Annotated in this window: 52 protein-coding genes, 4 tRNA genes and 2 pseudogenes (1 of these 58 only partly in view); 38 read left to right on the top strand and 20 right to left on the bottom strand. The window is 69.7% G+C overall.

The annotated features are described in order from the left end of the window. Positions 1–246: 246 nt before the first annotated feature. Positions 247–1,440: a sensor histidine kinase gene (locus ACFC09_RS28115; protein ID WP_376533112.1), complete on the bottom strand. Its 1,194-nt coding sequence runs from the start codon at positions 1,438–1,440 to the stop codon at positions 247–249. 407 nt (positions 1,441–1,847) lie between these two features. Between ACFC09_RS28115 and ACFC09_RS28110 the strand changes: the two genes are divergently transcribed. The 11 genes and pseudogenes from ACFC09_RS28110 to htpX all read left to right on the top strand — a co-directional run bounded on the left by ACFC09_RS28110 (position 1,848) and on the right by htpX (position 13,890). Then, the gene (locus ACFC09_RS28110; RefSeq protein WP_376533111.1) at positions 1,848–2,246 is read left to right on the top strand and encodes an NADH-quinone oxidoreductase subunit A; all 399 of its coding nucleotides are present in this window, start codon (positions 1,848–1,850) and stop codon (positions 2,244–2,246) included. Next, positions 2,237–2,872 (top strand): annotated as a pseudogene (locus ACFC09_RS28105) (NADH-quinone oxidoreductase subunit B); the annotation flags it as partial. The gene ACFC09_RS28110 and the pseudogene ACFC09_RS28105, both read left to right, overlap by 10 nt. 206 nt (positions 2,873–3,078) lie before the next feature. Beyond that, on the top strand, positions 3,079–4,746 hold the full coding sequence (locus ACFC09_RS28100; protein ID WP_376533117.1) for an NADH-quinone oxidoreductase subunit C: 1,668 nt from the start codon (positions 3,079–3,081) through the stop codon (positions 4,744–4,746). After that, entirely contained in the window at positions 4,743–5,711 is a 969-nt protein-coding gene (locus tag ACFC09_RS28095) for an NADH-quinone oxidoreductase subunit H (protein WP_376533110.1), read from the top strand. The genes ACFC09_RS28100 and ACFC09_RS28095 overlap by 4 nt, the downstream gene beginning before the upstream one ends. 2 nt (positions 5,712–5,713) lie before the next feature. Further along, entirely contained in the window at positions 5,714–6,280 is a 567-nt protein-coding gene (locus tag ACFC09_RS28090; RefSeq protein ID WP_376533109.1) for a NuoI/complex I 23 kDa subunit family protein, read from the top strand. Then, a pseudogene (locus tag ACFC09_RS28085) lies at positions 6,277–6,807 on the top strand (NADH-quinone oxidoreductase subunit J); the annotation flags it as partial. The gene ACFC09_RS28090 and the pseudogene ACFC09_RS28085, both read left to right, overlap by 4 nt. A gap of 386 nt (positions 6,808–7,193) precedes the next feature. Continuing rightward, positions 7,194–7,574 carry an NADH-quinone oxidoreductase subunit NuoK gene (nuoK, locus tag ACFC09_RS28080; RefSeq protein ID WP_376533108.1) on the top strand — a complete coding sequence of 127 codons (381 nt, stop codon included), beginning with the start codon at positions 7,194–7,196 and terminating at the stop codon, positions 7,572–7,574. Further along, complete coding sequence (locus ACFC09_RS28075) at positions 7,571–9,616, top strand: NADH-quinone oxidoreductase subunit L (RefSeq protein ID WP_376533107.1); 2,046 nt, start codon at positions 7,571–7,573, stop codon at positions 9,614–9,616. The genes nuoK and ACFC09_RS28075 overlap by 4 nt, the downstream gene beginning before the upstream one ends. 6 nt (positions 9,617–9,622) lie before the next feature. Then, positions 9,623–11,251, top strand: a complete 1,629-nt coding sequence (locus ACFC09_RS28070) for an NADH-quinone oxidoreductase subunit M (RefSeq protein WP_376533106.1) — start codon at positions 9,623–9,625, stop codon at positions 11,249–11,251. Then, positions 11,248–12,771: an NADH-quinone oxidoreductase subunit N gene (locus ACFC09_RS28065; RefSeq protein ID WP_376533105.1), complete on the top strand. Its 1,524-nt coding sequence runs from the start codon at positions 11,248–11,250 to the stop codon at positions 12,769–12,771. Before ACFC09_RS28070 ends, ACFC09_RS28065 begins: the two co-directional genes overlap by 4 nt. A gap of 255 nt (positions 12,772–13,026) precedes the next feature. Next, on the top strand, positions 13,027–13,890 hold the full coding sequence (gene htpX / locus ACFC09_RS28060) for a zinc metalloprotease HtpX (protein WP_376533104.1): 864 nt from the start codon (positions 13,027–13,029) through the stop codon (positions 13,888–13,890). A 55-nt stretch (positions 13,891–13,945) separates the two neighbouring features. Here htpX and ACFC09_RS28055 read toward each other — a convergent pair whose 3' ends face one another. After that, complete coding sequence (locus tag ACFC09_RS28055; protein ID WP_376533103.1) at positions 13,946–15,829, bottom strand: recombinase family protein; 1,884 nt, start codon at positions 15,827–15,829, stop codon at positions 13,946–13,948. 268 nt (positions 15,830–16,097) lie between these two features. Between ACFC09_RS28055 and ACFC09_RS28050 the strand changes: the two genes are divergently transcribed. Beyond that, a complete protein-coding gene (locus ACFC09_RS28050) occupies positions 16,098–16,397 on the top strand; it encodes a transposase (protein ID WP_376533102.1) in 300 nt (99 codons plus the stop codon). A 114-nt stretch (positions 16,398–16,511) separates the two neighbouring features. Next, positions 16,512–17,231, top strand: coding sequence for an IS3 family transposase (locus tag ACFC09_RS28045; RefSeq protein ID WP_376533101.1), 720 nt, complete (start codon positions 16,512–16,514; stop codon positions 17,229–17,231). A 149-nt stretch (positions 17,232–17,380) separates the two neighbouring features. Here ACFC09_RS28045 and ACFC09_RS28040 read toward each other — a convergent pair whose 3' ends face one another. Further along, on the bottom strand, positions 17,381–17,782 hold the full coding sequence (locus ACFC09_RS28040; RefSeq protein WP_376533100.1) for a YccF domain-containing protein: 402 nt from the start codon (positions 17,780–17,782) through the stop codon (positions 17,381–17,383). A gap of 19 nt (positions 17,783–17,801) precedes the next feature. On the opposite strand from ACFC09_RS28040, the gene ACFC09_RS28035 reads away from it, so the two are divergent. Further along, a complete protein-coding gene (locus ACFC09_RS28035) occupies positions 17,802–17,999 on the top strand; it encodes a hypothetical protein (RefSeq protein ID WP_376533118.1) in 198 nt (65 codons plus the stop codon). A 297-nt stretch (positions 18,000–18,296) separates the two neighbouring features. After that, complete coding sequence (locus ACFC09_RS28030; protein WP_376533099.1) at positions 18,297–18,863, top strand: SMI1/KNR4 family protein; 567 nt, start codon at positions 18,297–18,299, stop codon at positions 18,861–18,863. Positions 18,864–19,124: 261 nt separating this feature from the next. On the opposite strand, the gene ACFC09_RS28025 is transcribed toward ACFC09_RS28030, so the two are convergent. Then, positions 19,125–20,369 carry an APC family permease gene (locus tag ACFC09_RS28025; RefSeq protein ID WP_376533098.1) on the bottom strand — a complete coding sequence of 415 codons (1,245 nt, stop codon included), beginning with the start codon at positions 20,367–20,369 and terminating at the stop codon, positions 19,125–19,127. 190 nt (positions 20,370–20,559) lie between these two features. Here ACFC09_RS28025 and ACFC09_RS28020 point away from each other — a divergent pair, with 190 nt between their 5' ends. Beyond that, positions 20,560–20,826: a GlsB/YeaQ/YmgE family stress response membrane protein gene (locus tag ACFC09_RS28020; RefSeq protein ID WP_376533097.1), complete on the top strand. Its 267-nt coding sequence runs from the start codon at positions 20,560–20,562 to the stop codon at positions 20,824–20,826. 128 nt (positions 20,827–20,954) lie between these two features. On the opposite strand, the gene ACFC09_RS28015 is transcribed toward ACFC09_RS28020, so the two are convergent. Next, on the bottom strand, positions 20,955–21,443 hold the full coding sequence (locus tag ACFC09_RS28015) for a YajQ family cyclic di-GMP-binding protein (RefSeq protein ID WP_376533096.1): 489 nt from the start codon (positions 21,441–21,443) through the stop codon (positions 20,955–20,957). A gap of 227 nt (positions 21,444–21,670) precedes the next feature. On the opposite strand from ACFC09_RS28015, the gene ACFC09_RS28010 reads away from it, so the two are divergent. Further along, positions 21,671–21,752, top strand: a tRNA-Tyr gene (locus tag ACFC09_RS28010). A 129-nt stretch (positions 21,753–21,881) separates the two neighbouring features. Here the strand turns inward: ACFC09_RS28010 and ACFC09_RS28005 are convergent. The 4 genes from ACFC09_RS28005 to ACFC09_RS27990 form a co-directional block, all read right to left on the bottom strand. Then, positions 21,882–23,048, bottom strand: coding sequence for an FAD-dependent monooxygenase (locus ACFC09_RS28005; RefSeq protein WP_376533095.1), 1,167 nt, complete (start codon positions 23,046–23,048; stop codon positions 21,882–21,884). Between the two features lie 241 nt (positions 23,049–23,289). Next, complete coding sequence (locus ACFC09_RS28000) at positions 23,290–23,820, bottom strand: (2Fe-2S)-binding protein (protein ID WP_376533094.1); 531 nt, start codon at positions 23,818–23,820, stop codon at positions 23,290–23,292. Positions 23,821–23,832: 12 nt separating this feature from the next. Continuing rightward, the gene (locus ACFC09_RS27995; protein ID WP_376533093.1) at positions 23,833–24,750 is read right to left on the bottom strand and encodes an FAD binding domain-containing protein; all 918 of its coding nucleotides are present in this window, start codon (positions 24,748–24,750) and stop codon (positions 23,833–23,835) included. Beyond that, positions 24,747–27,083 carry a xanthine dehydrogenase family protein molybdopterin-binding subunit gene (locus ACFC09_RS27990; protein WP_376533092.1) on the bottom strand — a complete coding sequence of 779 codons (2,337 nt, stop codon included), beginning with the start codon at positions 27,081–27,083 and terminating at the stop codon, positions 24,747–24,749. The genes ACFC09_RS27995 and ACFC09_RS27990 overlap by 4 nt, the downstream gene beginning before the upstream one ends. Positions 27,084–27,517: 434 nt before the next feature. Between ACFC09_RS27990 and ACFC09_RS27985 the strand changes: the two genes are divergently transcribed. Beyond that, a complete protein-coding gene (locus ACFC09_RS27985; protein WP_376533091.1) occupies positions 27,518–28,018 on the top strand; it encodes a Dps family protein in 501 nt (166 codons plus the stop codon). 68 nt (positions 28,019–28,086) lie between these two features. Next, positions 28,087–28,299: a hypothetical protein gene (locus ACFC09_RS27980; RefSeq protein ID WP_376533090.1), complete on the top strand. Its 213-nt coding sequence runs from the start codon at positions 28,087–28,089 to the stop codon at positions 28,297–28,299. A 214-nt stretch (positions 28,300–28,513) separates the two neighbouring features. Here the strand turns inward: ACFC09_RS27980 and ACFC09_RS27975 are convergent, their stop codons facing one another. Together ACFC09_RS27975 and ACFC09_RS27970 are read right to left on the bottom strand one after the other, a co-directional pair. Next, on the bottom strand, positions 28,514–29,170 hold the full coding sequence (locus ACFC09_RS27975; protein ID WP_376533089.1) for an NAD(P)H-binding protein: 657 nt from the start codon (positions 29,168–29,170) through the stop codon (positions 28,514–28,516). 267 nt (positions 29,171–29,437) lie between these two features. Beyond that, positions 29,438–30,703 (bottom strand): amidohydrolase family protein, encoded by a 1,266-nt coding sequence (locus ACFC09_RS27970; protein ID WP_376533088.1) that lies wholly within the window; start codon positions 30,701–30,703, stop codon positions 29,438–29,440. Positions 30,704–31,050: 347 nt separating this feature from the next. On the opposite strand from ACFC09_RS27970, the gene ACFC09_RS27965 reads away from it, so the two are divergent. The 6 genes from ACFC09_RS27965 to ACFC09_RS27940 all read left to right on the top strand — a co-directional run bounded on the left by ACFC09_RS27965 (position 31,051) and on the right by ACFC09_RS27940 (position 33,621). Continuing rightward, positions 31,051–31,123: transfer RNA gene (locus tag ACFC09_RS27965), tRNA-Thr, on the top strand. Positions 31,124–31,169: 46 nt separating this feature from the next. After that, positions 31,170–31,242 (top strand) — tRNA-Met (locus tag ACFC09_RS27960). A gap of 91 nt (positions 31,243–31,333) precedes the next feature. After that, on the top strand, positions 31,334–31,498 hold the full coding sequence (gene rpmG / locus ACFC09_RS27955) for a 50S ribosomal protein L33 (RefSeq protein WP_003948671.1): 165 nt from the start codon (positions 31,334–31,336) through the stop codon (positions 31,496–31,498). Positions 31,499–31,615: 117 nt separating this feature from the next. Then, positions 31,616–32,068, top strand: coding sequence for a MaoC family dehydratase N-terminal domain-containing protein (locus ACFC09_RS27950; RefSeq protein WP_376533087.1), 453 nt, complete (start codon positions 31,616–31,618; stop codon positions 32,066–32,068). Positions 32,069–32,071: 3 nt separating this feature from the next. Then, the gene (locus ACFC09_RS27945; RefSeq protein WP_376533086.1) at positions 32,072–32,500 is read left to right on the top strand and encodes a MaoC family dehydratase; all 429 of its coding nucleotides are present in this window, start codon (positions 32,072–32,074) and stop codon (positions 32,498–32,500) included. A gap of 65 nt (positions 32,501–32,565) precedes the next feature. After that, a complete protein-coding gene (locus ACFC09_RS27940; protein WP_376533085.1) occupies positions 32,566–33,621 on the top strand; it encodes a UDP-N-acetylmuramate dehydrogenase in 1,056 nt (351 codons plus the stop codon). A 197-nt stretch (positions 33,622–33,818) separates the two neighbouring features. Here ACFC09_RS27940 and ACFC09_RS27935 read toward each other — a convergent pair whose 3' ends face one another. Further along, positions 33,819–34,451, bottom strand: coding sequence for an NAD(P)-dependent oxidoreductase (locus ACFC09_RS27935; RefSeq protein WP_376533084.1), 633 nt, complete (start codon positions 34,449–34,451; stop codon positions 33,819–33,821). Between the two features lie 240 nt (positions 34,452–34,691). Between ACFC09_RS27935 and ACFC09_RS27930 the strand changes: the two genes are divergently transcribed. Further along, positions 34,692–35,303 carry a TetR/AcrR family transcriptional regulator gene (locus ACFC09_RS27930; RefSeq protein WP_376533116.1) on the top strand — a complete coding sequence of 204 codons (612 nt, stop codon included), beginning with the start codon at positions 34,692–34,694 and terminating at the stop codon, positions 35,301–35,303. A 32-nt stretch (positions 35,304–35,335) separates the two neighbouring features. Here ACFC09_RS27930 and ACFC09_RS27925 read toward each other — a convergent pair whose 3' ends face one another. Further along, the gene (locus tag ACFC09_RS27925; protein ID WP_376533083.1) at positions 35,336–36,376 is read right to left on the bottom strand and encodes an adenosine deaminase; all 1,041 of its coding nucleotides are present in this window, start codon (positions 36,374–36,376) and stop codon (positions 35,336–35,338) included. A 126-nt stretch (positions 36,377–36,502) separates the two neighbouring features. Further along, entirely contained in the window at positions 36,503–37,729 is a 1,227-nt protein-coding gene (locus tag ACFC09_RS27920; RefSeq protein ID WP_376533082.1) for a pyridoxal phosphate-dependent aminotransferase, read from the bottom strand. A gap of 259 nt (positions 37,730–37,988) precedes the next feature. Here ACFC09_RS27920 and ACFC09_RS27915 point away from each other — a divergent pair. From ACFC09_RS27915 to ACFC09_RS27860, 12 genes are all read left to right on the top strand, one after another. Beyond that, positions 37,989–38,061, top strand: a tRNA-Trp gene (locus ACFC09_RS27915). A 105-nt stretch (positions 38,062–38,166) separates the two neighbouring features. After that, positions 38,167–38,454, top strand: coding sequence for a preprotein translocase subunit SecE (gene secE / locus ACFC09_RS27910; RefSeq protein WP_376533081.1), 288 nt, complete (start codon positions 38,167–38,169; stop codon positions 38,452–38,454). A gap of 78 nt (positions 38,455–38,532) precedes the next feature. Beyond that, entirely contained in the window at positions 38,533–39,429 is an 897-nt protein-coding gene (gene nusG, locus ACFC09_RS27905) for a transcription termination/antitermination protein NusG (protein ID WP_376533080.1), read from the top strand. A 374-nt stretch (positions 39,430–39,803) separates the two neighbouring features. Beyond that, entirely contained in the window at positions 39,804–40,331 is a 528-nt protein-coding gene (locus ACFC09_RS27900) for a hypothetical protein (RefSeq protein ID WP_376533079.1), read from the top strand. Positions 40,332–40,630: 299 nt separating this feature from the next. After that, positions 40,631–41,065 (top strand): 50S ribosomal protein L11, encoded by a 435-nt coding sequence (gene rplK, locus ACFC09_RS27895; protein WP_376533078.1) that lies wholly within the window; start codon positions 40,631–40,633, stop codon positions 41,063–41,065. Between the two features lie 100 nt (positions 41,066–41,165). Then, complete coding sequence (rplA, locus tag ACFC09_RS27890) at positions 41,166–41,891, top strand: 50S ribosomal protein L1 (protein ID WP_376533077.1); 726 nt, start codon at positions 41,166–41,168, stop codon at positions 41,889–41,891. Between the two features lie 162 nt (positions 41,892–42,053). After that, complete coding sequence (locus tag ACFC09_RS27885; RefSeq protein ID WP_376533076.1) at positions 42,054–42,953, top strand: hypothetical protein; 900 nt, start codon at positions 42,054–42,056, stop codon at positions 42,951–42,953. Positions 42,954–43,115: 162 nt separating this feature from the next. Further along, positions 43,116–44,006, top strand: coding sequence for a DUF1396 domain-containing protein (locus tag ACFC09_RS27880; RefSeq protein WP_376533075.1), 891 nt, complete (start codon positions 43,116–43,118; stop codon positions 44,004–44,006). A 288-nt stretch (positions 44,007–44,294) separates the two neighbouring features. Continuing rightward, entirely contained in the window at positions 44,295–44,825 is a 531-nt protein-coding gene (gene rplJ, locus ACFC09_RS27875; protein ID WP_376533074.1) for a 50S ribosomal protein L10, read from the top strand. Positions 44,826–44,938: 113 nt separating this feature from the next. Then, positions 44,939–45,319 (top strand): 50S ribosomal protein L7/L12, encoded by a 381-nt coding sequence (gene rplL / locus ACFC09_RS27870; RefSeq protein ID WP_376533073.1) that lies wholly within the window; start codon positions 44,939–44,941, stop codon positions 45,317–45,319. 571 nt (positions 45,320–45,890) lie between these two features. Then, positions 45,891–49,376 (top strand): DNA-directed RNA polymerase subunit beta, encoded by a 3,486-nt coding sequence (gene rpoB / locus ACFC09_RS27865; RefSeq protein ID WP_376533072.1) that lies wholly within the window; start codon positions 45,891–45,893, stop codon positions 49,374–49,376. Positions 49,377–49,475: 99 nt separating this feature from the next. Beyond that, positions 49,476–53,390, top strand: coding sequence for a DNA-directed RNA polymerase subunit beta' (locus ACFC09_RS27860; RefSeq protein WP_376533071.1), 3,915 nt, complete (start codon positions 49,476–49,478; stop codon positions 53,388–53,390). An 83-nt stretch (positions 53,391–53,473) separates the two neighbouring features. Here the strand turns inward: ACFC09_RS27860 and ACFC09_RS27855 are convergent, their stop codons facing one another. From ACFC09_RS27855 to ACFC09_RS27830, 6 genes are all read right to left on the bottom strand, one after another. Then, entirely contained in the window at positions 53,474–53,722 is a 249-nt protein-coding gene (locus ACFC09_RS27855) for a hypothetical protein (RefSeq protein WP_376533115.1), read from the bottom strand. A gap of 59 nt (positions 53,723–53,781) precedes the next feature. After that, positions 53,782–54,009, bottom strand: a complete 228-nt coding sequence (locus ACFC09_RS27850; RefSeq protein WP_376533070.1) for a hypothetical protein — start codon at positions 54,007–54,009, stop codon at positions 53,782–53,784. 15 nt (positions 54,010–54,024) lie between these two features. Next, the gene (locus ACFC09_RS27845; protein WP_376533069.1) at positions 54,025–54,891 is read right to left on the bottom strand and encodes a peptidoglycan-binding protein; all 867 of its coding nucleotides are present in this window, start codon (positions 54,889–54,891) and stop codon (positions 54,025–54,027) included. Between the two features lie 105 nt (positions 54,892–54,996). Then, complete coding sequence (locus tag ACFC09_RS27840; RefSeq protein WP_376533068.1) at positions 54,997–55,458, bottom strand: ATP-binding protein; 462 nt, start codon at positions 55,456–55,458, stop codon at positions 54,997–54,999. Between the two features lie 38 nt (positions 55,459–55,496). Continuing rightward, a complete protein-coding gene (locus ACFC09_RS27835) occupies positions 55,497–56,219 on the bottom strand; it encodes a hypothetical protein (RefSeq protein WP_376533067.1) in 723 nt (240 codons plus the stop codon). Next, positions 56,219–56,542 carry the 3' portion of a hypothetical protein gene (locus tag ACFC09_RS27830; RefSeq protein ID WP_376533066.1) on the bottom strand. Its footprint extends 813 nt past the window's final position, so the window shows 324 of its 1,137 coding nt (coding positions 814–1,137); the start codon falls outside the window, past its right edge; the stop codon is at positions 56,219–56,221. Before ACFC09_RS27830 ends, ACFC09_RS27835 begins: the two co-directional genes overlap by 1 nt.

Raw genomic sequence — 56,542 nt, 5'->3', positions numbered from 1 at the left:
CTGGCCGTCCCTGCGGCACCACACGCCGGCAACCACGTTACGCAGACATTCCGTCCCTGAAGAGGTCCGGCGTTGCGCCGGACCGGGCGGTCGTCAGGCCCCTCATCAGCGGTCAAGCGGTGCCCCGAGACCCGGCGGCAACACCCCCCAGGTCATCCCTTCGACAGGGGGCAGACAGCCATACCGGGCCCGGAGGCCAGGCGCCCCATTGCGGGGCCACGAGAAAGGTAACGGGGCGGTGCCGGGTCAAGGGGTCTCCGCCCGGTCCCGCCAGGGGAGTTCGGCGGTGATCGTGGTAGGCCCGCCGACCGGGGAATCGACGACGAACAGCCCGTCCACCGCACCGAGCCGCTCCGCCAGCCCGCGCATCCCGCTGCCTGCGTCCAGCCGTGCCCCGCCCCGGCCGTCGTCCCACACCTGGATGAGCAGCCGGTCCGCGGACCGCCAGACCTCGACGGACGCGGTCCGCGCGCCACTGTGCTTGCTGATGTTCTGGAGCAGTTCCGAGACCGTGAAGTAGGCGATGCCCTCGATCGCGGCGGCCGGCCGTGACTCCAGATCGGCGGTCACCTTCACCGGCACCGTGCAGCGGGAGGCCACCGAGGACAGCGCGGCGTCCAGACCGCGGTCGGTCAGGACCGCGGGATGGATGCCCCGGGCGAGGTCGCGCAACTCCTGCAACGCGAGTTTCACCTCGCCGTGCGCCTCCTCGACCATCGCCGCCGCCGAATCGGGGTCCTCCAGCAGTTTCTCCTTCGCCAGGCCGAGCCCCATCGCCAGATTGACCAGCCGGGCCTGCGCCCCGTCGTGCAGGTCGCGCTCGATCCGCCGCAGGTCCGCCGCCGCGGTGTCCACCACGATCCCGCGGTCGGACTCCAGTTCGGCGATACGGCGCTCCAACTCGTCGGAGGGCGACAGCAGGCCGCGCACCATCATCCGGTCCACGTTCGTCAGCCCCCGCGCGATGAACGGCAGCACCGGCCAGAGCACGAACAGCGACGGCAGCGTGATGGCGAAGGTCAGGATGCCCCAGGGCAGCCGGATCACGTCGTAGAGCAGGGTGCGCCAGCCCACCGGGTCCTTCAGCGCCGACCACATCCGTTGCAGCAGCCCGTCGCCGAGGCCGCGCGGCAACCGGCTCGGCTCGTCGACCCGCACCCCGAGCAGCGTCCGGGCACGGCCCCGCTCCAGTTTCCCCAGCACCCGCGCACCGAGCAGGGTGGCGGCGAGCAGCGGGAAACCGATCACGGTGATGGTCAGCCCGCCACTGGTGACGAGTGCCACGGTCGCGTAGGTGAAGCCGAGCAGCGCCACCGGCAGGTTCACCAGGAGATGCGCGATCTCCTTCCAGGTCTGCGCGGTGTAGGCGAAGCGGGCCGGCGGCGGACGGTCGTCACCGTCGGCCGGGGCCGTCTCGGCGGAGGAGAGGCGAGCGGTCATACGGGCAAGCGTGCCGTGCGCCGCGCTCGGACGCCATGAGGTCCGCCGCCGCGGGGCCCGGGGGAAAACCCCACCTCCTGCTCATACCGTGGGGCGGATGGGGCGGGACGCATCTCATGCCGGTGGGCGGGACGCATGCCGGTGGGCGGGATGGACCTCATGCGCGTGCGGCGGGATGGACCTCGTGCCGGTGGGGTGGGATGGACCTCGTGCCGGTGGGGTGGGATGGACCTCGTGCCGGTGGGGCGGGACGGACGGAGTCCGAGACAGCCTGCTTACCGCTTCTTTAACAGGGCCTAGACTCCGGTGCGTACAGACCGTCGAATCGTGTCGCATCACAGGCATCGCAGGCATCACCAAGGCACTCAGTTCACAGGTCAGGGAGCGAGGGACGGACGTTGCGGGAGATGTTGGGGGGCCCGACGGTGGTCGTCGCGGCGGACTACTTCCGGTCCTATTCCGTCGTGGGACTGCTCGCGCTGGTGGGTGTGCTCTTCGTCGGGGCCGCCTTCGGCGCCGGCCGACTGCTGCGCCCGGTCGTCCCCACCCCTGAGAAACTGCTCACGTACGAATGCGGCGTCGACCCCGTGGGCGAGGGCTGGGCCCACACCCAGGTCCGCTACTACGTGTACGCCTTCCTGTACGTGATCTTCGCCGTCGACTCGATCTTCCTGTTCCCCTGGGCGACCGTCTTCGCCGCCGACGGCTACGGCGGGACCACGCTCGCGGAGATGTTCATCTTCCTCGGCTTCCTCGCCGTGGGCCTGCTCTATGCATACAAGAAGGGCGTCCTGACATGGACGTGACCCCCACCACCCCCGAGCCCGTGCCGCTTCCGGATCCGGTAACGCTCCCCGAGCCCGGATTCCCCGCCGCCGAAGGCAGGGAGAGGCTCGGTGCACTGGCACGCCTGGCCCCCGAGCCGATGAAGATCGTCCTGAACTGGGGCCGCCGCTACTCGCTCTGGGTCTTCAACTTCGGCCTCGCCTGCTGCGCGATCGAGTTCATCGCCGCGTCGATGGCCCGCCACGACTTCATCCGGCTCGGCGTCATCCCCTTCGCGCCCGGCCCCCGCCAGGCCGACCTGATGGTCGTCTCCGGCACGGTCACGGACAAGATGGCGCCCGCCGTGAAGCGCCTGTACGAGCAGATGCCCGAGCCGAAGTACGTCATCTCCTTCGGCGCCTGCTCCAACTGCGGCGGCCCCTACTGGGACTCGTACTCCGTCACCAAGGGTGTCGACCAGATCATCCCGGTGGACGTCTACGTCCCCGGCTGCCCGCCACGCCCCGAAGCGCTGCTCCAGGGGATCCTCAAACTCCAGGAGAAGATCGCCCGGGAGTCGCTGGGGGAGCGCTACGGCGCGTCCCGGCCGTCCGCCGCCACCCTGCAGAGCGGCCTGGTACGCCCGCCGACCGCGGCATCGGCATCGGTATCGGCGAGCCTGCCGACGGCGGAGCCGGTGCGTCCGCCGACCGTGGAGCAGGCAGGTCAGCCGGCCGTCGAGCCGGTGCGTCCGCCGACCGTGGAGCAGGCAGGTCAGCCGGCCGTCGAGCCGGTGCGTCCGCCGACCACGGACTCCGTGCGTCCGCCGACCCAGGACTCCGTGCGTCCGCCGACCGAGGAGGGGGACGCGTGATGGCCACGGTCGGCTGGCTACCCGCCCCCGTCGAGGAACTCTTCGGCCCCGAGGCCACGGCGGAGCTGTCGTACGAGGTGCTCACCGTCGACGTGCCCCCGCAGTTCTGGATCCCCGCCCTGCACACCGCGCGTACGACCCTGACCTGCACTTACTTCGACTGGCTGAGCGCGGTCGACGAACCGGGCAGCGGCTTTCGGGTGGCAGCGCACGTGGTCGCCCTGTCCCCGGTGCGACGCCTGCTGCTGCGCACGACCGTCCCCCACGAGGCGCCCGCGCTGCCCTCCGCCGTCGAGGTCTACGCCGGTGCGGCCTGGCACGAGCGCGAGACGCACGAAATGTTCGGCGTCCACTTCGAAGGCCACCCCGCCCTGGACCACCTGCTGCTCCCGGAGACCTTCGAGGGCCATCCGCTCCGCAAGGACTTCGTCCTCGCTGCCCGTGTCGCCAAGGCATGGCCGGGCGCCAAGGAGCCGGGCGAATCCGAGCACGGCGGCCCCAAGCGCCGCCAGATGCTCCCCCCGGGCGTCCCCGACCCCAACGACTGGGGCCCCCTGAAGGGCCAGCTCCCACCGGCCCCGGCCCGACCGGCCCGCCGTTCCCGCACGGCGGCGGAACCCTCCGCCACCCCGGCCGGCCCCGGCGGCGCAGCATCACGGCCACCCCGCCGCGTACGCACGGCGGCGGAGGGGTCCGCGAGCCAGACGACACCTCCTGCCGAACCCGGGACACTTCCGCCGGAAACTGCGACACCTCCGGCGGAAGCTGGGTCCGGTGGGTCCGCTGGGTCCGCTGGGTCCAGTGTGTCTGCTGGGCCTGTCGGCCCGAGGGGGCCGCGTCGGATGCGTACGGCGGCGGAGGGGTCCGCGAGTCAGACGGGGGCAGTCGGTTCCGCCGGAGCCGTCGGCGGTGCGTCCGAGGCAGGGCAAGCCGAGACGTCCACGCCTCGTGGGACGGGCGGCGGCGCCTCGGGGACGCCGACCGGTCGACGAGCCGAGGGTTCCGGCACGGCCACCCCGCGCCGGTCGCGCAGCGCATCCGAAGGATCCGCCTCGCAGCGCGCCGCCGCCCGCCCCGAGCCGGAATCACAACCGGGGTCGGAGCCGGAATCACAACCCGGGTCGGGACCAGAATCGGAACCGGGGTCGGAGCCGCGATCGCAACCGGAATCGCAACCGGAATCGCAGTCGGAATGGCAGTCGGAACCGGTGGCGGGAGCCACGGCACCCGGCACGGCCGACGACCATCCGTCCCCCCGGCCCACGGCACCCCGCCGCCCGGACGCGCCCTGGCACCACGCCCGCCCGGCCTTCGACGAACCGGAACGACAGCAGCCGCAACAAGCAGAGCCCACCGCCGCCGGGACCGAGCCGGAACCCGCGACGGGCGGGACCCCCGCCCCCGCACAGAAGCCTTCGACGGCAGGAGCGCCCTCCGCGGCCGAGTCGCCCTCCGCGGCCGAGTCGCCCTCCGCGGCCGACCCGGACTCAACGCAGCCCCCGCCCCCCAAGGAATCCCCTTCCGAGGAATTCCCTTCCGAGCAACCCACTCCCGAGGAATTCCCTTCCGAGCAACCCACTCCCGAGGAATCCCCTTCCAGAAACCCGGCGTCCGGGGCCCCCGCCCCGGACAACGCCCCCGACACCCCCGCAGGAGGCCCGCAGTGAACGGCGCGTTGGACGTCGCCCTGCGACTCCTCGCCGTGTTCGTCGTCTTCCTCGCCTTCCCGCTGATCGTCGGGCAGACCGAGCACAAGGTGATGGCGCACATGCAGGGACGCCTCGGCCCGATGTACGCCGGTGGCTTCCACGGCTGGGCCCAACTCATCGCGGACGGAGTGAAGTTCGCGCAGAAGGAGGACGTCGTCCCGAACGGCGCCGACCGCCGCATCTTCCAACTCGCCCCGGCCGTCGCCCTCCTCCCGTATCTGCTCGTCCTGCTCGCCATCCCGATCGGCCCCGGCGAAGGCGCGGTCGGCCAGGTCCTCGACGCGGGCGTCTTCTTCGTCCTCGCGGTGATGGGCGTCGGCGTCCTCGGCTCGCTCATGGCGGGCTGGGCCAGCGCCAACAAGTTCTCCCTCCTCGGCGGCCTGCGCACCGCCGCCCAGCTCCTCGCCTACGAACTCCCGATGCTGCTCGCCGCCGCCTCCGTGGCGATGGCGGCCGGCACCCTCTCCCTTCCTGGCATCCTCCATGCCTTCGAGTGGTGGTGGCTGCCCTGGCAGCTCGTCGGCGCGGTCGTCTTCTTCGTCGCCGGCCTCGCGGAACTCCAGCGACCGCCCTTCGACATGCCCGTGGCCGACTCGGAGATCATCTTCGGCGCGTACACCGAGTACACCGGCCTGCGCTTCGCCCTGTTCCTGCTCGCCGAGTACGCCGGAATCATCGTCCTGTGCGGCCTGACCACCGTCCTCTTCCTCGGCGGCTGGCACGGCCCCTGGGGCGCCGACGGCCTCGGCTGGGTCTGGACCCTGCTGAAGACGGCGATCCTCGCCTTCGTGGTCATCTGGCTCCGCGTCACCTACCCGCGGCTGCGTGAGGATCAGCTCCAGAAGCTCTCCTGGACCCTCCTCGTCCCCCTTTCCCTCGCCCAGATCGCCCTCACCGGCATCGTCAAGGTGGTGATCCAGTAGCCATGGCCCCCATCCCCGGCAGCGGCCTCGCCAAGGGCCTGGCCGTCACCCTGCGCACGATGACGAAGAAGACCGTCACCGAGCAGTACCCGGACGTCCAGCCCGACCTGCCGCCCCGCACCCGCGGCGTCATCGGACTGTTCGAGGAGAACTGCACGGTCTGCATGCTGTGCGCCCGCGAGTGCCCCGACTGGTGCATCTACATCGACTCCCACAAGGAGACGGTCCCCGCCGCCACCCCCGGCGGCCGCGAGCGCAGCCGCAACGTCCTCGACCGTTTCGCCATCGACTTCTCCCTCTGCATGTACTGCGGTATCTGCATCGAGGTCTGTCCCTTCGACGCGCTGTTCTGGTCCCCGGAGTTCGAGTACGCCGAGACCGACATCCGCGAACTCACCCACGAACGCGACAAGCTCCGCGAGTGGATGTGGACCGTCCCGCCGCCGCCCGCCCTGGACGCCGCCGCGGAGGAACCCAAGGAGATCGCCGCCGCCCGCAAGACCGCCGAGAAGCTGGCCGCCGCCCGGAGCGAGTCCACGGAGACCGAACCCGGGGAGGGAGACACGTGAGCCCCGCCGCGCCGCACGGCTTCCTCTCCCCGACCGGAGTCGAGATCGCCTTCGTCCTCGTCGGCCTGGTCACCCTCGGCGCCGCGCTCGTCGCCGTCACCACCCGGCAACTCGTGCACGCCGCCCTGTGGCTCGTGGTCACCCTCGGCGGCCTCGCCGTCGAATACCTCCTGCTGACCGCCGAGTTCATCGCCTGGGTACAGGTCCTCATCTACGTCGGTTCCGTCGTCGTCCTCCTCCTCTTCGGTCTGATGCTCACCAAGGCCCCCATCGGCCGCTCCCCGGACGCCGACTCCGGCAACCGCTGGGCCGCCCTCGCCGTGGCCGTCGCCGCCGCGGCCGCCCTGGTGTGGGTGGTCGTCGACGCCTTCCGCAGCACCTGGATCGACCTGGACGGCGCCGCCGCCGGATCGGCGAAGGTCACCGGCCAGAGCCTCTTCCGGCACTGGGTCCTCCCCTTCGAGGCCCTGTCCGTTCTCCTCCTCGCCGCTCTGGTAGGGGCGATCGTCCTGTCCCGCAGGGCGAAGACGAACGCGAACGCGACCGGCCCCACCGCTCCCACCGGCCCGAACGCTCCCACCGGCCCGAACGGTCTCACTGGCCTGACCGGTCCCACCGGCCCGAACGGTCTGACTGGCGCGAACCGCTCCACCAGCCCGAGCAGTCCATCCGGTCCCGAGGCCCCCGGCACCCGCGACGATCGGCCTGCCCCCGGCACCCGCGACGATCGGCCCGCCCCCGGCACCCGCGACGATCGGCCTGCCCCCGGCACCCGCGCCAGCCGGTCCGCCGCAGGGGAACGCGACGGTCGGCCCGCCACGGGCGAGCGCAACGGTCGGCCCGCCGCAGCGGAGCGCGACGCTCGGCCCGCCGCCGGGGAACCCGCCGCCGGGGAAGCCGAAGGAGCCCGCTGATGCACCTCGTCTATCCGGCCGTGCTCTCCGCCCTCCTGTTCTGCACCGGCCTGTACGGCGTTCTCGCCCGCCGCAACGCGGTCCTGGTCCTGATGTCGGTCGAGCTGATGCTCAACGCCGTCAACCTCAACCTGGTCGCCTTCGACGTCTGGCTCAGCAAGGCCGCCAAGGAGACCCTGCACTCCGGCCAGGCCCTGACCCTGTTCACCATCGCCATCGCCGCCGCCGAGATCGGCATCGGCCTGGCGATCGTCCTCGCCGTCTACCGCAACCGCGGCACCTCCGACATCGACCGGCTCCGCGACACCGCGGAGGGCCCCGAGAACGACGGCCCCGACAGCGGCGCCTCCGCCGCCGAGAAGGCTGAGGCCACCGCGTGACCACGACCACCCTCGCCGTCCTCGTCCCCCTCCTGCCCTTCCTGGGTGCCGTGGCCGGCCTGCTGCTCGGCCGTACGGCCCCCGGCTTCGTCCGCCCGCTCGCCGTCCTGCCGACCCTCGCCTCCCTCGTACTGGCCGTGCTGGTCGCCGTGCGCCAGGGAGGCGGCCACGCGATCGACTCCGCCACCGAGCTGACGCCCACCGGTTCGGTCCCCATCGAACTCGCCCTGCACATCGACGGCTTCGCCGCCCTCGTCGCCCTCCTGGTCGGCGTGGTCGCCACCTGCGTGCAGATCTACTCGACCGGCTACCTGCGCGACGACCCGCGCTACCCCTCGTACGCCGCCCTCGTCTCCCTCTTCACCTCCGCGATGTTCCTGGTCGTCTACTCCGGCGACCTGATCGTGCTGCTGGTCGGCTGGGAAGTCATGGGCATCTGCTCCTACTTCCTGGTCGGCCACTACTGGGAGACCCCCGAAGCCCGCGCCGCCTCCCTCAAGGCGTTCCTCGTCACCAAGCTCGGTGACGTGCCCTTCCTCATCGGCCTGTTCGCGCTCGCCACCGACGCCGGGTCCTTCCGCATCACGCGCGTCCTCGACACCGTCACGAGCGGCGGACTCGACCACCCGACCCTGATCGCCCTCCTGCTCCTCGCGGGCGTGGCGGGCAAGTCGGCGCAGTTCCCGCTGCACACCTGGCTCCCCGACGCGATGGCGGGCCCCACGCCCGTCTCCGCTCTGATCCACGCCGCGACGATGGTCGCCGCCGGTGTCTACTTCGTCGCCCGTCTCCTCCCCGTCTTCCAGGCGTCCTCGGCCGCGATGGTCGTCCTCGCCGTCATGGCCGCCGTCACCATGGCCGGCTCGGCGCTCGCCGCGCTCGCCCAGGACGACATCAAACGCGTCCTCGCCTACTCCACGATCGGCCAGCTCGGCTACATGACCGGCGCCCTCGCCGTCGGCGACCGCGCTGCCGCTGTCTTCCACCTCCTGTCCCACGGCGCCTTCAAGGCACTGCTGTTCCTCGCCGCCGGCGTGCTCATCCACGCCGCCGGCACCAACTCACTCGCCGCCATGTCCCGCATGAGCCGACTGCGCGACCGCGTCCCCGACGCGTACTGGACGATGACCGTGGCGCTCCTCGCGCTCGCCGCGATCCCGCCCTTCAGCGGCTTCTTCTCCAAGGAGTCCGTCCTCGGCGCCGCCGAGCACGTCGCCACCGGGCACACCGGGCACGCCCCCGGCCCGGCGGGCTGGATCGTGCTCGTCGCCGGCCTGCTGACCGCCCTCCTCACCGCCGCGTACGCGACCCGCCTGTGGCTGCTCGCCTTCCGTGGCCGGGGAGCCGAGGCCCCGCACCACGGCAAGCAGCCGCTCACCATGACCGTCGTCCTGTGGGTGCTCGCCGTCCCGTCGCTCGCCTTCGGCGGGTTGGCGTTCCGCCTGCTGCCCGACTGGTTCGACAGCGGCAGCCTGGCCCCGACCCTCACCACGTCGGTGCTCTCCACCGGCCTCGCCCTGGCCGGCGGTCTCGTCACCTACGCCGCCTGGCAGCGCACCAGCGCCCTGGCCGCCCGTACCCCGACGGGAGAGGCCACCGCCCGCCCCGAGGCCGCCGCCGGACTCGTCGAGGAAGAGACCATGGCCGGCCCGTCACCCGAGCACCGCCCCGCAACGAGCCGCTACCCGGTGCCTCTTCCGATTCCGCCCGCCTACCGCGACGCGGCCCACGCCCCCGACCCGGCCGACCCCGGACGGCTGCTGCTCGGCCCGCTGCAACGGCACGCCGCCGCCGGCTTCCACGTGGACGCCCTGTACGCGGTCCTGTTCGTCCGCCCGGTCCAGGCCGGAGCGAGTCTCGTCCGGTTCCTCGACCGCGAGGTCGTCGACACCTACGTACGCGGCGCGGCAGCAGTGCCCCGCCTGCTCGGGGCCGCCGTACGGCGCGCCCAGACCGGCAACGTACAGACCTATGTGAGCGCGCTGCTCGCCGGCACCGTCGTCCTGGCGGTCGCCGTCCTCCTCGTCGCCACGGGAGCGTGAGCAGGCGTGATCGGTATCAACGAGTCCGTGATGCAGTTCCTTCTGGCGTTCGTCGTCGTCGGCCCGCTCCTCGGCGCCGTCACCGCTCTGCTGCCCGCACCGCCCGGACTGAAGGGGAAGTCGCCCGACCAGGCCGTACTGCGCCACGGCGTGACCGTGACCGGCGCGATCCTCGCCGCCGCCATCGTCCTGGCACTCGGCTTCGACCACGACCATCCGTCGAGGATGCAGGCCACGACCGACATCAGCTGGATCCCCGCACTCGACGTGCGGATCCACCTCGGCATCGACGGCATCTCCCTCCCCCTTCTGGTCCTGAGCGCGCTGCTGACCTTCCTCTGCGCGCTCTACTCCTACTTCAAGATGCCTTCGGGCCCGTCCCCGAAAGCCTTCGTCGCCCTGCTGCTGCTGCTGGAGTCCGGCACCCTCGCGACCTTCGCCGTCCTCGACCTGCTGCTGTTCTTCCTCGCCTTCGAGATGGTCCTCGTCCCGATGTACTTCCTCATCGCCCGCTGGGGCGGCGAAGAGAGGACCCGGGCCGCGTGGAAATTCATCCTGTTCACCCTGCTCGGATCCGTGGTCATGCTGCTCGGCCTGCTCCTGATCGGAATCAAGGCGGGCACGTTCGACATGATGGCACTCGCCACTGACAACGGCCGGTCGCTGACCACATCCGTGCAGGTCATCGCCGTTTTGGCAATCGGCATCGGGCTCGCGGTCAAGACCCCGATGTGGCCGCTGCACAGCTGGCTGCCGGACGCCCACACCGCCGCGCCGACCGTCGGCTCGGTCCTGCTGGCCGGCGTCCTGCTGAAGATGGGCACGTACGGGTTCGTTCGCATTCTGCTGCCGGTCACGCCCGAGGGCTTCCGGACCTTCGCGCCCTACCTCGCCGCCTTCGCCGTCGTCGGGATCATCTACGGATCCCTGGCCTGCCTGGCCCTCGCCAGACCGGGCGCGAAGGGCGACCTCAAACGGCTCATCGCCTACTCCTCCGTCGGCCACATGGGCTTCGTCCTGCTCGGCATCGCCACGATGACCCCGACCGGCGTCAACGGCGCACTGTTCGCCAACATCGCCCACGGCCTGATCACCGGCCTCCTGTTCTTCCTGGTCGGCGCCGTCAAGGACCGCACGGGCAGCACCGACCTCGACACCCTCTCCCGCCCGTCACCCGACCGGCGCCCCACCGCGGGCGACACCGCCGCGCCGGTCCGATCCCTGCCGGGCGCCGCGCTGTACGGCAAGGCCCCGCGGCTCGGCGGCCTGCTGGCCTTCGCCGCGGTCGCCTCCCTGGGCCTTCCCGGCCTGGCCGGGTTCTGGGGCGAGATGCTGGCCCTGTTCGGCGCGTTCCGGCCCGCCGCCGGCCTCAGCCGCCCCGCGTTCCTCACGTTCATGGCGATCGCCGCGTTCGGCACCCTGCTGACTGCCGCGTACATGCTCATCGTGGTCCGCCGCGTCTGCATGGGCCCCGCACCGCGGCAGACGCCGGAACTCGCCGACGTCCGGCCGTACGAGTTCGCGGCCTGGACCCCGCTCGTCGTCCTCACCGTCCTGGCCGGACTGTGGCCCAGGGCCCTCCTCGGCCTGACCGACCCGGCCGTGCAGCAGTTCCTTGCAGGAGGCACCCGATGAGCCATCCGGCCCAGCCCCTGGCCGAGTCGCTGGTCCAGTCCGTCGACTGGCTCGCGATCGCCCCGCCCACCGCCGCGGCGGTCGTCGGCCTCGCGATCCTCGTCGCCGACCTGTTCGTGCCGGACGCCAAGAAGGCCGTGCTCGGCTGGGTCGCGGTGGCCGGACTCGCCGCCTCGGCCCTCCTGCTGCTGCCGCTCCTCGACGGCGACCGCAGCACCTTCTGCCAGAGCGGCGACCCGCGCCTGTGCAGCTACACGGCCGACCGGTTCACCCTCGTCATCCAGTTCCTCGTCCTCGGCGGCGCCCTCCTGGCCGCCCTGCTGTCGGTCACCGCGCTCAAGGACGGACGCCGGAGACTCCCCGAAGGGGAGTTCTGGTTCCTGCTGCTCTCCTCCGCCGCGGGCGCCGCCCTGCTGCCCGCCTCCCGCGACCTCGCCACCCTCGTCGTCGCCCTGGAGGTCGCCTCGCTGCCGGCCTTCGCCCTCGTCGGCATCCGGCACGGCGACCGCAGGTCCTCCGAAGCGGCCCTGAAGTTCTTCCTGTCCTCGGTCACCGCCACCGCGGTCACCCTCCTGGGCATCAGCTTCGTCTACGCCACCACGGGCACCCTCTACCTCACCCGGATCGCCGACCGCATCCAGCACGTCGACGGACAGTTCCACACGCTCGCCCAGACCGGCGTCGTCCTCACCCTGGTCGGCTTCGCCTTCAAGACCGCCGCCGTCCCCTTCCACTTCTGGGTGCCCGACACCTACGTGGGCGCCCCCCTGCCCGTCGCCGCCTTTCTGTCGGTCGTCGGCAAGTCCGTCGGATTCTCCGGCCTGATCCTGGTCACCGTCGTCGCCTTCCCGTCGTACGCCGAGGCATGGGGCCCCGCGATGGCCGTGCTGGCCGCCCTCACCATGACCGTCGGCAACGTCGGCGCGCTGCGGCAGCAGGCCACGCGCGCGTACAGCGCGGTACGGCTGCTCGCCTGGTCCTCCGTCGGCCAGGCCGGCTACCTCCTGGTGCCGATCGCCGCCGCCGGATACTCCGCGGACGCCCGCAGATCGATCGGATCCACGGTCGCCTACGCCCTCATGTACGCCGCCGTCAACCTCGGCGCCTTCGCCGTCGCCGCCCTGGTGAGCCGCGCGAAACCCGGCAACCGCGTCAGCGACTACCGCGGCCTGTACGCCTCGAACCCCGTGACCGCCCTGCTCCTGGCCTTCTTCCTGCTCTGCCTAGCCGGACTGCCCCCGGGCGTCATCGGCCTCTTCGCGAAGGTCACCGTCTTCTCCGCCGCCGTCGACGCGGGCCTCGGCTGGCTGGCCGTCGTCATGGCCGTGAACGTGGTCATCGCGCTCTACTACTACCTCCAGTGGACGGCCCTGCTGTTCCGCGCGCCCGAGGGCGAGCCCGCGCGACACCAGGTCCCCGCCCCCCTCACGGCCGCCCTCGCGCTCACCGGAGCCCTCGGCGTCGCCCTCTCCGGAGCGCCCCAACTGGTACTCCGCTTCGCCGGTACCGGCCTGTTCTGAACAGCCCGCACGCGCGCGTGGAGCGGCCGGGCCCGGCGCACGTCCCCGGACATCGGCCGTCCTCACCCGGACGGCCGACGCCTGCCTGCGCCCCCGTAAGGGAACTAGCGGCTGCCGCCTGGCGTTGACCAGTACGGGAGGGTCCACTGGACGTGACACCACGACACCAGTGGCTACGGAGATCCAGCAAGCGCACCAGCAAGCACGCACCAGCAAGCAAAGGGTTCCCCTGCTGCACGATTTGGAGGGCGTACCGTGCACCGCCGGCACAACGGGCTCAGGACCGCAGTACTCCTGGGGGGACTGTCCGCACTCATCATCGTCATCGGCAGCTTCTTCGGCCGCACGGGCTTGATCGTCGCGGTTCTGATCGCCCTGGGCACGAACGCGTACGCGTACTGGAACAGCGACAAACTGGCGCTACGCGCGATGCGTGCCCGCCCGGTGAGCGAGTTCGAGGCCCCGGCCCTGTACCGGATGGTCCGTGAGCTGTCCACCCAGGCCCGCCAGCCCATGCCCCGCCTGTACATCTCCCCCACGGAAGCACCCAACGCGTTCGCGACCGGCCGCAACCCGCGCAACGCCGCCGTGTGCTGCACCGAAGGAATCCTGCGCCTCCTGGACGAACGCGAGCTGCGCGGCGTCATCGGCCACGAACTCAGCCACGTCTACAACCGGGACATCCTCATCTCGTCCGTCGCCGGCGCCCTCGCCTCGGTGATCATGTTCCTGGTCAACTTCGCCTGGCTCATCCCGGTCGGCCGTTCCGAGGACGACGAGGGCCCCGGCATCTTCGGCATGCTGCTGATCATCATTCTGGGCCCGCTCGCCGCCAGCCTCATCCAGCTGGCCATCAGCAGATCCCGGGAGTACGAGGCGGACGCCTCCGGTGCCCAGCTCACCGGCGACCCGCTCGCCCTCGCCGGGGCCCTGCGCAAACTCGACGTCGGCACCAAGCAGCTGCCGCTGCCGCCCGAGCCCAGGATCGAGACGGCGAGCCACATGATGATCGCGAACCCCTTCCGTCCCGGCCAGGGACTGTCCAAGATGTTCTCGACCCATCCGCCCATGGCGGACCGTATCGCCCGGCTCGAAAAGATGGCAGGTCGTACCCGGTGAAGACCGTCCTGAACGTCATTTGGCTCGTCCTGAGCGGCTTCTGGCTGTTCCTCGGCTACCTGCGGGATGGCTCAGCGGCGCTCAGCATCATCCGCGGATCAACGCGGCCTTCAATGGTCATCTGTGGCAGCAGCTCAGGGACCCAAACAGGCACTCGTGCTGTGTGCGTAAGGGATTCGTTGACCCGTTTCCAGGTCCCGTCGCCGGACCACCTGCGGAAGTGATCAGCCGAAGTCTTGGTGACTCCAAGCTCGGTGAAGATCTCCGGCCAGGACATTCCGGTACGCGCCTTGTAGAAGATTGCGTTGACCGAACGACGGATTGCGTCACCAGGGCGTCGAGGGAGCAGCCGGGCGACTGTTTGCCAGTCGGTATCGGAGAGGTCGGCAGCAGGAACATCCAAACCAGCGGCCCTGTACCAGGTGCTTACGGGACAGGGCAACCCGGTTTTTAGCTCCTTCGGTACGGAGCCGGTGAACGTCACCCTCACTTCGAGCAGGTCGAGGATCTCGGCTTGCTGAACCGGTGCCATCTGTCGGAATGAGTTGCGCGCTAGCTTGGCGAGATCCTGTAGATCACGATTCCTGCGGTCCGCGTTTTCCACCTCAGTGAGCCATTGTGCTGCTTCATCGCGGAGCCTTTCGAGTTGCTGAAGTTCGTCGTCGAGAGGGGCCGTGGCAGCAGCGATCGAATCAGCCGAACGAGTCTTCTTCGCCGTGGCTACGGTCACAGCAGTGATGGCTTCACCGAGTTCTTCGATTTGCCGGTCAAGATCAGAGATCCGCTCGATGTTGGCTTCCCTGTCTCCTTCGGAAAGTCCGATCCACTCTGCGGCAAGTTCTTCCAGCCTCTTACCGTCTCCGATGACTTTGACGACTTCGCCCCAGACGTGATCCTCAAGAGCTTGTGCGTCTACGTGCGAGCAGCCACAGGAATCTGTGCCAGCAGGACGGTTGCTATTGCCACCGCTGCAACGATATTGACGCCCGCCGGAGTTGGTGGACGCGCGACTGATTCCGGTATAAATCTTCCCGCACAATCCAATGACCCTGCCGGAGAGTGGGTAAATGGAACACTCGCGACGTGTGGCCAACACGCGTACGACCGACTTGCGTTTGAGAAGGTCCGCTTCGTCGGGGGTGAGGATGCGGGGAAGTTTGATAGTGACGGATTGTCCCCATAGTGGGACGCCATTCTCATCAACTTGAGAGTGTTTGCCGCGGAAGACGATCTGTCCTTCCAAAACTGGAGCGGACAGGATCCGATCCCGCAGATTTACATACGTCCACGGGTTTCCGGACCGATTGAGTTTTCCTTCCGAGTTCAGGCGGGTGGCAACTCGGAAGAGGTTCAGCCCGTCAGTCACGACCAGGTCGTAGACATATCGGATTAGCGCTGCTTCAGCTTCGTTAACCACGAGGTAAGACCCGGTTGTGCCCTTACCCTCGATTCGGTAACCGAACGGCGGGCGCCCCCCAATATGGGCGGCCTCGACCAACTCGGCCTTCTCTTGCAGTCCTCCCTGCGTACGATCCCTGATCGTCTCCCACTCGGTTTCGGCGTAATCGGCGTCGCGGCGCATCTTCTTACGCCCGTCAGAGGTCGTGTTGTCGTAATCGTCGGAAACGACGGCGACGAACACCCCGATGTCTTCCAGAGCCCAGACCCAGCGCCAGAATGCCCGGCCCTTGCGTCCGATCGCTCGCCCATCGGGCACCACGACGATGTCGAACGGACGAGGCTCCTTCTGGGCATCGGCCATCAGCCGCTTCAAGCCGCCTCGCTCCGCCGCCTCCAGGGAGCCGGACACTCCTTCATCTGTGTAGGTGTCGACGTGCTTCCAGCCCTTGAGAGTGATGTAGCGGGTCGTCTTGCTGTTCTGCCTCGCTACGCCGTAGCCATGTGTCTGTTCCTCAGTGGAGACGCGGAGGTAGGACACGGCGCGTAGCACCCGTGTTGCCGTGACGTTCTCGGCCGCTTGGGTTGCTGAGGGCAGGGGTGTGCTTACATTGGACACGTCGACTCCTAATCAGTCGGCCAGCCCCGGGGCGGTGCCAGCCGCTGCCGGGGCGTCTTCGTCAACTCCCAAGGTATCTCGCGAATGTGATGCTCTGTTGGATCTTTTGGTATATCCGCGATGTGAAGCTTCCCCTTGATCGTGGACACCTGGAGACTGGGACCTGAGGTTCCAGAGGAAGTAGCACCAGGTGGGAAGCAAGTACACGAAGCGGTACACCGAGGAGTTCAAACGTGACGCCATCGCGCTCGTCGACTCCTCGGGCAAGACGGTCACCGCCGTCGCCCGGGAACTCGGCATCAGCTCCGAGTCCCTGCGCGGCTGGTACTGCAAGGCCAAGGCCGACCGGGGCGAGGACCAGGGCGGCGAGCTGACCAGCGCCGGGCGCGAGGAACTGCGGCGGCTGCGGCGGGAGAACCGCGAACAGCAGCAGACGATCGGGATCCTGGAAAAAGCGACCGCTTTCTTCGTGAAGGAGAACGACCGGTGAGTGGGCTCTACCGGTTCATCCACGCGGAGAAGGCGAACTACCCGGTCACGTTGCTGTGCCGGGTGCTGCACGTGGCTCGCTCCTCCTCTTACGCCTGGCGCGCACGAGATCACGGTGCTGCACATCGCCTCCCGCCGCACCTGCGGCGTCCCCCGCGTCCACGCCGAACTGCGGCGCCTGGGCCGACGGGTGAACCGCAAGCGCATCGCCCGCATCATGCGCGAGCGCAACATCCGGGGCGTCACCCGGCGCAAGCACCACTGGCTGACCCGGCCCGACAAGAAGGCGAAGCCGGCCCCGGACCTGACCGGCCGCGACTTCCACGCCGAGCGGCCCGGCACCAAGCTGGCCGGCGACATCACCTGCCTGTCCGCCGCCGAGGGCCGGTTCTGCCTCGCCCGCGGGCTGGACCTGGCCACCCGCGAGGTCATCGGCTGTGCCATGGCTGATCACCACCGCGCCGAACTCGTCGTCGACGCGCTCGATATGGCCCACGGCCGGAGCCACCTGGAGCCGGGCTGTGTGATCCACAGTGATCGCGGCAGCGAGTACACCTCGGCCCAATTCCGAGACCGAATAAGCGAGTCGGGCTTGCGGCAGAGCTGCGGACGCACCGGATCATGCTTCGACAACGCCGCCGCGGAGAGTTTCCGGGCCCTGCTCAAGGAGGAGATCGGAACCCGGACCCGGCCGGACCGGGCGACCGCCCGCACCGAGGTCTTCAACTTCATCGAGACCTTCTACAACCGCCGACGCCTGCGCAAGCACAAAATCTTCGGCTACCTCACCCCGGCCGAAACCAGGCAACGGCATCAACACACCCTCGCGGCATAACCATCGAGTGTCCAAAGATCACGGGGAAACTTCAGACACGGCTTCGACCGTATCGGGGGACGCCCAGCAAAACGAGGGCATGCCGTTGCTTCCCACGCGACAGAGCCCCCGGCTTACCAAGCCGGGGGCTCCGCGAACCAGAACTGAAATCACCGCCCGCCAAACGCCACGTCGGTTGGGACGACCTCATGGCCCAGTGGCGTAAGAGAGATCGGAATGAGCTTGAGGTTCGCCCATCCGAAGGGAATTCCGATGATCGACAGGAAGAGAGGGATGCTCGTGATCAGGTGGCCGATGGCGAGCCACCAGCCCGCGAAGATGACCCAAATCACGTTGCCGATGCACGAGGCGGCCCCCGCATCCCGCTTCGGCACCGTCGTACGGCCGAAGGGCCAGAGCACGAAGCCAGCGATCCGCAGCGAGGCGATACCAAAGGGGATTGTCACGATGAGGATGAAGCAGATCAGCGCAGCCACGGTGTAGGCGATCGCCATCCAGATCCCGCAGAAGATCAACCACAGGACGTTGAGGACTAGGTTGATCGGGTTCATGATCGCTTCCCCTTAGCGTGTGACGCTCGCACTCGGTCTCACCAGTCAGTATCCGGCACTCATGCACGGAGCTGGAACCTTAGCGGCCTTGTGGGAGCGTTGTGAGTGTCGGGGAGCGATCCCGTTCGGCATCGCCAACTTCAAGCTGATTCCGGTGTCCCTGCTTCCGCTGGGCCGTGAGATCGTCCCCACGGACCAGCCGTTCGCGACGCGCTGACCAGGACGAACGACCGCAGGCTGGGAGGGGCGCGGCGGGAGGGACGCCGGAGCACGCCGTCGAGCACCCGCCATGGGGTCGGACGACGTGGGCGCACCCCAGGTATTTCCGGCCTGGTCGGCGGACGCCGAGAAGGCCCTTGCCTGCGCAGCCGCGCCGATCCCGAAACGGTCCGCGGTCCCTGAGAACTCGCGGTCTGACCGTCCCTCACCCACCTCCGCGACCCGCGGTTCTCCACAAGTCCGAAGTTGTCCACAGGCTCGCCCGATTGTCACAGGCGGCCTGCATCATGAAGCCATGACCGAGATCGAGCAGTTGCTGACCCGGGTGGCCGCGCAGGCCCGCATCTCCCGTCCGTGGGGCTGGCCTTCGCTGCCCGACCCCGTCGACGCGGCCGCACCGGCCCGTGCGGAGGCCGCTCTGGGCTTCGCCCTGCCACCGCTGCTCGCTTCGCTCTACTGCCGTATAGCAGACGGCGGCTTCGGCCCGGAATACGGCCTGCTGCCCCTGCTCGACAGCCCGCCCTCGGGCGAACCGGCCGCCGTCGCCCAGTACGTCGAGCATCGCGAGGAGGCCCGCAAGGACCCGGACTGGCCCTGGCCCGAGGGCGTGCTGCCGATATCCCACTGGGGATGCGGGATGTTCGCCTGTGTGGACTGCCGTGCCCCGGAGGCCACCGTCCTGCTCTACGAGCCGAATGCCGACGACGCCGGCCACGCCTGGTACGTGGACGCGCCCAGCCTCACCGACTGGCTGCGCACCTGGCTCGACGGAACCGGCTGGTACGAGGAGAGCAACGACGGCATGGACCTCCGGCCATGGGCCGATTTCCACAGCCGCACGGCACCCTCGCGGACCTCCTGAGCCAGCCGCCACCGCCGGACCACCCCGCCCGGCAGCGACCGAAGCGTCACGTTCCGGGCCTCGCACGGCTCGGCTCGACTCCGCGCCCCGCCCGACACGACCGGAGCACACCCGCAGTGGCCCGAGCGTGCCCCTCGACCGGGCACCCGGTGGTGCTGACGCCGCCCCGGCCACGCGCGCCGCGACAGCGGCAAGACGTTGTCTCCACCCTCACCCGAGTCGGCCCGGTCCGGCTCGCCGAGCCGGCACGGCCCGGTTGGCTCAGCGAACCCCGGCCCACCGGCGCACGCCGTAGGCCGCCGCCCCCACCAGCAGCACACCCGCGCCCACGACCATCGCGGTCACGGGCAGGGCGAACGCGAGTGTCACGCATCCCACCAGCCCCAACGCCGGCAGCACACGTGACGACGCCGTCCGACTCAGCGTCCAGGCCGACGCGTTGGCCACCGCGTAATAGGCCAGCACACCGAAGGAGGAGAAACCGATGGCACCCCTTACGTCTGCCGTCGCCGCCACCACGGCGACGACCGCGCCCACGGCCAGCTCGGCGCGGTGCGGGACGTGGAAGCGGGGATGCACCCTGGCCAGGGAGCCGGGAAGATGCCGGTCGCGGGCCATGGCCAGCGTGGTCCGGGACACCCCGAGGATCAGAGCGAGCAGCGACCCCAGCGCACCCACCGCGGCCCCCACCCGCACCACCGGCACCAGCCCCGGCACTCCGGCCGCCCGCACCGCGTCGGCCAGAGGTGCCGCCGCCTGTCCGAGACCCGGGGCGCCGAGCACCGACAGCACCGCGACGGCCACGAACGCGTACACCAGCAGCGTGATGCCCAGAGCCAGGGGGATCGCGCGAGGGATGGTGTGCGCCGGATCCCGTACCTCCTCGCCGAGAGTCGCGATCCGCGCGTACCCGGCGAACGCGAAGAACAGCAGGCCCGCCGCTTGGAGCACCCCTCCTGCTCCCGCCGTGCCCCCGACGTCCAGCCGCCCGGCGTCGGCCTGCCCCGAGGAGAGGCAGACGACCACCACGGAAGTGAGGACCGCGAGCACCACCGCCACGATCGCCCGCGTCAGCCAGGTGGACTTCTGGATGCCGCCGTAGTTCACCGCGGTCAGTGCCACCACGGCGGCGACCGCCACGGCGTGCGCCTGCGCGGGCCACACATACGTGCCCACGGTGAGCGCCATCGCCGCGCAGGAGGCCGTCTTGCCGACGACGAACGCCCATCCGGCGAGGTATCCCCAGAAGTCCCCGAGCCGCTCCCGCCCGTACACGTAGGTGCCGCCCGAGGCCGGGTACAGGGCGGCGAGCCGGGCCGAGGACAGCGCGTTGCAGTAGGCCACCACGGCCGCGACGGCGAGGGCGGGCAGCAGACCGGGTCCGGCCGCGTGCGCGGCGGGTCCCATGGCGGAGAAGACACCGGCGCCGAGCATCGAGCCGAGGCCGACGGCCACGGCGTCACGGACCCCCAGGGTGCGCCGCAGGCCGGAACCGGAGCTTGTCATGTGCCGCACCCTACTGATCGCTGCAACCGTCCGGTGCATGGGTGACGTCTTCCGGAGCAACACGGCACGAACACGCGCGCGACGGACGGCACGGACCACGGGCCGCACGGGCCGCGCCGCACAGCGGGCGCTGACGAAGATCACAGCGTCGGGACAGTGCGGGCACAGCGCGGGAGGGCAGGTTCACGGCATGAGCATCATCGGTTGGATCATCCTGGGACTGTTGGCCGGAGTCATCGCCAAGATCCTGCTGCCGGGGCGGGATCCGGGCGGCTTCATCGGCACGACTCTCATCGGCGTGGCGGGCGCGTTCGTCGGCGGCTGGATATCGGCCCGCTGGCTGGACCACCCCATCACCAAGAACTTCTACGACGGGGCCACCTGGGCGGCCGCGATCGGCGGCTCGCTCGTCCTCCTGATCGTCTACCGCCTCCTGTTCGGCAACTCGCGCAACTGAGGGCGGCCGGAACGCGGTTGAGTGCGACCGCAGCACGGTCGGCACACGAGAAGGGTGGGCCGCCTCGGTTGCCCACCCTCCCTCGGGGTGCGTCGTTCCGTACCCACGCGATGCGCGGACCTGCGGGACTACCGGTAGTTGACGAACTGCAGCGCGAAGTCGAAGTCCTGGCCCTTCAGGAGGGCGATCACGGCCTGCAGGTCGTCCCGGCTCTTGGAGCTGACGCGCAGCTCGTCGCCCTGCACCTGGGCCTTCACGCCCTTCGGGCCCTCGTCGCGGATGATCTTCGCCACCTTCTTCGCGTTCTCCTGGGAGATGCCCTCCTGGATCGACGCGAAGATCTTGTACTCCTTGCCGGAGATCTGGGGCTCGCCCGTCTCCAGCGCCTTCAGCGAGATGCCACGCTTGATCAGCTTGGACTGGAAGACGTCGAGGACAGCCTTGACCCTTTCCTCGGAGTTCGCCTCCAACAGGATCTTCTCGCCGGACCAGGCGATCGAGGCGCCCACGCCCTTGAAGTCGTAGCGCTGTGAGACTTCCTTGGCGGCCTGGTTGAGGGCGTTGTCGACCTCCTGCCGCTCGACCTTCGAGACGATGTCGAAACTGGAGTCGGCCATGTCCTGTGGCTCCTTGTATCGGTGCGTATCGGGTGCGTACCGGCATGCGCGCAGGCAGCCGTAGAGCCCGGCATGAGACCGGGTCGCATTCGCACCAGCCTAGTCACCCCGTACGGGCCGGGCACCGATCAATCGGGTGGCGGAGCACCCCTCGGTATCGGGTATTGTTTACGTCGTTGCCAGGGAGCACCGCCGAGAAGCGGTGGCTTCGTCCGGCAGCAAAACCCGGCGGTGTGCCCGAGCGGCCAAAGGGAGCAGACTGTAAATCTGCCGGCTCAGCCTTCCCAGGTTCGAATCCTGGCGCCGCCACGCTGAGAGAGACCCCCTCCGAACTGCGTTCGTGCAGTTCGGAGGGGGTTTTGTTTGTTCGGAGGCGGGCCTGTCGGCAAAGGGGCGGTGGTCTGTCGGTGGCGGGTCGGAAGGTGCGGGCTCGGGCCGTCAGCGGTCACTGAAGTAGTGGCAGGCGGTGGGTATGCCCAGGGTCGATCTTCGTGCCAGTTCGAGGCCGGCGTCGGACAGGGTGAGAAGGCGGGCGAGCCGCTGGGCTTCCCAGTTCTCCAGGGCCGAAGCGGGCAGTGGGCGAGAAGGGTCCCAGCCCCGCAGGGCCTCGGCGAGACCCGCGGCGTCCCCGAACGCCTTGGAGGTTCCCGAAGCGGTGTGCGGCCGCACGGTGCCCGCGGCGTCACCGATCAGCGCCGCGTGGTCCGCCGTCATCCTGACCGGCGGAAGGTCGTAGACCGGCTGCATGAAGACGCGGGAGATCCGTACGAGTTCGGCGAAGGGAGCGGGAAGCGTGGTTTCCGCGCAGGCGGTCACTCGGCCGACGGTGTCGCCGTGAGCGTCTCCGGGTGGCAGGAAATACGTGAACCGGTTCCCCGTCCGGCTGGTCAGCAGCGGGGGGAGATCGCGGTCGGCGACATTGGCGTACCACACCCAGTTGACGCGCCGTGAGCCTTCGGTCCGTTCCCCGGCGGGGCCCGGGACCAAGTAGCAGAGCATCTGCATGCCGTCGGCCCCGAAGTAGGTGAATCGTCCCGCGAGCAGATCCAGGAGGTGGTCCGGGACGGCGGATTCCGGTTCCAGGCCGCGCCACGCCACGTAGCCGGCGTAGACCGGGTGGGACCCTGGGTGCAGGAGCCGGCGGGTCGCGGAGCCGATTCCGTCGGCGCCGACCAGGAGATCGCCTTGTGCGGTGTACCCGTCAGTGAAGACCGCGGTGACCTCGTTGTCTTCGACGCGCACGCGGTTCAGCTCACTGTCCAGGCGGTAGCAGACCTCCGAAAGCGGTTCCCGAAGGACGCGGTACAGGGTGTCCCAGGCGGTCATCAGTTGCGGAGCCGCGTACCGGACGGGGGCGTCGTGCAGGTGCAGTTGCTGGCGCTCGTGGAGTTCGACGCTCACCCCGGGTGCGCCGACGCCGATCCGGTCGAGGAGTGCCGCCACCTCCGGCTGCATGACGATCCCCGCGCCGCGGGCGCGCAGCCGGCCGGCCGAACGCTCGTACACGGCGACGTCCGCGCCGGCCGCGCGTAGTTCGTGAGCCGCGGCGAGACCTCCGACCGAGCCGCCGATGATCAGTGTTCGGAACGTGTTCCCGGTACCCAACGCGCACCTCCGGGGAAGTCCGGGGCCCCGGCCGAGTGCGTGGATGCCGAGGAACCGGCGGGCGTTCTCCGTCAGCGTCTCGGGTTCCAGGCCGTTGCCGAGGGGAACCGGACCGGGTCGGGCTGTGCCCTGTCGAACGGGTGGTCGCTGCCGCAGAGGACCCGGGCCGACGGGGCGCGGGCCGTGAGCGGCCTCAGCGCTTCGGGATCGTGGGTCCGGGCGGCGGGGGCGGCATGTGCTGTCAGGTCGCGGTCTGTCGCTGCCGGCCTGACCGCGGGTGCTGTCCCGGCCGCGGCTGTCGGCCTCGCCGCTCCCGTGCCGCCCGGGTGACCGCGCGGCGAATGGGTTCGTAGCCGGTGCAGCGGCACAGGTTGGAGCCGACGACGTGGTCCACCCGCTCGGGATGGTCGGCGAGGTCGGGGTCCGACTCCAGTGCCTCGGTCGCCACCATCAGGAAACCGGGGGTGCAGAAGCCGCACTGCAAGGCGTACTCGGCGGAGAACGCGCGCTGCACCGGGCTGGGTTCGCCGTCCGGGCCGGCCAGCCCTTCCACGGTCCGGACCGAACTGCCGTCGCACTGCACGGCGAGCATCAGGCACGCGCGCACCGCCCGGTCGTCGACCAGGACCGTGCAGGCGCCGCACACCCCGTGCTCGCACCCCAGGTGCGTGCCGGTGAGGCGGCAGTCCTCGCGCAGGACGTCGGCGAGGACACGGCGGGGTTCCACGTCGAGCGGGAACTCCTCGCCGTTGACGGTGAGGGTGATGTCCATGGTGCTGTCTCCTCAGCGCGCGCCCGTGCGTGCGCGGTGGTCGTTCGCCGCCTGGCTGAGCGTTCTGGCGGTGACGACGGCGATGGCGTGCCGCCGGTACTCCAGGTCCGCGTACGGCTCGGCGACGGGGTCGGCGTCCTGTTCGGCCGCGGCGCGGCCGGCTCGGGCGAAGGGGTGGTCCTCGGGCAGCCGGTACCCGTCGGTCGGCGGTCCGATCTCGGCGCCGGCCAGGGACTGCTCGGCGGCATGCGCCCGCAGTGGGCGGTCCGCGCAGTTGACGAGACCGATCCGGGCCTGGCGGATCACCCCGTCGTGCACGGTGAGCGCCGCCGCCACGGCCACCTGCGCGAAACAGAAGTGGGTACGGCGGTGCTCGATGAAGCCGACTCCGGTGGTGTCGGGGAGCAGCGGGTACTGCACGGACGTGATCAGCTCGGCGGGGCGGCGGGCCGTCCGCAGCGGGCCGAGGAAGTAGTCCTTCGCCGGCACGGTGCGCGGGCCGTCGGGTCCGCGCAGATTCACCACGGCGTCCAGCGCGACGGCGATGGCGCACCACTCGGAGGCGGGGTGCCCCCAGCCGAAGCTGCCGACCATGGTTCCCCTGGACCGGATCGGCGGGTGGGCGATGTTGACGACCGCCTGGGCGGCCAGCGAGCCGAGCGGGCCGGGCACGGACTCGGCGGACTCGAAGACCCGGTGCCTGATCAGCGCGCCGACCCGCAGGGTGTCGTCGACGACCTGCATGCTGTCGAGTTCGGGGATGCGGTTGATGTCGACCAGGAGGTCGGGCCGGATGCGTTCGAGGTGCATTTCGAGGATCAGGCTCTGTCCGCCGGCCAGCACCTGGGTCCTGCCGCCGCCGTTGCCCAGGGCGTCGACGGCCTCGGCCACCGTGCGGGGCGCCATATAGTCGAAGGCCGCGGGCTTCACCGGTTTTCCTCCCGCGTCGGGGTACGGGCCGTGCGCGGTTCCGTGGCGCGGGCCGCGCGCCAGATCACGTCCGGGGTGAGCGGCATCTGGAGGAGGTCGGGGTCGGCGGGCCGGAGGGCGTCGTCCACGGCGTTGACGATGGCGGCAGGCAGGCCGATGCACCCGGACTCGCCCGCGCCCTTGGCGCCCAACGGTGAGGCAGGGCTCGGGGTACAGGTGTCCTTGACCTCGATGGGTGGGACCTCGGTGAACGTCGGAAGCAGGTAGTCCAGCATCCCGTTGCCCAGCAGCGGGGTGCCGCCTTCGTCGTAGGGGATGGCCTCGTACAGCGCCTGCCCGATGCCCTGCACCGAGGATCCGAGGGCCTGCGCGCGGACGATCTCGGGGGCGAGCTGCACCCCGCAGTCGTCCACGGTGACCACCTTGAGCAGGCGTACGGTGCCCAGCTCGGGATCCACCTCGGCCACCGCCGCGTGGGTGCCGAACGGGAACGCCATGCCGGTCTCGAAGCGGTCCTCCACGCGCAGCGGACCGGTGGCCTTGACCAGTTCGGACAGGTCCATGGGGGCGGAGCCGTCGCGGACGGGGCAGAGGGCGCCGTCGGACCACTCCACTTCCGGGACCGGCAGGTCCCACAGGCCGGCGGCCCGGCGCCTGGCCTCTTCGACGACCAGGTGCGCGGCGTGCTGGAGCATCGCGCCGGCGACCTGGGCGCTACGGCTGGCGAACGAGCCCAGGCCGTCGGGCTGTTCACCGGTGTCGCCCTCGACCAGCCGTACGCGCTGCTCGTCGATCCCGAGGGTCTTCGCGACCAGCGCCGGGAACACCGTCTCATGACTCTGCCCGCTGGAGGCCGCACCGCACCGGACGGTGACGATGCCGTCCTCGCCGACCTCGATGCCGCCGAACTCGTGCAGGCCGCCGGGCTCGCCGCCGGAGCGTTCGACGTAGCAGGAGAGGCCGATGCCCAGGGGTTTCGCGGCCGGGTCGGTGCGGCGCCGGGCCTGTTCCGCCCGCCACGCGTCGTAGCCGACGGTCTCCAGGGCCAGGTCGAGCGCACGGGCGTAGTCGCCGCTGTCGTAGGTGCGGCCGGTGGGGGTGGTGTAGGGGAAGGCGTCGGGCGGGATGAAGTTGCGCCGCCGCAGTTCGGCCGGGTCGATCCCCAGTTTCCGGGCCATCGTGTCCATGCACCGCTCCAGTGCGAACACGGCCTCGGGCCGGCCGGCGCCCCGGTAGGGGTAGGTGATCATGGTGTTGGTGAGGACCGAGCGTACGGTCGCATGGACCTGCGGAGTGCGGTAGGCGCCGGTGGCCATCCACGCGGTCTGCATCGGCAGTCCGACCCCGAGGTGGGGGTAGGCGCCGACGTCCGCGTCGATGTCCAGTTCGTAGGCGAGCAGGCGTCCGTCGGCGTCGGCGGCCAGCCGGGCGCGCTGGTCCTGCCCGCGGCCGCGGGTGGCGACCAGCATCGACTCCAGGCGGTCCTCGATCCACCGGACCGGTCGGCCGAGCCTGACCGCGAGGAAGACGACCACGACGAACTCGGGGAACGAGGCGCTCTTGCCGCCGAACGCGCCGCCGGTGTCCGGGACCACCACTCGTATCCGGTCCTGCGGCCAGCCGAGCAGCGCCGCCATCTCGCGGCGCAGCCGGTGCGGCATCTGGTGTCCCGACCAGATCGTCAGCCGGTCCTCCTCGGGGACGGCGAGGATCGTCCTGCATTCCATGGGGGTGGGCATCAGGAGGTTCTGCCGGTAGGAGCCGCTGACCACCGCGCCGGCTTCCCGCCACACCGCGTCGTCGACGGGCCGGCCGGTCTCGCTCCGCAGGGCGACGTTGCTCATGCCGTCGAAGAGCGGGGTCTCGTCGCGGGCGGCGGCGGACGGCGTGATCACCGCGGGCAGCCGGTCCACCTGGAAGGTCACCTCGGCCGCGCCGTCCTCGGCCCGGTAGCGGTCCTCGCCCAGGACGACGGCGACCGCCTCGCCGGCGTACCGCACGCGGTCCTTGACCAGCGCCGGCCACTCCCGGCCGGCCACCGCCTCGTCCGAGGACAGCTTGGCGAGCACCGTGTGCGGTACGGGGGGCAGGTCCTGGAGGGTCGCGGCCGAGTGGACACACGCCGGCAGGTCGCTGAGATCGTCCGCGGACCAGGCCCCTGCCACGCCCGGCACCTCGCGCGCCGGGCCGCAGTCCACCGAGCGCAGCACACCGTGCCCCACCTTGCTCCGCACGAACACGGCGTCGAGGCATCCCGGTACCTCGATGTCCGCGACATAGCGGCCGTTTCCGGTGAGAAGTCTCGCATCCTCGCGCCGAGTCCACTGATACACAACAACACCTCTTGTGATGTCGAGAGCATGGGCGTTCCGGTCCCGGCTGCTGCCGCCGGGCGGAGTCGCGGCCCCCTGCCGGCGGGTTTCACGGAAATCCCGGCACTGTCCACGGGGGCGGCGGAAAAGGTCGGCCGCTGCCCGTGTCAAGACAGCGTAAGAGTGAAGCAAGAAATGCGCATATCGGGCATATGTGGCAGGTTGCCAGGTGTCGGCGCTCGGCTCGACGGCTTGCTCGGCGCCGGTGCCGCCGCCCGGTCCTGCGGGGTGCGTCCACACCGTCCCGCCTCCCTCAAAACGCTCACGACCTGCGCTTTTACCCAAGCGGATCAGGCGCGGTGGCGGCAGGGGGACGGCTTCGTAGGCTGGGCGTAGGAAGACGGGCCCCCTGGTGCGGGGGGCTGCTGTGCTGTGCTTGCAAGAGGAGACACACCATGACCGCTTCCCCGAAGGTTTCCCGGCGTCCGGACAGCGACATCACCGGATTCACGGCATCCAAAGAGATGACCGAAGCCCTGCAACAGATCCTGGTGGATCTCGTCGAACTGCATCTCCAGGGAAAACAGGCCCACTGGAACGTGATCGGTCACAATTTCCGGGACCTGCACCTGCAACTCGACGAAATCATCGACGACGCCCGGGAATTCGCCGACACCATCGCCGAGCGCATGCGTGCCCTCCAGCACTGGCCGGACGGCCGCTCCGACACGGTGGCGATGCACACCACGCTCCCCAGGTTCCCGGAGGGCGCGCAGAGCGTCAGCACCGTCGTCGATCTGGTGACCGCGCGTCTGCGGGCCACCGTCGACACCTTGCGCGTGCACCACGACCAGGTCGACAGCGAGGACCCCTCCACCGCCGACCTGCTGCACACGATCATCGACTCCCTGGAGAAGTACGCCTGGATGGTCGGCGCGGAGAACCAGAAGGTCTGACGTCGTTCTCGATGGACGGCGGGCGGTACCGGGTGGGTTTCGACGGGGCATGGAGGAGACTTGGCTCCATGTCCTCTCGTCGTAGAGCCTGCCCGGTGTGCCGTCGTGAGATCGCCGTCGTCGCGGGACGCTTCGCACGGCACGACCCGCCCGGCGCGCGCGAGAGCGGCGAACTCGTCTCGTGCGCCGGGTCCCGGCGGCAGGCGCAACTGGGCGCGGCCCAGCCGACGTTGGACGCGTACGCCGTACCGGACTTTCCCGGGCAGCTGCCCCTGTTCTGATGACTGGCCGCAGAAGTGACCGACCGGGTGCTGATGACGACTGATGAGGTCTGATGACGACTGATGACGACTGATGAGGTCTGATGACGACTGATGAGGTCTGACGACGACTGATGACGACTGATGAGGTCTGACGACGCGGGTGGGGGCGCCGACCGGTTGGGCGGACGGGCGGTTCCGACCGGTCGACAGTTCCAACGGACCGCGGACCGCCTCAGTTCCCCGCCACCGACTTCACCGCGACCGACACCGGCACCGACCCGCTGATCAGCTCAAGCGTCAGACCGGCCGTCGCCCGGCTCTCCACCAACTCCGCGAGTACGGCGGCCACGTCCGCGCGCGGGACCGAGCCGCGCCCGGTGCGCGCCTCCAGGCGTACGAGGCCGTTGCCGCGCTCGTTCGTCAGGGCGCCGGGACGCAGGATCGTCCAGTCCAGCGCGTCCAGACCGGTCACGTACGCGTCGGCCGCGCCCTTGGCCCGCTGGTACACGTCGAAGACGTCGTCGCCCTGGTGCGCCGGGTCCGCGCCCATCGAGGAGACGACCACGAACCGGCGTACGCCCGCCCGGACGGCCGCGTCCGCGAACAGCACCGCCGCGTCCCTGTCCACCGTGTCCTTGCGGGCGGCGCCGCTGCCCGGGCCCGCGCCCGCCGCGAACACGGCGGCGTCCGCGTCCCGCAACTGCGCCGCGACCTCCTCGACCGAGGCCGACTCCAGGTCGAGGACGACCGGTTCGGCACCGGCGTCCCGCAGATCGTCTCCCTGCTCGGCGTTGCGGATGATCCCCGCGACCTCGTCCCCGCGCGCGGAGAGGAGCCGTTCGAGCCGCAACGCGATCTGACCATGACCACCAGCAATGACAATGCGCATGTTTCCGACCGTACGCCCGAAGCACCGCTTCTGCCGCACGACTTCGGCCCCGGCGCCGCGAGCCGCGCACCGGCCGACTCCGCGGAGCGCGCGCACCTCCTGCCCGCAGGCCACCACGCGCTCCCGGAACGACCCCGAACGACCTCGAACGACCTCGAACGACCTCGAACGACCCCAACGACCCCGTACGTCCGCGGCCACACGCGAACGACCGCGGACGTACGCGAACGCACGCACGCGCGCGTGCACGCCGTCACGCGCCCCGCTTCACGACAACTCGCCCCGCCCCTGACGCGGCAGCCCCAGCTCCGCGGCGACCGCCGAGTTGCAGTACTCCCGCACCGCGCTGGTGCGCGCCACCACGCGCCCCCGGTGCACCACGATCCGGCTGTACGAGAGGGAGAGCGCGCCGGCCAGCTGATGACCGCGCACGGCGAGCAGTTCCGCGGGGAAGCCGGCCTCCACCCGGACCTCCGGAAGTCCGAGGACGGCGCGGGCCGAGCCGCTCACGGCGTCGTACGCGTCCTCGGGGTGCAGCCCGTGGCACGAGGCCAGCAGGTAGGCGGCCTCCAACGGGTCGCCGCGGCCGACCGGGTTGGACACGTCCCGCAGGGCCCCGCTCCCGGCCGCGACCCGGATCCCGGCGGCGCGCAGCAGCCGCACCGGAGCCGTACCCCGCCGCTCGACGCTGCCGCAGCCGCCCTGCGGCAGGCAGACCACGGCCACCCCGGCCGCCGCGAGCCGGTCCGCGACGCGGGCGGCGGCCTCGGTCGCCAGCCGGGACAGCGCGCCGCACGGACCGAGGGTCACACCGGGGCGCAGCCCGCCCGCCATCGCCGCGAGCCGGGCGAGCCGGGCCGGGTCGGCGGCGTCCGTGTGCAGGTCGACGGGGCAGCCGTGCTCGGAGGCCACCTCCAGGAGCGTCTCGACGTAGCCCGTGGGGTCGGGGTCGAGATCGGGGCAGCCGCCGACCACGGTGGCGCCCATCTTCACCGCGTCCCGCAGCATCGCCAGCCCGTCGGCCCCGGCCGCCCCGGTCAGCAGCCGCGGTACCGCCACCGCGGTCAGGTCCGCGAGCCCGTTCAGCGAGCGCCGCGCCTGGAGTACGGCGCCGAGCGCGCCCAGCCCCTGGACGTCGCCCACGCGCACGTGCGCGCGCAGTGCCGTCGCCCCGTGTCCGAGTTGCAGCAGGGCGGCCTCGGTGGCGCGGCGCTGGACGTCCTCGGTCTCGTACGAGACGGGGCCGCCGCGGTCGGCGGAGAGTGCGGTGTCGGCGTGGGCGTGCGGCTCCGCCGGGGCCGGCAGGAGCAGGTAGCCGCCGAGGTCGATACGGGCGGCACCGGAGCGGGCCGGGCCCGGTGCCAGGCTGCCGGCCGTGCCGACCGCCTCGATGCGCCCGCCGTCCAGCCGCACGTCCACGGTGCGGCCGTCGGTGAGCCGCGCCCCGCACAGGACGAGCGCCCCGTCGGAGTGGCCCGAGGAGCCCGGCGGGTTCGACGGCGGTGGGGGCGGCTGCGGCTGGCTGTCGGGCATCGGGGTCCAGGGGCTCGTGACTGCGGCTCGGGCTGCGCGAGGCGACTGAGGGGGACTCAAGATCACGCAGAGTGAGTCGAGCCTAGGATGGCGGGCCGCGCGGGGCGGGGAGGAGCGCAATAGTCGTACCGGTGTGGTCCGCCGGCGTATCGGCGGTGTGGCCCGCCGGGTCCCTCACGCGCGCGTGGAGCGCGGCCGGGAACGTTCCTGGGGGCCTGTGGAGCACGCGCGAAAGGCGGGTGGAGGGGCGTACGGGACTGCCGGGACACGGGCCGAAGACGCCTTCGCGGGCGGTACGAAACGGATTTGGGTGAACGGCGGCCGAGCGTGTAATGTCTTCATCGCTCGCCCCAATAGCTCAGTCGGCAGAGCGTCTCCATGGTAAGGAGAAGGTCAACGGTTCGATTCCGTTTTGGGGCTCTGGTGTGAGAAGAAACCGTCGCGAGACGGGATCCGATCGCATCACAGCGGTGTAGCTCAGTCGGTAGAGCAAGCGGCTCATAATCGCTGTGTCACCGGTTCAAGTCCGGTCACCGCTACTGACAGTAGCCGATTGCGGGGTCGGTCCTTCGATCGGCTACTCTTTCTTGCGTTTGAAACATTCCATCCGTTCGTCATAGGAGCACTCACGTGGCTGCCACCGACGTCCGCCCGAAGATCACGCTGGCCTGCGTGGAGTGCAAGGAGCGGAACTACATCACCAAGAAGAACCGGCGTAACAACCCGGACCGTCTTGAGATGAAGAAGCATTGCCCGCGTTGCAACGCGCACACCGCGCACCGCGAGACGCGCTGACCCATCTGGCTCGTACGCGAGGCCGCCCCCTCAGCCGGGGGTGGCCTCGCGGCGTTTTCGCCGAGGGGACCAGCTAATTTGTGGGCAATCGCAGCTGACATCAGGAGGTGCCGGGTCATGGCGCTCGACCAGTCCTTCGTGGGGCGGAGCTATCCGTCCACCGAGCCCTACGAGGTGGGCCGGGAGAAGATCCGCGAGTTCGCCGACGCGATCGGGGACCCCCATCCGGCCTACCGCGACCCGGATGCCGCCAAGGAACTCGGCCACTGCGAGGTGATCGCGCCGCCGACCTTCGTCTTCTCGATCACCTTCCGGGCCGCCGGACAGGTCGTCCAGGACCCACAGCTCGGCCTCGACTACAGCCGAGTGGTGCACGGAGACCAGAAGTTCGCGTACACCCGGCCGGTGCGCGCGGGCGACCGGCTCCAGGTCACGTCGACCATCGAGGCCATCAAGTCCATGGCCGGGAACGACATCCTGGACATCCGCGGCGAGGTCCACGACGAGGCGGGCGAGCACGTCGTGACGGCCTGGACGAAGCTCGTGGCGCGCGCGGCCGAGGAGAGCTGAGAGATGACGGCGAAGATCGCTTACGACGACGTGGAAGTCGGCACCGAACTGCCGGCGCAGACCTTTTCGGTGACCCGCGAGACGCTCGTGCGGTACGCGGGCGCCTCCGGTGACTTCAACCCGATCCACTGGAACGAGAAGTTCGCCAAGGAGGTGGGCCTGCCGGACGTCATCGCGCACGGCATGTTCACCATGGCCGAGGCGATCCGGGTGGTCACCGACTGGACCGGTGACCCGGGCGCGGTCGTCGAGTACGGCGTCCGCTTCACCAAGCCCGTCGTCGTGCCGAACGACGACACGGGCGCCGTGATCGAGGTCGGCGGCAAGATCGCCGCCAAGCTCGACGACAACACGGTACGGGTGGACCTGACGGCCACCAGCGGCGGCCAGAAGGTGCTGGGCATGTCCCGGGCGGTCGTACGGCTGGCCTGAGCCGGGCCGGGGCAAGGGGTGTTCCGCCGAAGAGTGAGCCCCTTACGTCTCGTAGTCTTGGGCGCGTGCAGGAACTCCACGACGCCCCCCTCGCCCCGCTGACCACCTTCCGGCTGGGTGGCCCCGCCACCCGGCTGGTCACCGCCACCACCGACGCAGAGGTCGTCGCCGCCGTCCGTGAGGCCGACGACAGCGGAACCCCCCTGCTGCTGATCGGCGGCGGTTCGAACCTGGTCATCGGCGACAAGGGCTTCGACGGTACCGCCCTGCGCATCGCCACCCGCGGATGCGAACTCGACGGCACGCGCGTGGAGGCCGCGGCCGGCGAGGTGTGGACCGACACCGTCACACGGACCGTCGAGGCCGGCCTCGCGGGCATCGAATGCCTCGCCGGAATTCCGGGCTCCGTCGGCGCGACGCCGATCCAGAACGTCGGCGCGTACGGCCAGGAGGTCTCCACCACCATCACCGAGGTGGTCGCCTACGACCGCACGGTCAAGGAGACGGTCACGCTCACCAACGCCGAGTGCGCGTTCTCCTACCGCCACAGCCGCTTCAAGGCCGACCCCGACCGCTACGTGGTGCTGCGCGTACGGTTCGCGCTGGAGGCCGCGGACGGGCTGTCGGCGCCGGTCAGGTACGCCGAGGCGGCCCGCGCGCTGGGAGTGGAGCCCGGCGGCCGGGCGCCGCTCGCCGCCGCCCGCGAGGCCGTCCTGAAGCTGCGTGCGGGGAAGGGCATGGTCCTCGACCCCGAGGATCACGACACCTGGTCGGCGGGGTCCTTCTTCACCAACCCGATCCTCACGGACACGGAGTTCGCCGCCTTCCACGCGCGCGTGAAGGAGCGGCTCGGCGACGGCGCCGAGCCGCCCGCCTACCCCGCGGGCGACGGGCACATCAAGACCTCCGCGGCCTGGCTGATCGACAAGGCGGGCTTCACGAAGGGGTACGGCAGCGGGGCCGCCCGTATCTCCACCAAGCACACGCTGGCGCTGACCAACCGGGGTGGGGCCAGTACGGAGGAGCTGCTTGCGCTGGCCCGGGAGGTCGTGGCCGGGGTGCGGGGGGCGTTCGGGATCACGTTGGTCAACGAGCCGGTGACTGTTGGCGTGAGCTTGTAGTTCTGCGCTGTAGCTCTGTGCCGTAGCTACGCGTTGTCGCTCCGCTGGGGGCGGGTGGTTGCGCAGTTCCCCGCGCCCTTATGAGGGGTGGGGTGTTGTTGGTTGGGTGCGGGGCGGTTGTGGCTGGTCGCGCAGTTCCCCGCGCCCCTATGAGGGCCCGCGCCCCCATGAGGGCCGCGTCCCCGTGGGGTGCTGGTTCAGTAGGCCACGCCCACTCCCTGCCGTACCGTCTTCGGGTCCTCGGTCATCGTCAGCATCGCGTGGGCCACGTCCGCGCGTGCTATGAAGCGGCCGCCGCGCGGGAAGCCCCCGACCACCGTGCGGTACGTGCCGGTGAGCGGCTTGTCCTGGAGGCGCGGTGGGCGTACCGACGTCCAGTCCGTGTCGCTGCGCGCCAGTTCGGCCTCCGTCTCCCGCAGGTCGGCGTAGACGTCCTTGAGGAGGGCCGAGACCAGGCCGCGCGCGGTGCGGTCGAGGAAGCTGTCGTTCTCCGGGGCGGGGCCGACCGGCCCGGCACTGACCAGCAGCAGCCGTCGTACGTGTGCCGCCTCCATGGCCGCCAGGACCGTACGGGTCAGGCGGGTCGTCACCCCGGCGTCCTTGCGGCTGCGCGCGCCCAGACCGGACAGCACCGCGTCCCGGCCGGCGACGGCGGGGCGCACCTGCTCCGGGTCGGTGAGGTCCGCGCGGACCACCTGAAGGGCAGGCCCGGTCACGGTCAGCCGCGCGGGGTCACGGACCACGGCCGTGACCCCGTGGCCCGCGGAGAGCGCCTGGCGGACGATCTCCTGGCCGATTCCGCCAGTGGCGCCGAACACGGTGAGGTTCATGGGGTGCTCCGGGTTTTCATCGGTCCTCTTCTGCCTTCATCGGCCTTCATCGGCCTTCATCGGCCTTCAACGGCCTTCATCGGCCTTCAACGGTCTTCTTCGGTCTTCTTCGGGTGGGTGAGGCATGGGTGTACGGCGGTGGGGTGGGTGAGTGTTCACTCACCTCAGTGGCTTCTAGGGTGAGTAAGTACTCACCCATTCGTCAAGGCCGGGAGTGCCGCCATGCCATCCTTGGGCGCCATGGAGCAGAAACCGGCCCGCGTCCGCATCCTCGACGCCGCCCACGAACTGATGCTCACCGTGGGGCTGGCCCGCGCGACGACCAAGCAGATCGCCAAGGCGGCGGACTGCTCCGAGGCGGCGCTCTACAAGTACTTCGCCAGCAAGGAGGACCTGTTCGTCCACGTCCTCACCGAGCGGCTGCCCCCGCTGACCCCCCTGCTCGGCAGTCTCGCGGCCGAACCGGGAAAGGGAACGCTGGAGGAGAACCTCACCGAGATCGCCCGCCAGGCCGCCTTCTTCTACGAGCAGAGCTTCCCGATCGCTGCTTCCCTGTACGCCGAGACCCAGCTCAAGGCCCGGTTCGACCACGGGCTGCGGGAGATGGGCTCCGGCCCCCACAAGCCGATAGAGGGTCTCGACGCCTATCTGCGCGCCGAGCAGGAGGCGGGCCGGGTCCGGGCCGACGCCGACACCTTCGCCGCCGCGTCCCTGCTGCTCGGCGCCTGCTCCCAGCGGGCGTTCGCCTACGACGCGTCCCGGACGGGCGAGCGCCCGCCGGTCGACGACTTCGCCCGCAGACTGGCCCGCACCCTGCTGGGCGGGATCGCCGCCACCGGGCACCCGGCCTGACCCTGGCCCCGGAAGATCCCCGGCCGGCCGTCTCAGGCGGCCGGGCGGGTCAGCCAGTCGTCGACGCCCGCCAGCAGCTTCGTCCGTACGTCCTCCGGTGCCGCCGACGCTCTGACCGACTGCCGGGCCAGTTCGGCGAGTTCCTGGTCCGTGAAACCGTGGTGCTCCCGCGCCAGCCGGTACTGGGCGGCCAGGCGCGAGCCGAACAGCAGCGGATCGTCTGCACCCAGCGCCATCGGCACCCCCGCCTCGAACAGCGTGCGCAGCGGGACGTCCTCCGGCTTCGTGTACACGCCCAGCGCCACGTTCGACGCGGGGCACACCTCGCAGGTCACGCCCCGGTCCGCGAGCCGCTTCAGCAGCCGCGGGTCCTCCGCCGCCCGCACCCCGTGCCCGACCCGGTCGGCATACAGGTCGTCCAGGCAGTCCCGGACCGAGGACGGGCCGGTCAGCTCGCCGCCGTGCGGGGCCGAGAGCAGGCCGCCCTCGCGCGCGATGTGGAAGGCGCGGTCGAAGTCCCGGGCCATGCCCCGGCGTTCGTCGTTCGACAGGCCGAAGCCCACCACGCCCCGGTCCGCGTACCGCACCGCCAGCCGGGCCAGCGTGCGGGCGTCCAGCGGGTGCTTCATACGGTTGGCGGCCACCAGTACCCGCATGCCGAGACCGGTGTCACGCGAGGCCGTCTCCACCGAGTCCAGGATGATCTCCAGAGCGGGGATCAGACCGCCCAGGCGCGGCGCGTACGACGTCGGGTCGACCTGGATCTCCAGCCAGCCGGAGCCGTCCCTCAGGTCCTCCTCCGCGGCCTCCCGGACGAGGCGCTGGATGTCCTCCGGGTCACGCAGGCAGGAGCGGGCCGCGTCGTACAGCCGCTGGAAGCGGAACCACCCGCGTTCGTCCGTGGCCCGCAGCTTCGGCGGCTCCCCGCTGGTCAGCGCGTCGGACAGCACCTCGGGCAGTCGTACGCCGTGCTTGTCGGCCAGCTCCAGCAGGGTGGCGGGCCGCATCGAGCCGGTGAAGTGCAGGTGGAGATGGGCCTTCGGCAGGTCAGAGACATCACGTACACGCTCCATTCCAGGATCCTGCCGCACGTCCCCCGCGTCCCGGTAGTCGGTTCCCCGTTCGTGGTCTTGCCCGCACACATGAACGGGCCGCCCCAGCGAAGAGGCGGCCCGGCGGCCCGTTCGTGCCGAGTGGGTTCAGTCCTTGGCCTCGGCCAGCAGCTTCTGGAGCCGGCTCACGCCCTCCACCAGGTCCTCGTCACCGAGGGCGTAGGACAGCCGCAGGTAGCCCGGGGTGCCGAAGGCCTCGCCCGGTACGACCGCCACCTCGGCCTCCTCCAGGATCAGCGCGGCCAGCTCCACCGAGGTCTGCGGGCGCTTGCCGCGGATCTCCTTGCCGAGCAGCGCCTTCACCGACGGGTACGCGTAGAACGCGCCCTCCGGCTCCGGGCAGACCACCCCGTCGATCTCACCGAGCATCCGCACGATCGTCCGGCGCCGGCGGTCGAACGCCTCGCGCATCTCCTCGACCGCCGCGAGATCGCCGGAGACCGCCGCGAGGGCCGCCGCCTGCGCGACGTTCGAGACGTTCGACGTGGCGTGCGACTGGAGGTTCGTGGCGGCCTTGACCACGTCCCGCGGGCCGATGACCCAGCCCACCCGCCAGCCGGTCATCGCGTACGTCTTCGCGACACCGTTGACGACGATGCACTTGTCGCGCAGCTCCGGCAGGATCGCGGGCAGCGAGGTGAACGTGGCGTCGCCGTAGACGAGGTGCTCGTAGATCTCGTCCGTCAGCACCCACAGACCGTGCTCGACCGCCCAGCGGCCGATCGCCTCGGTCTCCTGTTCGCTGTAGACCGCGCCGGTCGGGTTGGACGGGGAGACGAAGAGGACGACCTTCGTCCGTTCCGTGCGTGCCGCCTCCAGCTGCTCCACACTCACCCGGTAGCCGGTCGTCTCGTCGGCGACGACCTCCACCGGGACACCGCCGGCCAGGCGGATCGACTCCGGGTACGTCGTCCAGTACGGGGCCGGGACGATCACCTCGTCGCCCGGGTCCAGGATCGCGGCGAAGGCTTCGTAGATGGCCTGCTTGCCGCCGTTGGTGACGAGGACCTGCGAGGGGTCGACCTCGTACTTCGAGTCCCGCAGCGTCTTCGCGGCGATCGCGGCCTTCAGCTCGGGCAGGCCGCCCGCCGGGGTGTACCGGTGGTACTTCGGGTTCTTGCAGGCCTCGATCGCGGCCTCGACGATGTAGCCGGGGGTCGGGAAGTCGGGTTCACCGGCGCCGAAGCCGATCACCGGACGCCCGGCGGCCTTGAGGGCCTTGGCCTTGGCGTCCACGGCGAGGGTGGCGGACTCGGAGATCGCGCCGACTCGGGCGGAGACCCGGCGCTCGGTGGGAGGGGTTGCAGCGCTCATGAACCCATCGTTCCAGACCGGAAACGTGCCCGGCACGCGGGTTTCACAGACTGAACGGCAGGGGGCCGACCCGTGAACAAGCGTCCGGAACCGGCCTCCGGCCAGGACGATCTTGCGTTTCGCGCGTCCGGACGGCCACTTACTGTTCGACGCCGGGCCCGGGAACACGTACACTCTCACCTCGTTGGCCTTCGGCAGCCGCCTCCGCGCCGGTGCACACCGAGCAGTCGGTCGGATGCGGTACGTTGGGGGACACCAAAGGGTCGTAGCTCAATTGGTAGAGCACTGGTCTCCAAAACCAGCGGTTGGGGGTTCAAGTCCCTCCGGCCCTGCTACACACACCGCCAGGATGTGTGCGCATGTACGTACAGCATTGCAACGCCGTGCGGCTCAAACCGGGCGCGGCACGGCCACGACCCGGGATCAGGTGAGGACGAATGACGGACGCCGTGGGCTCCATCGAAACTCCTGATGCCCAGGACGAGGTGCCGGAGTCCAGCAAGAAGGCCCGCAAAGGTGGCAAGCGCGGCAAGAAGGGCCCGCTGAAGCGCCTTGCGATCTTCTACCGCCAGATCATCGCCGAACTCCGCAAGGTCGTCTGGCCGACCCGCAACCAGCTGACGTCGTACACCACCGTGGTGATCTTCTTCGTCGCCATCATGATCGCGTTGGTGACCGTGATTGACTATGGGCTCGACCACGCCGCCAAGTACGTCTTCGGCTGAGCCAAGAGCGAAGGGCGCCGTGATGTCGGCGCCCGTTTTCGCATGTTCCACTTATGTATCCAGGAAGAAGCAGCCATCGTGTCTGACCCGAACCTGAACGACGCCATCGAGCCTCGCGGGAATGCCGCCGAGGCGGTGGACGACGAGCTCGACATCGTCGAGGGCGCGGACGAGCAGGACGAGTTCGAGGCTGCCGAGGCCGAGGCGGGGGAGCCGGCCGAGGAGGCGGCCCTGCAGGTCGTGGACGAGGACGTCGCCGACGAGGACGTTGCCGACGAGGACGTTGCCGACGAGGACGGTGCGGCCGAGGACCTGGCCGCGGGGGACGAGGGCGCCGACGAGGAGCCCGCGGAACCGGTCGACCCCGTCGCGGCACTCCGCGACGAACTGCGTTCGCTGCCCGGCGAGTGGTACGTCATCCACACCTACGCCGGTTACGAGAACCGCGTGAAGACCAACCTGGAGCAGCGCGCCGTCTCGCTGAACGTCGAGGACTACATCTTCCAGGCCGAGGTGCCGCAGGAAGAGGTCGTCCAGATCAAGAACGGCGACCGCAAGACGATCAAGCAGAACAAGCTGCCGGGTTACGTCCTGGTCCGCATGGACCTGACCAACGAGTCCTGGGGCGTCGTCCGCAACACCCCCGGCGTCACGGGCTTCGTCGGCAACGCCTACGACCCCTACCCGCTGACCCTGGACGAGATCGTCAAGATGCTCGCCCCGGAGGCCGAGGAGAAGGCCGCCCGCGAGGCCGCCGAGGCCGAGGGCAAGCCCGCTCCGCAGCGCAAGGTCGAGGTCCAGGTGCTGGACTTCGAGGTCGGCGACTCGGTCACCGTCACCGACGGCCCGTTCGCGACGCTCCAGGCCACCATCAACGAGATCAACCCGGACTCGAAGAAGGTCAAGGGCCTGGTGGAGATCTTCGGCCGGGAGACCCCGGTCGAGCTGAGCTTCGACCAGATCCAGAAGAACTAGACCGACGATCATCCGAAAGAGCCCCTGCCCAACGGTCCGCCGTTGGGCAGGGGCTCTTTCGTGTGCTCCGAGGGGGACGTGCTCATCGCCGCAGTGCACGGCCAGGTCGAGCACGTGTTCATGGCGCTCCCCTGAACCGCACGTGCTCAGTTCCCCCCGAACCACCGGTGATCCGGGCCGTGTCCGGGGAGTGCAAAAAAACTGTGTGCTGCGCCACAACCGTTCCGGCGTCCGGTGAGTCTGACTTGATGACCAAAACGCACGAACGGTGCTCTTGATGGTGATCCACCGTGCATTGCTGTGGTTTGCCCTGCCCTGTTCGTCGCGTGCTCAAGGAACAGTTCAGGTATCCAGGGAACCCGGGGGTTTTCCTCATGCGTGCTCGTCGTACGTTGATCGCCGCGGCCGCCGCCGCTTTCGTCCTCGTCCCGGCGGCCTCCGCCGTCGCCGGTACGGGCCCCGCGCCCGCGCCGGACAAGCAGCGTCAGAGCGTCCGCTCCACCGCCCCGTCGGAGAGCGGCAACCCGAACAGCGCCAAGGCCGCGGCCGTCGGCGTGTGCTCCGACGCGTACCAGATCGGCACCACCGCCTACATCGACCGCGCGGGCGCTCACGTCGCGTCCGTGAAGCAGTTCTACTCGCCCAGTTGCAAGCGGAACTACGGGTACCTGTGGGTGTGGCAGAGCTTCCGCGACAAGGTGAAGGACTACGACGCCGGCATCGGCGTCTACAGCTACGCGCGCGACGGGGTCGTGGGCGAGAAGACGTGGACGGCCACCAACGCCCAGGAGTTCTGGTCGTCGCCGGCCGCCACCGCCGGCGAGTGCACCGCGGCCGTCGGCCACCTGAGGGCGCCGGGCGACCCGGTCGGCGGGCAGGCGGTCACCTCCAAGCGCTGCTGAGTCCGGCCGGCCCGGGGCCCACCCGTGTCCGGGTGTTCGCCGGGCCGGAGCCCGGGTGTTCTTCGAAGGTGTCGCGGGTCTTTGGCCGCCGGGTGCGGTCCGGGGGCCCGCGTTTCCGTTGCGCGGACCGGGGTGCCGTTCCGGTGCGCGGGCCACGGTGCCGTTCCGGAGTCCGAGGTCCCGTTTTTGGGTCCGGCCCCGTCACCCGTTATCGTGGTGCGGTATGCCTCCATCCTGATGATCTCCGATGATCCGGATCGGACGGCGGAACACTCTCACTAAGGACCCGGAGAGAGCACATGCCTCCCAAGAAGAAGAAGGTCACGGGGCTGATCAAGCTCCAGATCCAGGCCGGTGCGGCCAACCCGGCCCCGCCGGTCGGCCCCGCGCTGGGCCAGCACGGCGTCAACATCATGGAGTTCTGCAAGGCCTACAACGCCGCGACCGAGTCGCAGCGCGGTTGGGTCATCCCGGTGGAGATCACGGTCTACGAGGACCGTTCCTTCACCTTCGTGACCAAGACCCCGCCGGCCGCGAAGATGATCCTCAAGGCCGCGGGCGTGGAGAAGGGCTCCGGCGAGCCGCACAAGACCAAGGTCGCCAAGATCACTCAGGCGCAGGTCCGCGAGATCGCCCAGACGAAGCTGCCCGACCTCAACGCCAACGACCTGGACGCCGCCGCGAAGATCATCGCGGGCACCGCGCGTTCCATGGGCGTCACGGTCGAGGGCTGAACCTCCACCTCGTAGAACCCCCGCGGCCCCTGTGGGCCGCACGTGGCAGGGCCTGCTCGGCCCGCACCACGACTCCGTCAAGAACCCCTCAGGAGCAGTTGTGAGCAAGCGCAGCAAGGCCCTCCGCGCTGCGGACGAGAAGATCGACCGGGAGAAGCTGTACGCCCCGCTCGAAGCCGTCCGCCTCGCCAAGGAGACCTCCACCTCCAAGTTCGACGGCACCGTCGAGGTCGCCTTCCGTCTGGGTGTCGACCCGCGCAAGGCCGACCAGATGGTCCGTGGCACCGTGAACCTCCCGCACGGCACCGGCAAGACCGCCCGGGTCCTGGTCTTCGCGACCGGTGACCGTGCCGAGGCCGCGCGTGCCGCGGGCGCCGACATCGTCGGCTCCGACGAGCTGATCGACGAGGTGTCGAAGGGCCGTCTGGACTTCGACGCCGTCGTCGCCACCCCGGACCTCATGGGCAAGGTCGGCCGCCTCGGCCGCGTCCTCGGCCCGCGTGGTCTGATGCCCAACCCGAAGACCGGCACGGTCACGCCCGACGTCACCAAGGCCGTGACCGACATCAAGGGCGGCAAGATCGAGTTCCGCGTCGACAAGCACTCGAACCTGCACTTCATCATCGGCAAGACGTCGTTCGAGGACGACAAGCTGGTGGAGAACTACGGCGCCGCGCTGGAGGAGATCCTCCGTCTGAAGCCGTCCGCCGCCAAGGGCCGCTACATCAAGAAGGCCGCCATCACCACCACGATGGGCCCCGGCATTCCGCTCGACCCGAACCGCACCCGCAACCTCCTCGTCGAGGAGGACCCGGCCGCCGTCTGAGCCCAGGCTCACCCCCGGCAGCCGCGTCGCACACGCGTCGACAGGGCGGGCCCCGCAACCTTCCGAGGTGCGGGGCCCGCCCTGCCTTTGTGCGACTTCCCGTACGGGTGTCAGTGCGCTGCGTTACCGTGCGCATACGGACTCGCATAGGGGTGGGATGACATGAACAGCACCATCGTGCGCCGCGTGACCCTCTCGGCGGTCCTGGTGACCGCGCTGGCGGCGATGGCCGCCTGCGGCTCCGGAGGCTCGGACGAGGGCGGCAAGGCGACCGGACGGAGCACGGCACACACCGACCCGTTGACGGAACTGCGCTCCGCCGAGAAAACCACGGCCGAGGCCGAGTCGGCCAAGGTCCGCTCCACGACCGCACTGGGCTCCGTGATGTCCATGACGGCGGACGGCACCCTCGGCTGGCGCGACGGCATCACCGGCACGCTCACCATCACCTACACCGGCGGCACGGTCGCCGACGCCATGCGGAAGCTCGGCTCCACCACGATGGAGACCCGCTATCTGCCGGACGCCTACTACGCCAGGATGGGCGACGCGTTCGCCCGGCAGGCAGGCGGCAGGCACTGGGTCAAGTACGGCTACGACGCCCTGGCCGACCTCGCCGGCGCCTCCGGTGCCCACCTCAAGGACCAGACCCGCAACGCCACGCCGAACCAGTCCGTGAAGCTCCTGCTGGCCTCCGGGGACGTACGGAAGGTCGGTGCCGAGAAGGTCTCCGGTGAGAACGCCGCGCGCTACTCCGGGACGGTCGACGTCGCCGACCTCGCCACCCGGAACTCCGGCCTCACCGCGAGCGGGCTCGCCGACCTGAAGAAGCAGCTCGACCAGGCCGGCGTCACCACGGAGACCATCGACATCTGGGTCGACGACCAGGGCCTGCTGCTCAAGAAGGTCGATCGGGGCACCACCGCGAACGGCACGATGACCAGCACCGCCTACTACAGCGACTACGGGGCGCGGCTCTCGGTGCAGAAGCCCCCCGCGAGCGACACCCAGGACTTCACGTCCCTCATGCACACGCAGGGGGCAACCGGGCTGTCCGGCTGAATTCCGACCGGGCCCGCCGCGGACCCTTTCGGCCTTCGATGGTCAAGAACCCGCCAAGAACCCGGATGTACTTGTCATTGCCGCCGGTTACGATCAACCCCTTACTGTGAATCGGGCGTGTGTTCCCTGTGCGCCCAACCATGATGTGGGGGGAAAGAAAAAATGAGGTCTTCTGTGTCCGTCAGGTCCAGGTCTTCCATGGCGGCCGGCGGGCTCGCCGTGCTGCTGCTCGCCACGGGCGCGGTCGGCTGCGGGGGGAACGACGACGGAGCGAAGTCGTCGTCGAAGGGCGACTCGGTGAAGGCGCCCGCGATGGAGCCGGCGGCGGCCGTCGCCGCTGCCGCGAAGAACGCGGACGACATCAAGTCGTTCCGCTACCGGATGTCCGGCAGCATCCCGGGCGAGGGCCGGCTCAAGGGCGAGGCGGCGATGAGCGTCGAGCCGCCGGCCATGAGCATGAAGATGACCGCCGCGGGCAAGGGCACCGACGGGCCGGTCGAGATCCGGCTCGTCGACAAGGCGATGTACATCGGCGGCAACCCCGAGATGGCCAAGGAGATGGAGGGCAAGAGCTGGCTCAAGCTCGACATGTCCGCCGCCGGCGCGGACGGCGGGCTCAACGCCGACCAGCTCGGCGCGGGGGAGGCCGGCAAGAACCCGGCCTCCGACTCCACGTTCCTGTCCGGCGCCAAGGACATCAAGGAGATCGGCACCGAGACCGTCGACGGGGTGAAGACCACCCACTACCAGGGCACGGTCACCCTCGACGACCTCCGGGCCAAGATCAAGGCGGAGGACAAGAACCTCCGCGAGCGGCACGAGCAGAGCCTTGAGCAGTACGAGACCATGGGCGTCGACGAGATGACCATGGACATGTGGATCGACGGCGAGTCGCACACCAAGCAGTTCCGGATGCGGGGCGAGGCCAAGAAGGGCCCGCTCGACATGCTGATCACCTTCATCGACTACAACCAGCCGGTGAAGGTCACCGCTCCGCCCGCCAAGGACACCACCGACCTCTCCGAGATGATGAAGGGGGTCGAGCAGGGCTGAGTCCGCAGGCACGGATTTGCCTGGCGGCGATCCGTTCCCTTACTCTCCAACGGAAGCCAAAGACCGCTGGTCGTTGCCCCGTGTTCGGATGAACGCGGGGTGGCCGAAGGATCCGCTGAAAAGTGGGCGACCCGCGCAGGTGACAGTGGAAGAACTCCCGGAGTGCCCGCCCCGCGCGTGCACGGCCGGTCGAGTCCGCCCCGTGCGCCTGCGCCGGGGCGTTTCGTTTTTCCCAGTCCTCCTTCGGGTCCGCGCGGTCAGAATCACCCGGAAGGAGGCCGAGGCTCTATGGCGAGGCCCGACAAGGCTGCCGCGGTGGCCGAGCTGGCGGAGCAGTTCCGCAGCTCCAACGCCGCCGTGCTGACCGAGTACCGCGGTCTCACCGTGGCGCAGCTCAAGACGCTGCGCCGGTCGCTCGGTGAGAACGCCCAGTACGCCGTGGTGAAGAACACGCTGACCAAGATTGCGGCCAACGAGGCCGGGATCACGACGCTGGACGACCTGTTCAACGGTCCGACGGCTGTCGCCTTCGTCACCGGTGACCCGGTGACGTCGGCGAAGGGTCTCCGTGACTTCGCCAAGGACAACCCGAATCTCGTCATCAAGGGCGGTGTCCTTGACGGCAAGGCGCTGTCCGCCGACGAGATCAAGAAGCTCGCGGACCTTGAGTCCCGCGAGGTTCTGCTCGCCAAGCTGGCGGGCGCCTTCAAGGCCAAGCAGACCCAGGCTGCCCAGGTCTTCCAGGCGCTCCCGTCGAAGCTCGTCCGCACCGTGGACGCGCTTCGCGCCAAGCAGGACGAGCAGGGCGGTGCCGAGTAATTCGGCTCGCGACATGACCGCCGCCGCCTGAGGCGGAGGTCGTAGCGGGCCGTACGTACGCCCGCCAGACATGTACATCCGGCACCTGCCGAATTAGTGGAAGGAAAGCCACCATGGCTCTCACCCAGGACGAACTGCTTGCCGAGTTCGAGGGCATGACCCTGATCCAGCTCTCCGAGTTCGTGAAGGCGTTCGAGGAGAAGTTCGACGTCACCGCCGCCGCTGCGGTCGCCGTCGCGGGCCCGGCCGGCCCGGCCGCCCCGGTCGAGCAGGCCGAGGAGCAGGACGAGTTCGACGTCATCCTCACCGGCGCCGGCGACAAGAAGATCCAGGTCATCAAGGTCGTGCGTGAGCTGACCTCGCTCGGCCTGAAGGAGGCCAAGGACCTGGTGGACGGCGCCCCGAAGCCCGTCCTGGAGAAGGTCGCCAAGGACGCCGCCGAGAAGGCCGCCGAGTCCCTCAAGGGCGCCGGCGCCTCCGTCGAGGTCAAGTAAGTCCTTCCGGGGTCACCCGGGATCGGGCCGTACGCCTGCCGTGCGGTCGCCGCGGCCCCCGACGGGGCTGTAACGCGCGCGCACCGAGGAGCGATCATCCATCCGGGTGGTCGCTCCTCGGCTTTCCCGAAGGCCCGACCGCGAGTGCCTTGCACCCGCGTGACCGGGGGGTATGGTGATCTTCGTCGTGTCCCTGGGAGCCCGGTCGGGCTGGGGGGCCTTGACGAACCGCACGCAGCGCGCAATTCTCAGGACGCGTCGTCACAACGATCCGGGATCCGAGGCATGGATCGACGGCGAAGAGGGCAGTATCAACGTGCGTTGAAGGCAGGCATGGCGCAGGCGTTGAAGACAGCGAGGGTCTCAGAAAAGTGGGACTGGACATCAGTGTGCCAAGTGGCTACACTGACCCTTTGCGCTGCCTGTTAGCTTGCCCCTGCCCGTCACCAGGGGTCTGCCCTCACCCGAGCATAGACGACTGCATCCCCTCTGACCTGGGGTTTCTGTCTTCGCGCATGGGAGAGGGGCCGGTACGCGCGCAGTGAGTCCGAGCCCTCGGAAGGACCCCCTCTTGGCCGCCTCGCGCAACGCCTCGACCGCGAATACGAACAACGGCGCCAGCACCGCCCCGCTGCGCATCTCCTTTGCAAAGATCAAGGAGCCTCTTGAGGTTCCGAACCTGCTCGCGCTGCAAACCGAGAGCTTCGACTGGCTGCTCGGCAACACCGCCTGGCAGAGTCGGGTCGAGGAGGCTCTTGAGAACGGTCAGGACGTCCCCACCAAGTCCGGTCTGGAGGAGATCTTCGAGGAGATCTCCCCGATCGAGGACTTCTCCGGGTCGATGTCGCTGACCTTCCGGGACCACCGCTTCGAGCCGCCCAAGAACTCGATCGACGAGTGCAAGGAGCGCGACTTCACGTACGCCGCCCCGCTCTTCGTCACGGCCGAGTTCACCAACAACGAGACCGGCGAGATCAAGTCCCAGACCGTCTTCATGGGCGACTTCCCGCTCATGACGAACAAGGGCACTTTCGTCATCAACGGCACCGAGCGTGTCGTGGTGTCCCAGCTGGTCCGTTCCCCCGGTGTCTACTTCGACTCCTCCATCGACAAGACCTCCGACAAGGACATCTTCTCCGCCAAGATCATCCCGTCCCGGGGTGCCTGGCTGGAGATGGAGATCGACAAGCGCGACATGGTCGGTGTCCGCATCGACCGCAAGCGCAAGCAGTCGGTCACCGTCCTCCTGAAGGCGCTCGGCTGGACGACCGAGCAGATCCTGGAGGAGTTCGGCGACTACGAGTCGATGCGCGCCACCCTGGAGAAGGACCACACCCAGGGCCAGGACGACGCGCTCCTCGACATCTACCGCAAGCTGCGTCCGGGCGAGCCCCCCACGCGTGAGGCCGCGCAGACGCTCCTGGAGAACCTGTACTTCAACCCGAAGCGCTACGACCTCGCGAAGGTCGGCCGCTACAAGGTCAACAAGAAGCTCGGTGCGGACGAGCCGCTGGACGCCGGCGTGCTCACCACCGACGACGTCATCGCCACCATCAAGTACCTGGTGAAGCTGCACGCCGGTGAGACCGAGACGACCGGTGAGTCCGGCCGCTCGATCATGGTCGAGACCGACGACATCGACCACTTCGGCAACCGTCGTATCCGCAGCGTCGGCGAGCTGATCCAGAACCAGGTCCGTACGGGTCTCGCCCGTATGGAGCGCGTCGTGCGCGAGCGCATGACCACCCAGGACGTCGAGGCGATCACGCCGCAGACCCTGATCAACATCCGGCCGGTCGTCGCCTCCATCAAGGAGTTCTTCGGCACCAGCCAGCTGTCCCAGTTCATGGACCAGAACAACCCGCTGTCGGGGCTGACGCACAAGCGTCGTCTGAACGCCCTCGGCCCGGGTGGTCTCTCCCGTGAGCGGGCCGGCTTCGAGGTCCGTGACGTGCACCCCTCGCACTACGGCCGGATGTGCCCGATCGAGACGCCGGAAGGCCCGAACATCGGTCTGATCGGCTCGCTGGCCTCCTACGGCCGGGTCAACGCGTTCGGTTTCATCGAGACGCCGTACCGCAAGGTCACCGACGGCCAGGTCTCCGACGAGGTCGACTACCTGACCGCCGACGAGGAGGACCGCTTCGTCATCGCGCAGGCCAACGCGCCGCTCACCGACGAGCTGCGGTTCGCCGAGGCCCGCGTGCTGGTCCGCCGCCGTGGCGGCGAGGTCGACTACGTCGGCGGCGAGGACGTGGACTACATGGACGTCTCGCCGCGCCAGATGGTGTCGGTCGCGACCGCCATGATCCCCTTCCTGGAGCACGACGACGCCAACCGTGCCCTGATGGGCGCGAACATGATGCGGCAGGCCGTGCCGCTCATCAAGTCCGAGTCCCCGCTCGTCGGCACCGGCATGGAGTACCGCTCCGCCGTCGACGCCGGCGACGTCGTCAAGGCCGAGAAGGACGGTGTGGTCCAGGAGGTCTCCGCGGACTACATCACCACGGCCAACGACGACGGCACCTACATCACCTACCGGCTGGCCAAGTTCTCCCGGTCCAACCAGGGCACCTCGGTCAACCAGAAGGTCATCGTCAACGAGGGCGACCGGATCGTCCTGGGCCAGGTCCTCGCCGACGGTCCCGCCACGCAGAACGGCGAGATGGCGCTCGGCAAGAACCTGCTCGTGGCGTTCATGCCGTGGGAGGGTCACAACTACGAGGACGCGATCATCCTGTCGCAGCGCCTCGTGCAGGACGACGTCCTCTCCTCGATCCACATCGAGGAGCACGAGGTCGACGCCCGTGACACCAAGCTCGGCCCCGAGGAGATCACCCGGGACATCCCGAACGTCTCCGAGGAGGTCCTCGCCGACCTCGACGAGCGCGGCATCATCCGCATCGGCGCCGAGGTCGTCGCCGGTGACATCCTCGTCGGCAAGGTCACGCCCAAGGGTGAGACCGAGCTGACGCCGGAGGAGCGCCTGCTGCGCGCGATCTTCGGTGAGAAGGCCCGTGAGGTCCGCGACACCTCGCTGAAGGTGCCGCACGGCGAGATCGGCAAGATCATCGGCGTGCGCGTCTTCGACCGCGAGGAGGGCGACGAGCTGCCGCCCGGTGTGAACCAGCTGGTGCGCGTCTACGTCGCGCAGAAGCGCAAGATCACCGACGGTGACAAGCTCGCCGGCCGACACGGCAACAAGGGCGTCATCTCCAAGATCCTGCCGATCGAGGACATGCCGTTCCTGGAGGACGGCACCCCGGTCGACATCATCCTCAACCCGCTCGGCGTCCCGTCCCGGATGAACCCGGGACAGGTCCTGGAGATCCACCTCGGCTGGCTCGCCAGCCAGGGCTGGGACGTCTCCGGCCTGACCGAGGAGTGGGCCGAGCGCCTCCAGGCCATCGCCGCCGACCAGGTCGACCCGCGCACCAACGTCGCCACCCCGGTGTTCGACGGTGCCCGCGAGGACGAGCTGGCGGGTCTGCTGGAGCACACCATCCCGAACCGCGACGGCGACCGCCTGGTCCTCCCGTCCGGCAAGGCGCGGCTGTTCGACGGCCGCTCCGGTGAGCCGTTCCCGGACCCGATCTCGGTCGGCTACATGTACATCCTGAAGCTGCACCACCTGGTCGACGACAAGCTGCACGCCCGCTCGACCGGCCCGTACTCGATGATCACCCAGCAGCCGCTGGGTGGTAAGGCCCAGTTCGGCGGCCAGCGGTTCGGCGAGATGGAGGTGTGGGCGCTGGAAGCGTACGGCGCCGCGTACGCCCTCCAGGAGCTGCTGACCATCAAGTCCGACGACGTCACCGGCCGCGTGAAGGTCTACGAGGCCATCGTCAAGGGCGAGAACATCCCCGAGCCCGGCATTCCCGAGTCCTTCAAGGTGCTCATCAAGGAAATGCAGTCCCTGTGCCTCAACGTGGAGGTGCTGTCCTCGGACGGCATGTCCATCGAGATGCGCGACACCGACGAGGACGTCTTCCGCGCGGCGGAGGAACTCGGCATCGACCTGTCCCGGCGTGAGCCGAGCAGCGTCGAAGAGGTCTGACGGGAGTCCGGCCGGGACCCTGAACCATCAGGGTCCCGCCGACCCCCAGGCCCCCGTTTCAGACCACAGAATTACGACCCTGAGAGGGATTGACGCATAGTGCTCGACGTCAACTTCTTCGACGAGCTCCGGATCGGCCTGGCTACCGCTGACGACATTCGGCAGTGGAGCCACGGCGAGGTCAAGAAGCCCGAGACCATCAACTACCGCACCCTCAAGCCCGAGAAGGACGGCCTCTTCTGCGAGAAGATCTTCGGCCCCACCCGGGACTGGGAGTGCTACTGCGGCAAGTACAAGCGCGTCCGCTTCAAGGGCATCATCTGCGAGCGCTGTGGCGTCGAGGTCACGCGTGCGAAGGTGCGCCGTGAGCGGATGGGCCACATCGAGTTGGCCGCTCCCGTCACCCACATCTGGTACTTCAAGGGCGTTCCGTCGCGCCTCGGCTACCTGCTCGACCTCGCCCCGAAGGACCTGGAGAAGGTCATCTACTTCGCGGCGTACATGATCACGTTCGTCGACGAGGAGCGCCGTACCCGCGACCTGCCCTCCCTGGAGGCGCACGTCTCCGTGGAGCGGCAGCAGATCGAGAACCGCCGGGACTCCGACCTCGAAGGCCGCGCCAAGAAGCTGGAGACGGACCTCGCCGAGCTGGAGAGCGAGGGCGCCAAGGCCGACGTGCGCCGCAAGGTGCGCGAGGGCGCCGAGCGTGAGATGAAGCAGCTGCGCGACCGTGCGCAGCGCGAGATCGACCGTCTCGACGAGGTGTGGACCCGGTTCAAGAACCTCAAGGTCCAGGACCTGGAGGGCGACGAGCTGCTCTACCGCGAGCTGCGTGACCGCTTCGGCACGTACTTCGACGGTTCGATGGGTGCCGCGGCGCTGCAGAAGCGCCTGGAGTCCTTCGACCTGGACGAGGAGGCGGAGAAGCTCCGCGAGATCATCCGTACCGGCAAGGGCCAGAAGAAGACCCGCGCGCTCAAGCGCCTCAAGGTCGTCTCCGCGTTCCTGCAGACCAGCAACAGCCCCAAGGGCATGGTCCTGGACTGCGTGCCGGTCATCCCGCCGGACCTGCGTCCGATGGTGCAGCTGGACGGTGGCCGGTTCGCGACCTCCGACCTGAACGACCTGTACCGCCGTGTCATCAACCGCAACAACCGCCTGAAGCGGCTTCTCGACCTCGGCGCGCCCGAGATCATCGTGAACAACGAGAAGCGCATGCTCCAGGAGGCCGTCGACGCGCTCTTCGACAACGGCCGCCGCGGCCGCCCGGTGACGGGCCCCGGCAACCGTCCGCTGAAGTCGCTGTCCGACATGCTCAAGGGCAAGCAGGGCCGCTTCCGGCAGAACCTGCTCGGCAAGCGCGTCGACTACTCGGCCCGTTCCGTGATCGTCGTCGGCCCGCAGCTCAAGCTGCACCAGTGCGGTCTGCCGAAGGCGATGGCGCTGGAGCTGTTCAAGCCGTTCGTGATGAAGCGGCTGGTCGACCTGAACCACGCGCAGAACATCAAGAGCGCCAAGCGCATGGTGGAGCGCGGCCGCACCGTGGTGTACGACGTCCTCGAAGAGGTCATCGCCGAGCACCCGGTGCTGCTGAACCGTGCGCCCACCCTGCACCGCCTCGGCATCCAGGCCTTCGAGCCGCAGCTGGTCGAGGGCAAGGCCATCCAGATCCACCCGCTCGTGTGCACCGCCTTCAACGCGGACTTCGACGGTGACCAGATGGCCGTGCACCTGCCGCTGTCCGCGGAGGCGCAGGCCGAGGCCCGCATCCTGATGCTGTCCTCGAACAACATCCTCAAGCCCGCCGACGGCCGTCCGGTGACGATGCCGACCCAGGACATGGTCCTCGGTCTGTTCTTCCTCACCACCGACGGCGAGATGCGTGACGTCAAGGGCGAGGACCGGTCGTTCGCGTCGGTCGCCGAGGCGATCATGGCGTTCGACGCCGGTGAGCTGTCCCTTCAGGCGAAGGTGGACATCCGCTTCCCGGTGGGCACCATCCCGCCGCGCGGCTGGACTCCGCCGGCGCAGGAGGAAGGGGACGAGCGCGTCGGGGACGGCGAGTGGCAGCAGGGTGACAGCTTCCGGCTGCGCACCACGCTGGGCCGGGCGCTGTTCAACGAACTGCTGCCGGAGGACTACCCGTTCGTCGACTACGAGGTCGGCAAGAAGCAGCTCTCCGAGATCGTCAACGACCTCGCCGAGCGCTACCCGAAGGTCATCGTGGCGGCGACGCTCGACAACCTGAAGGCGGCCGGCTTCTTCTGGGCGACCCGCTCCGGTGTCACCGTGGCCATCTCCGACGTCGTCGTCCCCGACGCGAAGAAGGAGATCGTCAAGGGTTACGAGGCCCAGGACGAGCGGGTCCAGAAGCAGTACGAGCGCGGTCTGATCACCAAGGAAGAGCGCACCCAGGAGCTCATCGCGATCTGGACCAAGGCGACCAACGAGGTGGCCGAGGCGATGAACGCGAACTTCCCGAAGACCAACCCGGTCTCGATGATGGTGAACTCGGGTGCGCGCGGCAACATGATGCAGATGCGTCAGATCGCCGGTATGCGTGGTCTGGTGTCGAACGCGAAGAACGAGACGATCCCGCGTCCGATCAAGGCGTCGTTCCGTGAGGGCCTGTCCGTCCTGGAGTACTTCATCTCCACGCACGGTGCCCGTAAGGGTCTCGCGGACACCGCCCTGCGTACCGCCGACTCGGGTTACCTGACCCGTCGTCTGGTGGACGTCTCGCAGGACGTCATCATCCGCGAGGAGGACTGCGGCACCGAGCGCGGTCTCAAGCTGCGCATCGCCGAGCGCGACGCCGACGGCGTGCTGCGCAAGGCGGAGGACGTCGAGACGTCCGTGTACGCGCGCTGCCTCGCCGAGGACATCGTGGTCGACGGCAAGGTGCTGGCCCCGGCCGGCACCGACCTGGGCGACGTCCTCATGGACGAGCTGATCGCCCGGGGCGTCGACGAGGTCAAGACCCGCTCGGTCCTGACCTGCGAGTCCGCGGTCGGCACCTGCGCCATGTGCTACGGCCGCTCGCTCGCCACCGGCAAGCTGGTCGACATCGGTGAGGCGGTCGGCATCATCGCCGCCCAGTCCATCGGTGAGCCCGGCACCCAGCTGACGATGCGTACCTTCCACACCGGTGGTGTGGCCGGTGACGACATCACCCAGGGTCTGCCGCGTGTCGTCGAGCTGTTCGAGGCCCGTACCCCGAAGGGTGTCGCCCCGATCTCCGAGGCGAGCGGACGCGTCCGCATCGAGGAGACGGAGAAGACCAAGAAGCTGGTCATCACGCCGGACGACGGCAGCGACGAGACGGCGTTCCCGATCTCGAAGCGCGCCCGTCTCCTGGTCAGCGAGGGCGAGCACGTCGAGGTGGGCCAGAAGCTCACCGTGGGTGCCACCAACCCGCACGACGTGCTGCGCATCCTGGGCCAGCGTGCCGTCCAGGTCCACCTGGTCGGCGAGGTCCAGAAGGTGTACAACTCGCAGGGCGTGTCGATCCACGACAAGCACATCGAGATCATCATCCGGCAGATGCTGCGCCGGGTGACGATCATCGAGTCCGGCGACGCGGAGCTGCTGCCCGGTGAGCTGGTCGAGCGCTCGAAGTTCGAGCAGGAGAACCGTCGTGTGGTCCAGGAGGGCGGTCACCCGGCCTCCGGCCGTCCGCAGCTGATGGGTATCACGAAGGCGTCGCTGGCGACGGAGTCCTGGCTGTCGGCCGCCTCCTTCCAGGAGACGACCCGAGTCCTGACGGACGCGGCGATCAACGCCAAGTCCGACAGCCTCATCGGCCTCAAGGAGAACGTCATCATCGGTAAGCTCATCCCGGCCGGTACGGGCCTGTCCCGCTACCGCAACATCCGGGTCGAGCCGACCGAGGAGGCCAAGGCCGCGATGTACTCGGCCGTCGGCTACGACGACATCGACTACTCGCCGTTCGGCACGGGCTCCGGCCAGGCCGTTCCGCTGGAGGACTACGACTACGGTCCGTACAACCAGTGAGCAGCCGTAGCTCCTAGCAAGTAGCTGAGACAGGCCGAAGGGCGGCCACCCCGTTTCGTACGGGGTGGCCGCCCTTCGGTGTGTCAGCGTGCCGTCAGCTCCAGCGCCGTCACCACCACGGTGGCCACGGCCGCCAGCACGCCGACGCTCGCCAGCGGCCAGCGGGCCCGCTCCAGCGCGTCCAGGCGCTGCTCGTGGTCGGCGAGTTGTCTGTCGGTCTGGTCGCTGCGCTGGACCAGCAGCGCGAGCGAGCCGTCGACGCGGGCGAACCCGGCCTCGACGGTCCCGCGCAGCCGTTCCAGTTCGACGGCCACGGCGGTCGGGTCGGACAGGGAGTGAGGGGTGGAGAGGGAGGACGGGGCGGCTGGGGAGGACGGGAAAGGTGGTTCGGTCACGCGCCCTCCTGTTCGCTGTCCGTCCGCAGCCACGACGGCAGCAGCGCCTGTACGGCGGGTTCGGCCATCGCCCTGGTGACCGCGGCGGCGACGGCGAGCGCTCCGGCGGCCCAGGGCAGGGTGTCCGGGATGCCGGCGGCGCGGACGACCGTCGGCAGCAGGACGCACAGCCCGACAGCGGTCTGTACGACGGTGCGGAGGGTGCGTTTGGCGGCCTCTGACATGGTGAGCCTCGTTTCTCAGGAGCTGTACGGGACTTTCAGGGCCGCCCAGGAGGTGGCGCCCGGCCAGCCGTCGGCGTCCGAGCCGGAGTAGCCGAGCCTGCGTTGCCACGTGGCGTAGGAGAGCCGGTCGGCCTCGGTCCACTGCGGGCCGGGTCCGGCGGAGTACGCCGAGCAGCCGACGGCGACCAGCCGCCTGCCCATCGCGGTGACGACGGCGGACCTGGGCCGCTTCCTGAACCAGTCGGCGCCGGGGAAGGGCTGGTGGGCGGGGGTGGTGCCGGCGGGGACCTCGGTGCCGAGACGGGCGGCGACCCGGCCGCGGAAGTCCGCCATTGTGAAGCCACGCGGGTCGATCTTGGTGTTGGTCCACTCCTTGTGGCCGATGACCGAGCGGGCGCTCCAGCCGTGTGCCCGGCACAGCGCGGCCGACGCCCGCACCATGGCGTCCAACTGCACCTCGGGCCACGGGTCCTTGCCGTCGCCGAGGTTGACGCATTCGAAGCCGTAGAAGTGGACGTTGCCGTCGGTGTCGTTCTCGTTCGGCGCGGGCAGGGCGGTCTCGGCGATCACCGCGTCCAGTACGTCGCCGTCGCCGCGGCCGGCGTGGTTGGCGCGGCCGTTGCCGACCAGGTGGACCGTGCCGTCCTTGGCGATCACGCCGTGGCAGAGCGGGCCCGGCAGATCGGAGCGGCCGGTGAAGCAGAGGCTGACGGAGGCGGCGGTGCCGGAGGTGACGGTGTGGTGGATCACCACCCCGTTGACCGGGCCCCAACCGCCCTTGCTGTTGCGGTTGTTGGTGCGCCAGCCGGCGGTCTCGACGACGGTGACGCCCTCGGCCCGCAGGGCGGACACGAGGGCGTCGGCGGACAGGGGGGTGGACATGGGCGGGGCCTTTCGGAGGGGAGTGCGGGCGAGTGCGGGCAGAAGAGAACCCCGGCCGGCGGGGGCGGCTCGGGGCGGCGGGTGGCGCGTGCGGAGCGCGGGACGTCAGGCGGGGCCGTCCGTCGTGGCCTCGGCGGCGGTGAGCGGGTCGGTGCCACCGTCCGCGGGCGGTTCGGCCGGGTCGCCGGTGCCGCCCGAACCGTCCCCGGGACTGGTCCACTGGGCGCACAGGGCCGTACAGGCGCTCACGTTGTCCGCGAAGTCGGCCAGGGCGGCGGCCACCGCCTGCTGGATCGCGGTCTGGTCGGGGACGACCGGGTCGGTGCCGACCGGCATGACCGTGATCATGCCGCCGCCCCGCAGCACGGTGTTGTGGGCACCCTTCTCGGTGAACTGGGCGGTGACGTGGACCGGGGAGTACGTACCGGTGAGCGAGTCGGGCCCGATGATGTTGCTCACGCTGGTGTCGGCGACGTTGATGTAGACGGTGTGACCGGCCTCGGTGATGGTGGCCCGGCCGGCGAAGTCGATCGCGAGGCCCCAGGGCTGGCTGGTGTCGATGTCCATGGTCGAAGGTCCTTCCTCGGGTCGTGGACGGTCGTGCGTCAGACGGTCTGGCGGCCGTACATGAGGACCGGCTGGGCGTAGACGGAGCCGGTTCCGGTGCTGACCAGCGCCTGGATCTCGACCTTGAGCAGGGTGCCGTAGACCGCCGGGAAGTTGGTGCTGATCGCCCCCGTGAAGTCGAAGCCCGAGCCCGCGCTGACGGTGCTGCCCCACGGGGAGCCGTTGACCTGCACCCGGACGGAGCCGGTGGTGCCGGAGTCGGCCCGGGTGTTCATGAGGAGCCGCATCACCGGCTGCCAGACGATGTTGTACGACATCGCGACGGTCGTGTACGAGGTCGCCTTGGTCTGCGGCCAGCGACTGGTCGTCGCGTCCTGCGGCGGCAGCATGTTCAGCCAGGGCTTGGCGATTCCGCCGGTGTCGATGTCGTCGGAGACGATCTCCCGGCCGTAGGCGTCGTAGATCCGCAGCGGCTGCTGCGAGGTGCTGGTGCCGTCGCCGTTGTACAGGGTCAGGGCCAGGCTGCCGGTCTGGCGGCGGATCGCCACACCGTACTCCTGGTCGCTCCACCGGCCGACCGAGAAGACGGCGGGACCGCCGTCCGGCGGCCGGACGTTGAGATAGCCGCCGTCGGTGATCTCCACCCCGCCGCCGGAGATCCGGTTGAGGGCGGGCCGGGTGTTGACCGCGGTGGACAGTTGCTGGATCCGGCGTTCCAGCTGGGTCAGCCGGTCGATGATGTCCTCGGGCAGCTGGGGCATCAGGCCACCTCCAGGTAGAGCTGGGCGGTGTCCGGCCGGCCGCGCTGGGCGGGGCTGACGTTGACGCCGATGATCCGGTAGCGGGCGTCCAGGCCCTCGGTGAACCACTCGTCGGTGATCCGGATGCGCGCGATCCGGCCGAGCAGCGCGGTCGGTACCAGGTCGTCGAGCATGACGGTGATCTCCGGGATCACCACCGCCCCGGTGGCGGCGGCCAGTTCGGTGCGGGCGAGGGCGGTCAGGGTGTTCGTGTCGGTGATGTCGTTGTGGTCCGAGGTCAGGTCGATGCGCGGATACCCGGCCTGCTCGATCAACTCGGTGGC

Source organism: Streptomyces sp. NPDC056161, from assembly GCF_042268025.1.
GTDB lineage: Bacteria > Actinomycetota > Actinomycetes > Streptomycetales > Streptomycetaceae > Streptomyces.
The sequence above is the reverse complement of the archived record's forward strand: the minus strand, read 5'-3'. Positions and strand labels throughout refer to the sequence as shown.

Bases quoted from the DNA above. Each gene is read 5' to 3' on its own strand.
- ACFC09_RS28115 (WP_376533112.1), bottom strand. From the start codon at position 1,440: ATGACCGCTCGCCTCTCCTCCGCCGAGACGGCCCCGGCCGACGGTGAC.
- ACFC09_RS28110 (WP_376533111.1), top strand. From the start codon at position 1,848: ATGTTGGGGGGCCCGACGGTGGTCGTCGCGGCGGACTACTTCCGGTCC.
- ACFC09_RS28100 (WP_376533117.1), top strand. From the start codon at position 3,079: ATGGCCACGGTCGGCTGGCTACCCGCCCCCGTCGAGGAACTCTTCGGC.
- ACFC09_RS28090 (WP_376533109.1), top strand. From the start codon at position 5,714: ATGGCCCCCATCCCCGGCAGCGGCCTCGCCAAGGGCCTGGCCGTCACC.
- nuoK (WP_376533108.1), top strand. From the start codon at position 7,194: ATGCACCTCGTCTATCCGGCCGTGCTCTCCGCCCTCCTGTTCTGCACC.
- ACFC09_RS28065 (WP_376533105.1), top strand. From the start codon at position 11,248: ATGAGCCATCCGGCCCAGCCCCTGGCCGAGTCGCTGGTCCAGTCCGTC.
- ACFC09_RS28040 (WP_376533100.1), bottom strand. From the start codon at position 17,782: ATGAACCCGATCAACCTAGTCCTCAACGTCCTGTGGTTGATCTTCTGC.
- ACFC09_RS28030 (WP_376533099.1), top strand. From the start codon at position 18,297: ATGACCGAGATCGAGCAGTTGCTGACCCGGGTGGCCGCGCAGGCCCGC.
- ACFC09_RS28025 (WP_376533098.1), bottom strand. From the start codon at position 20,369: ATGACAAGCTCCGGTTCCGGCCTGCGGCGCACCCTGGGGGTCCGTGAC.
- ACFC09_RS28020 (WP_376533097.1), top strand. From the start codon at position 20,560: ATGAGCATCATCGGTTGGATCATCCTGGGACTGTTGGCCGGAGTCATC.
- ACFC09_RS28015 (WP_376533096.1), bottom strand. From the start codon at position 21,443: ATGGCCGACTCCAGTTTCGACATCGTCTCGAAGGTCGAGCGGCAGGAG.
- ACFC09_RS28000 (WP_376533094.1), bottom strand. From the start codon at position 23,820: ATGGACATCACCCTCACCGTCAACGGCGAGGAGTTCCCGCTCGACGTG.
- ACFC09_RS27985 (WP_376533091.1), top strand. From the start codon at position 27,518: ATGACCGCTTCCCCGAAGGTTTCCCGGCGTCCGGACAGCGACATCACC.
- ACFC09_RS27980 (WP_376533090.1), top strand. From the start codon at position 28,087: ATGTCCTCTCGTCGTAGAGCCTGCCCGGTGTGCCGTCGTGAGATCGCC.
- ACFC09_RS27975 (WP_376533089.1), bottom strand. From the start codon at position 29,170: ATGCGCATTGTCATTGCTGGTGGTCATGGTCAGATCGCGTTGCGGCTC.
- ACFC09_RS27970 (WP_376533088.1), bottom strand. From the start codon at position 30,703: ATGCCCGACAGCCAGCCGCAGCCGCCCCCACCGCCGTCGAACCCGCCG.
- ACFC09_RS27950 (WP_376533087.1), top strand. From the start codon at position 31,616: ATGGCGCTCGACCAGTCCTTCGTGGGGCGGAGCTATCCGTCCACCGAG.
- ACFC09_RS27945 (WP_376533086.1), top strand. From the start codon at position 32,072: ATGACGGCGAAGATCGCTTACGACGACGTGGAAGTCGGCACCGAACTG.
- ACFC09_RS27935 (WP_376533084.1), bottom strand. From the start codon at position 34,451: ATGAACCTCACCGTGTTCGGCGCCACTGGCGGAATCGGCCAGGAGATC.
- ACFC09_RS27930 (WP_376533116.1), top strand. From the start codon at position 34,692: ATGGAGCAGAAACCGGCCCGCGTCCGCATCCTCGACGCCGCCCACGAA.
- ACFC09_RS27925 (WP_376533083.1), bottom strand. From the start codon at position 36,376: ATGGAGCGTGTACGTGATGTCTCTGACCTGCCGAAGGCCCATCTCCAC.
- ACFC09_RS27920 (WP_376533082.1), bottom strand. From the start codon at position 37,729: ATGAGCGCTGCAACCCCTCCCACCGAGCGCCGGGTCTCCGCCCGAGTC.
- secE (WP_376533081.1), top strand. From the start codon at position 38,167: ATGACGGACGCCGTGGGCTCCATCGAAACTCCTGATGCCCAGGACGAG.
- ACFC09_RS27900 (WP_376533079.1), top strand. From the start codon at position 39,804: ATGCGTGCTCGTCGTACGTTGATCGCCGCGGCCGCCGCCGCTTTCGTC.
- rplK (WP_376533078.1), top strand. From the start codon at position 40,631: ATGCCTCCCAAGAAGAAGAAGGTCACGGGGCTGATCAAGCTCCAGATC.
- ACFC09_RS27885 (WP_376533076.1), top strand. From the start codon at position 42,054: ATGAACAGCACCATCGTGCGCCGCGTGACCCTCTCGGCGGTCCTGGTG.
- ACFC09_RS27880 (WP_376533075.1), top strand. From the start codon at position 43,116: ATGAGGTCTTCTGTGTCCGTCAGGTCCAGGTCTTCCATGGCGGCCGGC.
- rplJ (WP_376533074.1), top strand. From the start codon at position 44,295: ATGGCGAGGCCCGACAAGGCTGCCGCGGTGGCCGAGCTGGCGGAGCAG.
- rplL (WP_376533073.1), top strand. From the start codon at position 44,939: ATGGCTCTCACCCAGGACGAACTGCTTGCCGAGTTCGAGGGCATGACC.
- ACFC09_RS27850 (WP_376533070.1), bottom strand. From the start codon at position 54,009: ATGTCAGAGGCCGCCAAACGCACCCTCCGCACCGTCGTACAGACCGCT.
- ACFC09_RS27845 (WP_376533069.1), bottom strand. From the start codon at position 54,891: ATGTCCACCCCCCTGTCCGCCGACGCCCTCGTGTCCGCCCTGCGGGCC.
- ACFC09_RS27840 (WP_376533068.1), bottom strand. From the start codon at position 55,458: ATGGACATCGACACCAGCCAGCCCTGGGGCCTCGCGATCGACTTCGCC.
- ACFC09_RS27835 (WP_376533067.1), bottom strand. From the start codon at position 56,219: ATGCCCCAGCTGCCCGAGGACATCATCGACCGGCTGACCCAGCTGGAA.